The organism is Pseudomonas sp. USTB-Z, from assembly GCF_019691255.1.
Classification (GTDB): Bacteria; Pseudomonadota; Gammaproteobacteria; order Pseudomonadales; family Pseudomonadaceae; genus Aquipseudomonas; species Aquipseudomonas alloputida.
Window position 1 is genome coordinate 114766 of record NZ_JAECZP010000015.1, and the last position, 46616, is coordinate 161381.

Consider the following 46616-nt stretch of genomic DNA (forward strand, 5'->3'; position numbering starts at 1 on the left):
CGACGGCAGGTAGCGGGTCGCGGCTGTACTGCAGGGCCAGCTCGCTCTGCCAGCGCCAAGGGTTGGGTGCCGGGCCCTGACGCAGGTGCAGCAGGTTGGCGCGGTATTTGCGAAAGTCCGGGCGCAGGCGTTGAGCACCCAGGGGCGAGCGGTCGGCACCCAATGCGTCAATGCCTTGGGCAACGCCGAAGTAACCGTTCCACAGGCCACTTTCGAGCCACAGCAGGTTGAGGCCGGCCTCTACCGTGGCCAGCGTCGGGCTCTGCTGGACGATAACTGCGCCAGCGCTGCGGTTGATCAGCTGCTTGCGGTCCAGCCGGGCGCTGGCGCTGAGCATGCCTTGCTGGTTGCGCCACAACACCCGCTCGACACTCAGGCCCTGATAGCTGCTGCTGCCGTCGGCAGCCTTGTCGCTGTAGGGGAGTGGGGCTTGATAGCTTAGCTGGCTGGCGCTGAGGGCAAAGGTCCAGGCGCCGTAGGGGATGCTGTAGTACAACGATATCCCTTGGCTTTGGCCGGGCGTATCGAGCACCGTGCGGGTCCACGACAGGCGCAGCTCATCATTGAGGCCAAGCGGGCTGTCCAGGCCAATGCCGAGGTTGACGCGGTGGCGGCCGGTCAGCTCGCTGCCCCGGTTGTCGAAGCGGCTGTCCAGGTGCCAGCGTGATGCAACCTTGCCCGGCTGCACGACCACGCGGGTGCCGCCCTGCAGTTCGCCGGGCAGCAAGGTGGCGCCCAGTTCATAGGCGCGAAGGCGGTTGAGCTGGTCCAGGCCTTGCTCAAGGTCGGGCAGGTAAAGTGGCTGCCCGAGCAGGCCTGGGAAGGCACTGGAGAGGGACAGGGGCAGGTCGGGACCTGCCAGTTCGATGGTTTCGACAAAGCCTTCGACAATGACGATGTCCAACGGCATGCCTTGTTCTGGGGGCTGTCGCAGGTAGGGTCGGCTGGTTGGGTAGCCGGCTTGTACATAACGTTGGGTGATGGCTTTGAGCAGCCGATTGATATCGGCGATGCCCATGCAGGCAGGCGTGAGCGCACGGAGGGTGGGCGCCAGTGCCGAGCTCGAAAGCCGGTGCATGCCCGCCACGCGCACGCCATCGACTGCCCAGCAGCGATCATCGTGCGGTCGCTGGGAAGTGCTGTTGGTCGGTTCAGTCGGGGCGGAGATGCGCCGCCAGCGCTCCAGCCGCTGCTGTTGCTCCAGTTGCCGCAGCCCATGCTGTTGATCGCGCAACTGCTGGCTGGCAGGGTCGTCGGCCAGCACGTGGGGAATGGACAGCACGCCTGACAGGCAACTGGCCGACAGCCAATGGGCGATGCGGTGAATCAGGCTCGGCATTGAAGCACCCCGCAAATGATGTACGGTTTTCGTACTCGTTTGCGTGGATGCTAAAAATTAAGTCACTCGCCTGGATGCAGTACCCTGCCTAAGCAACTGTCAGGCAAGTTCTCGCAAAGTGGTGAGAAGGTTCCTACAACCTGTACTGAAAGGCCCTATATCAAGGCCTGATCTCGATCAGCGTTCCATCCCGTACCAAGTCCCACACTTCCTGCATGTCGCGGTTGCGCATGGCAATGCAACCATCCGTCCAGTCCAGGGTATGGAAGTACCATTCCGGGTATTCATCGTTGATCGGCGTGCCGTGAATCATGATCATGCTGCCGGCACTCACCCCTGCCCGGGTCGCGCGGGCGGCATCGCTGATGTTCGGGTAGTTGATGTGCATGGCCAGGTTGAAGCGGTCGCTCTGCTTGCGCCAGTCCAGCCAGTACAAGCCCTCAGGGGTTTTCTTGTCGCCTTCGCGTTCCTTGGCGCCCTTGGGCTGCTTGCCCAGCGAGATGCGGTAGGTTTTCAGCGGCTCGCCACGGCTGATCAACTGCAGGCGGCGCTCGGACTTGATCACCAGTACCTTGTCGATCAACGGTTGCATGGCTTGCTGCGAAGGCGATGGGGTTTGCGCTGCCGGCGCGGGCTTGCGGATGATGGTTTCGGTGAAGGCCGCCTGGGACACCGAGGTAACGCAAAGGCAGAAAAGGGCAAGCAACCAGCGCATGTAACAGTATCCCTGAAGGCGTTTAGGTGTGTGGCGAAACGTTCATCGGCGGCAGGTATTCATGGCCTATGGGGTAGTGCTGGCCGATGCGGTCGCGATAGTAGCATTCTAGTGTGCGAGTGACGGTGCGGAAAGCCAGCGCGTTCCACGGTATCTCATGTTCTTCGAACAGGCGCACCTCCAGGCTTTCGGCACCCACGGCAAAGTCCAGGTCCGCCAACTCGGCGCGGAAGAACACATGCACCTGGTTGATGTGCGGCAGATCGAATAGCTGGTACAGGGACGTCGGCCCGACCCGGGCGCAGGCTTCCTCGACGGTTTCGCGACGCGCGGCCTGGTCGAGGGTTTCGCCGTTTTCCATGAAACCGGCGGGCAGGGTCCAGAAACCCCGGCGCGGTTCGATGGCGCGGCGACACAGCAACACCTGGCTGCCCCAGGTCGGCAATACGCCGGCCACGATGTTGGGGTTCTGGTAGTGGATGGTCTGGCAAGAGCCGCAGACATACCGCAGGCGGCTGTCGCCCTCGGGGATCTGCTGAGTGACCGGTTGGCCGCACGCGCTGCAGAATTTCATGTGTGGTTCCTTATGTTCAAGGCTATCTTGGCGCGGCCACCGTGCCGCCGCAAGCGCTGGGGCTTGGGTGCTTCGCGGCTTTGGTGCATGATGCAACACAGGACCTGGATACGAGCGTGCGCAATGCTGGACGAGCTACTTCGCCGAATGAGCAACCACCAACCCGCGTCATTGGAAACCGACAGGCGGTTCCCCGAAGCGGCGGTCCTCTTGCCCATTACCCGCAGCGAAGCGCCCGAACTGGTTTTGACCCTGCGCGCCAAGGGCCTGTCTACCCACGGTGGTGAAGTCGCCTTTCCCGGTGGCCGCCGCGACCCGGAAGACCCGGACCTGGTCTTTACTGCCCTGCGCGAGGCTGAAGAAGAAATCGGCCTGCCCCCTGGCCTGGTGGAGGTGATTGGCCCGCTCAGCCCGCTGATTTCGCTACATGGCCTGAAAGTGACGCCATTCGTCGGGCTTATCCCGGACTTCGTCGAGTATCGCGCCAATGATGCCGAGATCGCGGCAGTATTCACCGTGCCGCTGGAATTCTTCCGCCAGGACCCGCGTGACCATACCCACCGTATCGATTACCAGGGGCGTAGCTGGTATGTGCCAAGTTACCGCTATGGTGAATACAAGATCTGGGGGTTGTCGGCGATCATGATCGTCGAGCTGGTCAACCTGCTGTTCGATGCCGGTATCAGCCTGCATCAACCCCCGGAGCGTTACATCGAAAATTGAGCGGGGCCTACCCCGCCGTCTGCGTCGCAGCCTGAGGAACAAGCATGAAATATCGCCTGGGCGACCTGCGGGTCGAGAGCCACCCCACCAGTTGGGCCGCCCCCAACGCCACGCTCATTGGCAACGTGCGCCTGCAAGCCAATGCCAGTGTGTGGTTTGGCGCGGTGTTGCGCGGTGATAACGAGCTGATCGACATTGGCGAAGGCAGCAACGTGCAGGATGGCACGGTGATGCACACTGACATGGGCTCGCCATTGACGTTGGGCAAGGGCGTGACCGTGGGCCACAATGCCATGTTGCATGGCTGCACGGTGGGCGACTACAGCCTGGTCGGTATCAACGCAGTGATCCTCAATGGCGCACGCATCGGCAAGCACTGCATCATCGGCGCCAATGCACTGATCGCCGAGGGCAAGGAAATCCCGGACGGTTCGCTGGTGATGGGCTCGCCGGGCAAGGTGATACGCGAACTGACCGAGCAGCAGAAGCGCATGCTTGAAGCGAGTGCCGCACATTACGTGCACAATGCCCAGCGTTATGCGCAAGCGTTGGTGGTTGATGATGAGTGATGTAGCAGAGCGGCCGGTGGCATCGCCGTGCGTGAGCATTTGCGCGCTGGACGAGCAGGATATCTGCACCGGCTGCCAGCGTACCGTGGCCGAGATTGGCCGCTGGGGGCGGATGGACAACGACGAGCGCCGGGCGGTGCTCAAGCGTTGTCATGAACGGGCAGTAGAAGCCGGCCTCATCTTGCAGGCCTGACGCGCACCCTTTGGGCGTGGGCGTGCCCGCGAACACCAGCGAAGCCGGTGCCATGTACCGTGGTGGCGGCTTCGCGGGCACGCCCGCTCCCACAGGTACAGCGTCAGCCTTGAGGGCTGCACAACATCTGTGGGGGCGGGTTTACCCGCGAACGGCCCGGCGGTAATCTGTACGGCTTGCCCACAGACAGCCCGCCATGTTCTATCTGATTGCCTATATCAGCAGCGTAGTGCTGATCAACTACGCCTTCTCCAGTGCCCCGCATCTGGACATCATCTGGTCCGCCTGGGGCGGCCTGGTGTTCATCCTGCGCGACATGGTGCAAACCCGCTTCGGTCACGGCGCGCTGGTGGCCATGCTGGCGGCGCTGGTGTTGTCCTATGTCACCTCGGAGCCGGCCATCGCCCTGGCCAGCGCCACTGCGTTCTTCATTTCCGAGCTGATCGACTGGCTGGTGTTCAGCATCACCCGTCGGCCGCTGCGCGACCGCCTGTGGCTCAGTTCGGCACTGAGCATCCCGGTGGATACCTTCATTTTCTTCGGCATGATCGGCGCGCTGACCCCGGCAGTCATCGGCACCGCGATGGCCTCGAAGTTCGCCGGTGTAACCGCGGTGTGGCTGGCCATGGCATTTCGCGCCCGGCGGGCCGCCGTGGCCGGTTGATGGTGTAGAATAGCGGTCCTTTTTCAGCGGGTGGCGCCTAGCCTGGCGCGGCCCCGGATGCCTTCGAGGACCTGAAATGACCCGTATCGGAACCCCATTGTCGCCCACCGCGACCCGTGTACTGCTCTGCGGCTGTGGCGAGCTGGGCAAGGAAGTGGTAATCGAGCTGCAGCGCCTGGGCGTCGAAGTAATCGCCGTCGACCGTTACGCCAATGCTCCGGCAATGCAGGTGGCGCACCGCAGCCATGTGGTCAACATGCTCGATGGCGTTGCCCTGCGCGCGGTGATCGAAGCCGAGAAGCCGCACTACATCGTTCCGGAAATCGAAGCCATCGCCACCGCCACCCTGGTCGAGCTGGAAAACGAAGGCTTCACCGTGGTGCCCACCGCCCGCGCCACCCAGTTGACCATGAACCGCGAAGGCATCCGCCGCCTGGCTGCCGAAGAGCTGGACCTGCCAACCTCGCCGTACCACTTCGCCGACACCTATGAAGACTACGCCAAGGCCGTAGCCGACCTGGGTTACCCGTGCGTGGTCAAGCCGGTGATGAGCTCGTCGGGCAAAGGCCAGAGCCTGCTGCGCAGCGATGCTGACCTGCAGAAGTCGTGGGACTATGCCCAGGAGGGCGGCCGCGCTGGCAAGGGCCGGGTGATTGTCGAAGGTTTCATCGACTTCGAATATGAAATCACCCTGCTGACCGTGCGCCACGTGGGCGGTACCACCTTCCTTGAACCTGTCGGGCACCGTCAGGAGAAGGGCGATTACCAAGAGTCCTGGCAGCCACAGGCCATGAGCCCGAAGGCGCTGGCCGAATCGCAGCGCGTGGCCAAGGCGGTCACCGATGCCCTCGGCGGTCGCGGCCTGTTTGGTGTGGAGCTGTTCGTGAAGGGCGACCAGGTGTGGTTCAGCGAAGTGTCGCCGCGCCCGCATGACACCGGTCTGGTCACCCTGATTTCCCAGGACCTGTCGCAATTCGCCCTGCATGCCCGCGCCATTCTCGGCCTGCCGATTCCGGTGGTGCGTCAGTTCGGCCCGTCGGCCTCGGCAGTGATCTTGCCCGAAGGCCAGTCCCAACAGACCAGCTTCGCCAACCTGGGCGCAGCGCTGAGCGAGCCGGATACCGCCATTCGCCTGTTCGGCAAGCCGGAAATCAACGGTACCCGCCGCATGGGCGTGTGCCTGGCGCGTGACGAATCGGTCGAACTGGCGCGGGCCAAGGCGACCCGTGCTTCGCAGGCGGTCAAGGTCGAGTTCTGATCCGAGAGTGCTGGGGCTGCTTCGCAGCCCTATCGCGACACAAGGCCGCTCCCACAGGGATCGCGTAAGCCTGGAAGCTGCGTTATTCCTGTGGGAGCGGCCTTGTGTCGCGATAGGGCCGCAAAGCGGCCCCAGTGGCTTACAGCGTGGTATTGCGCGTCTCTTTCAGGCACAGCACGGCAATCAGGCTGATCACCGCCGCCGCCGACACATAACCGCCCACCCAGCTCAATCCCCCCATGCTCACCAGCTTCTGGGCAAAGAACGGTGCCGCCGAGGCGCCAACGATGCCGCCCAGGTTATACGCCGCCGAGGCACCGGTATAACGCACGTGGGTCGGGAACAGCTCTGGCAGCAGTGCCCCCATCGGCGCAAAGGTCACGCCCATCAGGAACAGCTCGATGGCCAGGAACAGCGCCACCCCCGCAGTCGATCCCGAGGTCAGCAGTGGCTCCATGGTAAAGCCCGAAGCTATCGCCAGCAGGCCGCCGACGATCAGTACCGGCTTACGCCCGTAACGGTCACTGAGCCAGGCCGACAACGGTGTGGCCAGTGCCATGAACACCACCGCGAAGCACAGCAGGCCAAGGAACGTTTCGCGGCTGTAGCCCAGTGTGGTCACGCCGTAGCTCAGCGAGAACACCGTGGAAATGTAGAACAGTGCATAGCACACCACCATGGCCGCAGCGCCCAGCAGGGTTGGCAGCCAGTATTTCGAGAACAGGTCGACCACCGGCATTTTCACCCGCTCGTGGCGGGCAACGGCCTTGGCGAACACCGGGCTCTCTTCGAGCTTCAGGCGCACGTACAGGCCTACCAGTACCAGTGCGGCGCTGAGCAGGAACGGAATGCGCCAGCCCCACTCACGGAACTGCTCGTCGCTGAGCACCAGGGCCAGGGTCAGGAACAGGCCGTTGGCCGCCAGGAAGCCGATTGACGGCCCCAGCTGCGGGAACATGCCGAACCAGGCCCGTTTGCCTTCCGGCGCGTTTTCGGTAGCCAGCAGGGCCGCGCCACCCCATTCGCCGCCCAGGCCCAGGCCTTGGCCAAAACGCAGCAGGCAGAGAATGATCGGCGCCCACACGCCAATGCTGTCGTAGCCCGGCAGCACGCCAATGGCGGTGGTGGATACGCCCATCAGCAGCAGCGAGGCGACCAGCGTCGACTTGCGGCCAATGCGGTCGCCGAAGTGGCCGAACAACGCCGAGCCCAGTGGCCGGGCGAGGAAGGCGATACCGAAGGTGAGGAAGGCGGCCAGCATTTGCGCGGTGCCCGACCCGGACGGGAAGAACACCGGGCCGATCACTAAGGCTGCGGCGGTGGCGTAGACGTAGAAATCATAGAACTCGATGGCGGTGCCGATGAAGCTGGCAGTGGCGACCCGCGCAGGCGAGTTGACGGGTGTGGCAGGCGCTTGGGCGTAAGTGCTGCTGCTTGTCATTGAATAGGTCCCTGACAGTCTGGTCCGGCTCCATGGGCTTGGCCCGCAGTGGCGTGCCCTGTAAAAGGCACGGTGACGCGGACGCCGGAGCGTTTTGTTGTGTGCGCCCGACTGACGATGGCCCAAGGGGGGTAGGGGCGGGGGGCGGGTACTGTTCGGGGGTGTTGACGCAGGACCGCAGGGCGTATCAGTGGAGCGGACTGGCCGTGGAGCGCCGGGTGCGGGTAGCAGGCGTGACGGCGGGGCTGGGTAAGCGTGACCCGAGTATAGCTATCGGGTCACGGTCCACACCAGTACCTTGCTGGCGCAATTGTCCTCTGTTTCAAGGATTTCCAGGCGATAGCGGCCTATCTTCAGGCAAACAGCGCTTTCCGGGATGCTTTCCAGCGCTTCGGTGACCAGCCCGTTGAGGGTTTTCGGCCCGCCGTCGCAGGGCAGGTGCCAGCTCAGGGTACGGTTGATTTCGCGTAACGAAGCGGTGCCATCGATGACGAAGGTGCCATCGGGTTGCGGATGCACATGCGGGTTTTCCAGGCTTTGCTCGTCCTCGAACTCGCCGACGATCTCTTCGAGAATGTCTTCCAGGGTGACGATACCCAGTACTTCGCCGTACTCGTCCACCACCACGCCCAAGCGGCGTTGCTGCTTGTGGAAGTTCAACAACTGCATTTGCAGGGGCGTGCTTTCCGGTACGAAATAGGGTTCGTAGCAGGCGCTGTGCAGCGCTTCCAGGGTCAGCTCGGCCTTGGGCAGCAGGTGGCTGATCAGCTTGGTGTTGAGGATCGCTTCGACCTGGTTGATGTCGTTGTGGTAGACCGGCAGGCGGGTGTGGCGGCTGACGATCAACTGCTCGATGATGCGTTCGATCGGCTCGTCGAGGTTGATGCCATCCACTTCGTTGCGCGGCACCAGGATGTCGTTGACGGTGATCTTGTCCAACGACTGCAGGCCGTCGAGCAGGCCATGGCGAGGCGCTTCGTGCGGTTCATCCTCATCGAAGTCGTCGGCATCCTGCGTGTGCAGGGCCACAGCGGTGGGCTGTGCGCGGAACGGGCGCAGCATGAGCTTGGCGGCGCCGTCCAGCAGGCAGGCCAGTGGCTGCAGCAGTGCGAGAGGCACTTTCAGCAGGCTGGCGCCAAGGCTCACAAACGCCTGCGGGTTACGCCGGGCCAGGCGCCGCGGCAGGTATTCGGCAAACACCAGCAAGGCGAGGGTCGCCGCCAGGCCTGCCAGCCAGAAGCCGTGCTCGCCGCTCTGGCGCTGGCCCATCAGGCAGGCCAGCCCCAGCACCAGTAGCTTGCCCAGGCTGGCGCACAGCACCAAGGCCTGGGCCGGCAGCACGGGATGGCCGTCTTCGCCGGCGCGCAGTGCGCCATTGAGCTGCAGGCGGGCAGCCTCCACGGCGGTGAACAGTGCTGACCACAAAAGGGCCAGTGCCAGAGTGCCGAATAGCGGTGCGTACGGCAGGGTGTCCATGGGCGGCCGTCAGATATGCAAGATGAATTCGCGAACCAGCTTGCTGCCGAAATAGGCCAGCATCAGCAGGCAGAAACCGGCCAGCGTCCAGCGGATGGCCATGTGGCCCCGCCAACCCAGGCGGGTGCGGCCCCACAGCAGCACGCTGAACACCACCCAGGCGACACAGGCCAGCAAGGTCTTGTGCGCCAGGTGCTGGGCAAACAGGTTGTCGAGGAACAGCCAGCCGGAGATCAGCGACAGCGACAACAGGCACCAACCGGCCCAGAGGAAGCCGAACAGTAGGCTTTCCATGGTCTGCAGTGGCGGGAAGTTGCGGATCAGCCCGGACGGGTGCTTGTTCTTCAGCTGGCGGTCCTGCAGCAGCAACAGCAGCGACTGGAACACCGCGATGGTGAACAGCCCGTAGGCCAGGATCGACAACAGGATATGCGCAAGGATGCCTGGTTCCTCATTGATCAGCGGCACCGTACCGGGGGGCGCGAACTGCGCCAGCAGTGCCGTTACCGCGCCCAGCGGGAACAGCAGCACCAGCAGGTTTTCTACCGGTATGCGCAGGCAGGCCAGCAATGTCAGGGTAATGACTGCCACGGCGATTAGGCTGGCGGCGCTGAAGAAGTCCAGGCTCAGCCCCAGCGGGGTGATCAGCTGGAAGAACAGTGCGCCGGCCTGGGCCAGCACCGCGAAGGCACCCAGCAGGCCAAGCAGGCGCTTGTCGGCCTTGCGGCCCTGGGCCAGGTGAGAGCCCTGGTAGATGGCCGCTGCTATATATAGGCCGGCGGCGATCAGGTTGGGAATGAGGCTGGGAGAGGAGACCATAAGTCCTGGTTGGCGAGCCTTTAAAGAGACGGAGTTTGGCATAGATTCTGCCGCTCTAGGAAGACTGAAGGGTTGTGTCAGGGCATTCGCGGGTACGCCCGCTCCCACAGGTACGGCCCAGGCCTGCAAGCCGTGAAGATCCTGCGGGAGCGGGCGCGCCCGCGAAGAGGCCAGCACAGCCACCGAATATCTACCAAGGTGTGCGTCGCCGCTGCACTTCGCTATAATCGCCGCCTTGCTGTGCCCGGCGGGTGTGTATTTCCCCCCTGGCACCTGACAAACCTCGGCTTTACTGGGCCTGAAAGGATCACCATGTTCGAAAACCTGACCGACCGCCTGTCACAGACGCTGCGCCATGTCACCGGCAAGGCCAAGCTGACCGAAGACAACATCAAGGACACGCTGCGCGAAGTGCGCATGGCGCTGCTCGAGGCCGACGTTGCCCTGCCGGTCGTCAAGGATTTCGTCAACAGCGTCAAGGATCGTGCGGTCGGTACCGAGGTGTCGCGCAGCCTGACCCCGGGCCAGGCCTTCGTGAAGATCGTCCAGGCCGAGCTGGAAAGCCTGATGGGCGCGGCCAACGAAGACCTCGCACTGAACGCCGCCCCGCCTGCTGTCGTGCTGATGGCGGGCCTGCAGGGCGCCGGTAAGACCACCACCGCCGGCAAGCTGGCGCGCTTTCTTAAAGAGCGCAAGAAAAAGAGCGTGATGGTGGTGTCTGCCGACGTCTATCGTCCGGCGGCAATCAAGCAGTTGGAAACACTGGCCAACGATATCGGCGTCACCTTCTTCCCGTCCGATATCAGCCAGAAGCCGGTGGCCATCGCCGAAGCCGCCATCCGTGAAGCCAAGCTGAAGTTCATCGACGTGGTCATCGTCGACACCGCCGGCCGTCTGCACATCGACGCCGACATGATGGACGAGATCAAGGCGCTGCACGCTGCCGTCAAACCGATCGAGACGCTGTTCGTGGTCGACGCCATGACCGGCCAGGACGCTGCCAACACCGCCAAGGCCTTTGGCGAGGCGCTGCCGCTGACCGGTGTGGTGCTGACCAAGGTCGACGGTGACGCCCGTGGCGGTGCTGCGCTGTCGGTACGTGCAATCACCGGCAAACCGATCAAGTTCATCGGTATGGGTGAGAAGACCGAGGCCCTCGAGCCGTTCCACCCCGACCGCGTCGCTTCGCGCATCCTCGGCATGGGCGACGTGCTCAGTCTGATCGAGCAGGCTGAGCAGACCATCGACAAGGCCAAGGCCGACAAGCTGGCCAAGAAGCTGAAGAAGGGCAAGGGCTTCGACCTCGAAGACTTCCGTGACCAGCTGCAGCAAATGAAGAACATGGGCGGCCTCGGCGGCCTGATGGACAAGCTGCCAAGCATCGGCGGGGTCAACCTGTCACAAATGGGCAACGCCCAGGGCGCGGCTGAAAAGCAGTTCAAGCAGATGGAAGCGATCATCAACTCCATGACCCCGGCCGAGCGCCGCGACCCTGACCTGATCAGCGGTTCGCGCAAGCGCCGTATTGCGTTGGGGTCCGGTACCCAGGTGCAGGACATCGGCCGGCTGATCAAGCAGCACAAGCAGATGCAGAAGATGATGAAGAAGTTTTCTGCCAAAGGCGGCATGGCCAAGATGATGCGCGGCCTCGGTGGGATGCTGCCAGGTGGCGGCATGCCAAAGCTGTAACCCCTGATTCGGGTGCCTGCCTTTTGTCGGGCAAGCGCCCAGAACCCCCGCTGTAGCGGGGCAACAGCCGCGAATTTCGCGGCGCAACCGGCAAATCTGGACGGCAGGGCGAGGCCTTGCCGAAAAAGTCATTTGCAAATGTCCGTGTATTCCCCGAGAATATGCGGCCTTTTGGGCACCCGTGTGCCTATTTGGCATTCAGATTTGCAGTACCAGCTGCTGTATCAACTGCAGCACCGACTATAGGAACGATGTTCACATGGTAACCATTCGTCTGGCCCGTGGCGGCTCGAAAAAGCGCCCATTCTACCACCTGACCGTGACCAACTCGCGTAACGCCCGTGACGGCCGTTTCGTTGAGCGCGTAGGTTTCTTCAACCCAATCGCTGCTGGCGCCGAAGTTAAGCTGTCGGTCAACCAAGAGCGCGTCACCTACTGGCTGAGCCAGGGTGCACAGCCGTCTGAGCGTGTTGCTCAGCTGCTGAAGGAAGCTGCCAAGGCCGCTGCCTGAATAGTATGAACGCGACGCCAGAAAAGGCTGACGACCTCATCGTCGTTGGCAAGATTTTTTCGGTTCACGGCGTTCGCGGCGAGGTGAAGGTGTATTCCTTTACCGATCCGATTGAAAACCTGTTGGATTATCCACGCTGGACGCTTCGGCACGAAGGCAAGGTAAAGCAGGTCGAGCTGGTCAGCGGTCGTGGCTCCCAAAAGGGCCTGGTCGTGAAGCTGAAAGGTCTCGACGATCGCGATGAAGCCCGTCTTCTGAGCGGTTACGAAATCTGCATCCCGCGGAGCCTTTTGCCCAACCTGGCTGCCGACGAGTACTACTGGTACCAGTTGGTAGGTCTGAAGGTCATCAACCAGGACGAACAACTGTTCGGCAAGGTCGATCACCTGTTGGAGACCGGTGCGAACGATGTAATGGTGGTCAAGCCCTGCGCAGGCAGCCTGGATGATCGCGAGCGTCTGTTGCCCTATACGGAGCAATGTGTGCTGGCAATCGACCTCGAAGCAGGCGTGATGCGGGTCGAATGGGACGCGGACTTCTAAACGATGGGTAACCTTCGCGTAGACGTCATCACGTTGTTCCCCGAGATGTTCTCGGCCATCACGGAGTACGGCATTACCAGCCGCGCGGTGAAACAAGGGTTGCTTCAGGTGACTTGCTGGAACCCGCGGGACTACACCACAGATCGTCACCACACGGTAGATGATCGGCCGTTTGGCGGTGGTCCGGGCATGGTGATGAAAATCAAGCCTCTGGAAGACGCCTTGGTTAGCGCCAGGCAGGCGACCGGAGCAGCGGCGAAGGTGATCTACCTTTCGCCACAAGGCCGCAAGCTGACTCAGCAGGCGGTCAAAGGCCTGGCCGAACAGGAATCGTTGATCCTGATCGCCGGTCGTTATGAAGGCATCGACGAGCGCTTTATCGAGGCTCATGTCGATGAGGAGTGGTCGATTGGCGACTATGTGCTTTCCGGTGGCGAGCTGCCGGCCATGGTACTGATCGATGCGGTTACGCGACTGCTGCCCGGAGCTTTAGGGCATGTGGACTCGGCGGAAGAAGATTCCTTCACCGACGGTCTGCTCGATTGCCCGCACTACACCCGGCCTGAGGTGTATGCGGATCAGCGTGTTCCCGACGTGTTGCTAAGTGGCAACCATGCACATATCCGGCGTTGGAGGATGAAGCAGTCCCTTGGTAGGACCTTCGAACGACGCGCCGATCTTCTGGAAAGTCGCTCGCTTTCTGGAGAAGAGAAGAAGCTGCTCGAGGAATATCTCCGCGAGCGGGACGATAGTTAAACGTATCGATGGTGGATCGCGTATCCATCTTAGGAGCACAGCATGACCAACAAGATCATCCAGCAGCTCGAAGCCGAGCAGATGAGCAAGGAAATCCCGACCTTCGCACCAGGCGACACCGTTGTCGTTCAGGTTAAAGTGAAGGAAGGTGAGCGTTCCCGTCTGCAGGCGTTCGAAGGCGTCGTTATCGCCAAGCGTAACCGCGGTCTGAACAGCGCCTTCACCGTGCGCAAGATCTCCAGCGGCGTTGGCGTAGAGCGTACCTTCCAGACCTACAGCCCGCAAATCGACAGCCTGGCCGTGAAACGTCGTGGTGACGTGCGTAAAGCCAAGCTGTACTACCTGCGCGACCTGTCCGGCAAAGCCGCTCGCATCAAGGAAAAACTGTCCTGAGTGCAGTTTGCCCGGTGGCCGAGGCCGCCTAGCGAGAAAAAAGCAGCCTTCGGGCTGCTTTTTTGCGTTTTGAAACCCCAAGAATGTGATTGCCATGACGACCCGAGACCAGGAAATCCAGCGCCGCACCGAACTGTCGGTTACCCGCGTGACCAAGGCGGTGTTCCCCAATACCACCAACCACCACAACACCCTGTTCGGCGGCACCGCCCTGGCCTGGATGGACGAAGTGTCGTTCATCGCTGCCACGCGTTTCTGCCGCCTGCCGCTGGTGACCGTGTCTACCGACCGTATCGATTTCAAGCACCCGATTCCGGCGGGCTCGATCGTCGAGCTGGTGGGTACGGTGATCAAGGTCGGCAATACCAGCTTGCAGGTGCAGGTGGATGTGTTTGTCGAGAACATGTACCTGGATGGCCGTGATCGGGCAATCCATGGGGTGTTCAGCTTCGTCGCCATTGACGAGGACAAGCGCCCGGTGCCCGTGCTACCAGGCACCTGAGCATTACGGTTGCGCTGCTGGCTCGATCAATGCCACCAAGGTCCAGCCCGGTTGTGGCTGCAACGGGTTATCAGGGCTGGCTACATGGACCCAGCCATGGCCATCGCGCGCGAACAGCAAGTGTGCCCGTTCGCCATGCAGTGCCTGGTAGGCATCCCAGCCAAAGCCTTCGGTCAGGTTGGTGCTATACAGCTCGGCGCCTTGATGCAGACGGTTGGCCAGTTGCAGGTAGGTCATCGGCTTAGCCCCCAATAGATGCCCACGGTGTTCTTCGGCCGCCCGATGCTTGTCGCTACGTTGTTTCTCCAGGCCACTGGCTAGCACGAACAGCCGGCTGTGGCCGAAATCATGACGGAACCTGGCGCAGGCCAGGGCATTGATTTCGCCGGCGGGAGAGAGGCCCAGCAAGTGCCCGAGGCCGACCAGGTCCAGATGGGCGTCGGCATGCTGCGAGGCCGGGTTGCCAAAGTAGGTCGTGAGCCCGTCCATGCGTGCGGCGCGGATGTTTTCCCAACTGGAGTCCGTCAGCAAAACCCGGCAGCCCAATTGTTGAAGGGCTTTGGCGATAGCCCGGGCCGGTTCGTTGGCACCGACGATGAGAAACCCGCTGGGTGCCGGTTCGGCGACCTTGAGCAAGCGTGCCAGCGGCCTGGCCGTGGCGCTTTGCAGTACCACCGTGCCAATGATTACCGCGAAGGTCAACGGTACCAGCAGCAAGGCATCCTGGTGGCCGGCCTGGTGCAGACGGATGGCAAAAATAGCGGAAACGGCCGCAGCAACGATGCCGCGTGGCGCAATCCAGGCCAGCAGCGCGCGCTCCCGCCAGTTGAGTGTCGAGCCCAGTGTGGCCAGCCAAACATTGAGCGGACGTGCCAGCAGCTGGATCACCAGCAACAATGCCAGCACAGCAGGGCCAAGGCCCAGCAGGGCATGCAGGTCAAGGCGTGCAGCCAGCAGGATGAACAGGCCGGAGATCAGCAGCACACTGAGGTTTTCCTTGAAGTGCAGGATTTGGCGCACATCAACCCCGCGCATGTTGGCCAGCCACATGCCCATCACGGTCACCGCCAGCAGCCCGGACTCGTGCACGATCTGGTTGGCGGCGATGAAAATGCCCAGTACCGCCGCCAAAGACGCGAGATTGTGCAGATATTCTGGTAGCCACTGTTCGCGCATGATTTGCCCCAGTACCCAGCCCCCTGCCGCGCCCAGGGCGGTACCGCAGAAGATCACACCGGCAAAAGTGATAAGGCTCTGGCTCAGGCCGTTACCCTCGGCGCTGGCGATGATGAAGCTGTATACCACCACGGCGAGCAGTGCGCCGATGGGGTCGATCATGATCCCTTCCCAGCGCAGGATGTTCGCGATCGCAGACTTTGGCCGCACCACGCGCAGCATCGGCACGATCACCGTGGGGCCGGTCACCAGCGTCAGGGTGCCGAAAAGAATCGCCAGCGGCCAGTCGAACCCGAGCAGCCAGTGGGTTGCCAGTGCAATCACCAGCCAGGTGACAAGTGCACCCACCGTGACCAGGCGATGCACCACGCTGCCGATCTCGCGCCACTGCGACAGGTGCAGGGTCAGGCTGCCTTCGAACAGGATCAGCGCCACCGCCAGCGACACCAGCGGCATCAGCAATGGACCGAACAGCGCCTCGGGGTCGAGCCATCCCAGCGCCGGGCCGGCAAGGATCCCGGCCAACAACAGAAACAGAATCGCCGGCAGCTTCAGGCGCCAGGCCAGCCACTGGCAGGCGAGCGCTGCTGCGCCGATGCCGCCCACACTCAGAAGGATCTGCTGTTCGCTCATGCGGGCTCCCTATGCCGACGTTGTTATGAAAGACTAAGCGCCATTTCGTCGTTTGCCACCGAGATTTCATGCCCGCCCTCGACCACCCCCTGATCGACCAGTTCCTTGACGCCCTATGGCTGGAAAAAGGCCTGTCCGACAACACCCGCGTGTCCTACCGCAGCGACCTGGCCCTGTTCAATGGCTGGCTGCAGGAGCATTCGGTATCGCTGCCGGACGCCGGCCGCGACCTGATCCTCGATCACCTGGCCTGGCGCCTGGATCAGGGCTACAAGCCACGTTCCACGGCGCGTTTCCTCTCCGGCCTGCGCGGCTTTTTCCGTTACCTGCTGCGGGAAAAGCTGGTGGCCATCGACCCGACCCTGCAGGTCGACATGCCGCAATTGGGCAAGCCGCTACCCAAGTCGCTGTCCGAAGCCGACGTCGAAGCCCTGTTGCAGGCTCCGGACCTGGGCGAAGCCATTGGCCAACGCGACCGTGCCATGCTCGAAGTGCTCTACGCGTGCGGCCTTCGGGTTACCGAACTGGTCAGCCTGACCCTCGACCAGGTCAACCTGCGCCAGGGTGTGCTGCGGGTGATGGGCAAGGGCAGCAAGGAGCGCCTGGTGCCCATGGGTGAAGAGGCGGTGGTGTGGTTGGAGCGCTACCAGCGCGATGGTCGCGCCGAACTGCTCAATGGCCGACCCAGCGACGTGCTGTTCCCCAGTCAGCGCGGCGAGCAGATGACGCGCCAGACCTTCTGGCACCGTATCAAACACCACGCACGGGTTGCCGGCATCGACAAGCCGCTGTCGCCGCACACCCTGCGGCATGCCTTCGCCACCCACCTGCTCAACCACGGTGCCGACTTGCGGGTGGTGCAGATGCTGCTGGGCCACAGTGACCTGTCGACCACGCAGATCTATACCCACGTCGCCAAGGCCCGCCTGCAGCAGTTGCACGCCCAGCACCACCCGCGTGGATGAATGTTTTTCATGTTCCGCCGACCGGTCCTTGCGACCCCCTTCACTGGCAGCGTGATGTGGTAGGCTTGAGCGGTTTGCACCAAGGGCCGCACGGTCACCGCGTTTTTTCCGCAGGTGGCGCCCTCCGGCCCCTGTCCGCCTTCAGGAGTTCCCATGCGCGTGACCCAGTTTTTCGCCGCCGCCGCGTTGGCGCTGGCCAGTACCTTTGCCGTTGCCGCGGCAACCGATAGCAACGCCGGTGCCGAGCAGGCCATCCGTAAATCGTTGCAGAACCTCGAGTTGGAAGTGCCCGTGGAAAGCGTGGCCAGCAGCCCGCTCAACGGCCTGTATGAAGTCAAGCTGCAGGGCGGCCGCGTGCTGTACGCCAGCGCTGACGGCCAATTCGTGATGCAGGGCTACCTGTTCCAGATCCAGGACGGCAAGCCGGTCAACCTCACCGAAAAAACCGAACGCCAAGGTATCGCCAAGCTCATCAACGGCATTCCAGCCGCCGAGATGGTGGTTTATCCTGCCAAAGGCGAGACCAAGTCGCACATCACCGTGTTCACCGACACTACCTGCCCGTACTGCCACAAACTGCACGCCGAAGTGCCTGAGTTGAACCGTCGCGGTATCGAAGTGCGCTATGTCGCCTTCCCGCGTCAGGGCCTCGGTTCGGCGGGGGACCAGCAGTTGCAGGCGGTGTGGTGCTCCAGCGACCGCCGTGGGGCGATGGACAAAATGGTCGAAGGTGAAGAAATCAAGGCCGCCAAGTGCACCAACCCGGTCAGCAAGCAGTTCCAGCTGGGTCAGTCGATCGGTGTCAACGGCACGCCGGCCATTGTTCTTGAAAGCGGCCAAGTCATTCCGGGCTACCAGCCGGCACCGCAGGTCGCCAAGCTGGCACTTGCCAAGTAATCCAGTTCAGTACGCCGTCGTCATGGGGTGACGGCAAGTTTCACGGTCGGCAAACGTGTCGGCCGTTCAATGGGGAGTTCACAGTGAAACCGGTCAAAGTAGGCATCTGTGGGTTGGGGACCGTCGGTGGCGGAACCTTCAATGTACTTCAGCGCAACGCCGAGGAGATTGCCCGCCGTGCCGGGCGCGGTATTGAAGTGGCACAGATCGCCATGCGCTCGCAGAACCCGAACTGCCAGATTACCGGTACCCCCATTACCGCTGACGTGTTCGAAGTTGCAAGCAACCCGGAGATCGACATTGTCATCGAGCTGATCGGTGGCTATACCATCGCCCGCGACCTGGTGCTGAAGGCCATCGAAAACGGCAAGCACGTGGTCACTGCCAACAAGGCGCTGATTGCCGTGCACGGCAACGAAATCTTCGCCAAAGCTCGCGAGAAGGGCGTGATTGTCGCTTTCGAGGCGGCCGTAGCCGGTGGCATCCCGGTGATCAAGGCCATCCGCGAAGGCCTGTCGGCCAACCGCATCAACTGGCTGGCTGGCATCATCAACGGCACTGGCAACTTCATCCTCACCGAAATGCGTGAGAAGGGCCGTGCCTTCCCGGACGTGCTGGCCGAAGCTCAAGCGCTGGGCTACGCCGAAGCCGACCCGACCTTTGACGTAGAAGGCATTGACGCTGCGCACAAGCTGACGATCCTGGCGTCCATCGCGTTCGGTATCCCGCTGCAGTTCGACAAGGCCTACACCGAAGGTATCACCCAGCTGACAACGGCAGACGTGAACTACGCCGAGGCGTTGGGCTACCGCATCAAGCACCTGGGCGTGGCGCGTCGCACCGCCGAAGGTATCGAGCTGCGCGTGCACCCGACGCTGATCCCGGCCGACCGTCTGATCGCCAACGTCAACGGCGTGATGAACGCTGTCATGGTCAACGGTGATGCTGCCGGCTCCACCCTGTACTACGGTGCCGGCGCGGGTATGGAGCCTACCGCTTCGTCAGTGGTCGGCGACCTGGTCGACGTGGTCCGTGCCATGACCTCCGACCCGGAAAACCGTGTGCCGCACCTGGCCTTCCAGCCAGACTCGCTGTCGGCCCACCCGATCCTGCCGATCGAAGCCTGCGAAAGCGCCTACTACCTGCGTATCCAGGCCAAGGATCACCCGGGCGTACTGGCCCAGGTCGCCAGCATCCTCTCGGAGCGCGGTATCAACATCGAGTCGATCATGCAGAAGGAAGCCGAGGAACAGGATGGCCTGGTGCCAATGATCCTGGTGACCCATGGCGTGGTCGAGCAGCGTATCAATGACGCCATCGTCGCCCTGGAAGCCCTGCAGGACGTGGTCGGCAAGGTTGTGCGCATTCGCGTCGAGCAGCTCAACTAACAAATATTGCCGATGGGCCGCCCGCGCGGCCCCGGCCCCAGCATCGAAGGTTTGCACCCATGCGCTATATCAGTACCCGCGGCCAGGCACCGGCCCTGAATTTCGAAGACGTGCTGCTGGCTGGCCTGGCCAGCGACGGCGGCCTCTACGTGCCGGAAAACCTGCCACGCTTCACCCAGGAAGAAATCGCCTCGTGGGCCGGCTTGCCCTACCACGAGCTGGCCTTCCGCGTGATGCGTCCGTTCGTCGAGGGCAGCATCGCCGACGCCGATTTCAAGAAGATCCTCGAAGAAACCTACGGCGAGTTCGCCCACGCTGCGGTCGCCCCGTTGCGTCAGCTGAACAGCAACGAGTGGGTGCTGGAGCTGTTCCACGGCCCGACCCTGGCGTTCAAGGACTTTGCCCTGCAGTTGCTCGGTCGCCTGCTTGACCATGTGCTGGCCAAGCGCAACGAGCGCGTGGTCATCATCGGTGCCACCAGCGGTGATACCGGTTCCGCTGCAATCGAAGGCTGCCGCCGTTGCGACAACGTCGACATCTTCATCCTGCACCCGCACCAGCGTGTATCGGAAGTGCAGCGCCGCCAGATGACTACCATCTTTGGCGACAACATCCACAACATCGCCATCGAAGGCAACTTCGACGACTGCCAGGAAATGGTCAAGGCCAGTTTCGCCGACCAGTCGTTCCTCAAGGGCACCCGCCTGGTCGCCGTCAACTCGATCAACTGGGCGCGGATCATGGCCCAGATCGTCTACTACTTCCATGCAGCCCTGCAGCTGGGTGGCCCGGCGCGCTCGGTGGCGTTCTCGGTACCGACCGGCAACTTCGGCGACATCTTCGCCGGCTACCTGGCGCGCAACATGGGCCTGCCGGTCAGCCAATTGATCGTCGCCACCAACCGCAACGACATCCTGCACCGCTTCATGAGCGGCAACCAGTACGTCAAGGAAACCCTGCACGCGACCCTGTCGCCGTCGATGGACATCATGGTCTCGTCCAACTTCGAGCGCCTGCTGTTCGACCTGCATGGCCGCAACGGTGGTGCGATTGCCGAGCTGATGGCCAACTTCAAGCAAGGTGGCGGCTTCAGCGTCGAGCAAGACCGCTGGACCGAAGCCCGCAAACTGTTCGACTCGCTGGCTGTCAGCGACGAGCAAACCTGCGAGACCATCGCAGAAGTGTTCGCCGCCACCGGTGAAGTGCTCGACCCGCATACCGCAATCGGCGTGAAGGCTGCCCGCGAGTGCCGCCGCAGCCTGGACACGCCAATGGTGGTGCTGGGTACCGCGCACCCGGTCAAGTTCCCGGACGCGGTGGAGAAGGCCGGTGTGGGCAAGGCGCTGGAGCTACCCGCGCACCTCAGCGACCTGTTCAGCCGTGAAGAGCGTTGCACGGTCCTGGCCAATGACCTGAAGGCTGTACAGGGCTTTGTCGGCCAGCACGGCAACCGCGGCAAACCGCTGTAATTGCATGGCGTTTGGGGCTGCAGCGCAGCCCCAACGTCTCAGCCTTTTCCCTCCGGTCTATCAGAAACATCCTATTCGGCCTGCCGGGCGCCAAGCATAAATTAGCCGGTCCTCCCATCAGGAGCGGCTCATGCACCAGCCCTATGTGTTGATTCACCAGGCTCGCCCATCCCACCAGATCCTCTTGCACCAGGCCCTCAATGGCCAAGGCGTCTTCAACGTGCGCATCAGCGAGAGCGTCGCTGACCTCGACGCCTGCCTCTGCGCTGAGCGTCGCCCTGACTTGCTGATCCTTGACCATGCCATGCCAGCCCGGGCCGGCCTTGCTTTGCTCGCCCAACAGCGACGAGTGCGCGCATTGCTGTTCGTCGGCCAGCCTGCCCCAACGCGTCAAAACCTTGCCCAGGAGGCCAGAAAATGTGGCATGTGGGTGCTCGACGAGTTGCCCTGGCCGCTGTCGATGCCACGCCTGCAGCACGCCTTGCAAACACTGCAGGTGCGCCCAGGGTCGCGTATTCAAACTGTCATGCCAGCCCCGCATGCTCACTGAAGCGGGCGCGGTTTGACGAACTTTCTGCGGCGCCTGCTGGTCAGTTACTTTAGGTCCCACCACGCAGCGAGTGATCCGGATGGAAAGAATCTGCAGCCTGCTCAACGAAGCCCTGACGCCCTATCAGACCCACCTCGGCACCGCCGATCCCAGTGGTAATCGCCAACTGACCGTTCACGACCCTCTCTCAGGTATTACCTTGCGGCGCACGGTCAGCGAGCGCCAATTGCAGGAGCAACGCCTGCTGATCGACCTCGTGGACGGCTTGCACCGAGACCTGCAGATAGCTGAGGGGCGGTTGCAGCCGTGTGTCATCGCAGCATTGCAGCATCGCCAGCAACCGCAGGGAACCTTTGCCTGAGTGGTTTATCAGACAGTGTAAGGGCAGCCAGCCAGTGCTTTGCTCCGGCGCTGGCAAGGCTGTCACGGGAAGTCCTCAAGGGCTTTCGCTTGACCCCGGGCGTCTTCCCCAGCGCCTGGGGTTTCTTTTTCTGGGCAGGCACGTATCCCTCGGCTGCTCCTGCAACGACCGTGCAGACCGGCTAGGCTTATTTGTCCTCAAAGAAACGCCGGCTTTCCTCCAGATAGTCCTCCCGCAATGCCAGGTCCAGCCAGCGGGCATACAACCCTGGCAACACATCCCGGCGCAGGGTGGGCAGCAACTGGTCGATGTGGGCAACTGCCGCACGCCCCAATTCGCTGTCTGAACAGCCCACATGCAGAAACTGGTAGCGATCCACGCCCTGCACAGTATGAAACTGGTAGTCAGCCAGTGACCCGCCTTGTTGTTGGATCAGGTAGCGCACTTCAGGCCAGTAGCCGAGCACCAGGCGCAGGCGCCCCAACTGCTGCATCTGCAGCAGGTTGGCGGTGGCCTCGTTGCCGTAGTGGCGGCTGAGCGCGCTGTCGGGTAACTGGCGCAAGATGCTGTCAATCTGCGTGCCATAGCTGCGTTCCGCGACAATCCCCAGCTTTAGCGGCGCCTTGCTCAGCAGGCCATGCAGGTCTACCTGCTGGCCGTCGAGGTAGGGTGCCACCAGCGCCTGGTTTTCCTTGCGCAACACCAGGCCGCCGCTGAGCACGCCCAGCGATGGAACAGAAAAATGCACATATTTGGCCCGTTCCGGTGTCCACAGCAGGGTTGGGTCGCAGGTGAAGGTGTCACGGTCTTGCAGCATCTGCAGGCTGCGGGCGCGGTTGACCCGCACGATGCTGTGTTCGTACTCGGGCATCTGCCTTATCAGCAGCGGTAACAACTGGTCGATGACCCCCCGGCCTTCTTCCGGGCCATCAAAAATGGTGAACGGTGGCAGGTCGCGTACCAGCCAGAAGAGGTGCTCCTTGGCATGTGCGGGCTGCAACAGCAACGCAGGTAGCAGCCCGCAGAGCAGGACCAGGTGGCGTAGGCAGCGGGGCGCGCACATGGAACCGGTCAGCGCCAGGATCAGACCGTGCCCGCTGCGCGCAGGCTGGCGATGGCCGCTGCGTCGTAGCCCAGGCTGCCGAGCAGCGCCTCGGTATGCTCGCCCAAGGCCGGGCCGACCCATTCGCTAGAGCCGGGAGTCTCCGACAGCTTGGGCACGATGCCGGGCATGTGGAATGGCTTGCCATCCGGCAACTTGGCCTGCAGGAACATCTCGCGTGCCAGGTACTGGGGGTCGTTGAACATGTCTTCGGCCGAATAGATACGGCTGGCCGGCACTTCGGCAGTGGTCAGCACCTGCATCAGTCGCTCCAGTGGGAGGCTGTTGGCCCAGCGGTCGATTACCCCATACAGCTCGTCACGACGCAGGTCGCGGCCGTCGTTGCTGGCCAGGGTTGGGTCGTCGGCGAGGTCATCGCGACCGATGGCCTGCATGAAGCGCTTGAAGATCGCATCACCGTTGGCGCCGATCTGTACATGCTTGCCGTCGGCGCTTGTGTGGATGGAGGAGGGCGTGATGCCTGGCATGATGTTGCCGGTGCGTTCGCGGATGAAGCCGAACACATCGAATTCCGGGACCATGCTCTCCATCATGGCAAAGATCGCCTCGTACAGGGCCACGTCCACCACCTGCCCCTGGCCGCCATTGACTTCCCGGTGGCGCAGCGCCATCAGCGCTCCGATCACCCCCCACAGGGCGGCAATCGAGTCCCCGATGGAAATCCCCGTGCGCACCGGCGGGCGGTCATCGAAACCGGTGATGTAGCGCAGGCCGCCCATTGACTCGCCTACGGCACCGAAGCCTGGCTGGTCTTTCATCGGCCCGGTCTGGCCAAAGCCCGACAGGCGCACCATCACCAGGCGCGGGTTCAGCGCATGCAGCACATCCCACCCCAAACCAAGTTTTTCCAGCACGCCCGGGCGAAAGTTTTCGATCAGGATGTCGGCCTCGGCGAGCAGGCGTTTGAGGATATCGCGGCCCTCGGGGTGCTTGAGGTTGAGGGTGAGCGACTGCTTGTTGCGGGCCTGCACGAACCACCACAGCGAGGTGCCCTCGTACAGCTTGCGCCACTTGCGCAGCGGGTCGCCGCCATCGGGCGATTCGACCTTGACCACTTCGGCGCCGAATTCGGCACAGATACGCGAGGCGAACGGCCCGGCGATCAGGGTACCGAGTTCGACAACTTTAAGGCCGGCGAGGGGTTTGCTGGGCGTCGACATGGGGTGTCCGTGGCAGTTGGGCAGAGCCGTGGTTTTATCACACGTCGGTTACGCCGGGTACTGCTGCGGGGCATGGAAGGTGCGGATGGGGTAGACTGTGCCACTTTCTTTTGCACGAAGCCCGTCGACCATGGCCCAGCCGTCCACCACCTACAAGTTCGAATTGAATCTCACCGACCTTGATCGCAACGTCTACGAAAGCGTCAAACAGACTATCGCTCGGCACCCTTCGGAAACCGAAGAACGCATGGCGGTTCGTTTGTTGGCGTACGCGCTCTGGTACAACGAGAACTTGTCGTTTGGCCGCGGCCTGTCGGATGTCGATGAGCCAGCGCTGTGGGAAAAGAGCCTGGACGATCGCGTGCTGCACTGGATTGAAGTTGGCCAGCCTGATGCCGATCGTCTGACCTGGTGCTCGCGTCGTACCGAACGCACCAGCTTGCTGGCTTACGGCAGCCTGCGAGTGTGGGAAGGCAAAGTGGTGAGCGCGGTCAAGAACCTGAAAAACCTGAGCATTGCCGCTGTGCCGCAAGAGGTGCTGGAAACCCTGGCGACCGACATGCCGCGTAGCATCAAGTGGGACGTGATGATCAGTGAAGGTACGGTATTCGTGACTGACGACCGTGGCCAGCATGAAGTACAACTGCAGTGGCTGCTCGGTGAGCGTGGTTGAAGCAACCCATGCGTATCGAACCTCGTCCGCTGCCGCCGACCCTGCCATTTCTGGGTAACCTGCCACCCTTGCTGACCCGCCTTTACGCCGCGCGCGGCGTGCAGAGCGAGGCCGAACTGGACAAGAGCCTGGCACGCCTGCTGCCGTACCAGCAGCTCAAGGGCATCGAGGCCGGTGTGGACCTGCTGGTCGAAGCGATCGACCAGCGCCAGCGCATCCTCATCGTCGGCGACTTCGATGCCGACGGTGCCACCGCCAGCACCGTCGGGGTGCTGGGCCTGCGCCTGCTGGGTGCGGCCCATGTCGATTACCTGGTGCCCAACCGCTTCGAGTATGGCTACGGCCTGACCCCGGAAATCGTCGAGGTGGCGCTGCAGCGCCAGCCGCAGTTGCTGATTACCGTGGACAACGGCATTTCCAGTGTCGACGGGGTGGCGGCCGCCAAGGCCGCCGGGCTCAAGGTGCTGGTCACCGACCACCACCTGCCGGGCGAGCAGTTGCCCGATGCCGATGCCATCATCAACCCCAACCAGCCGGGCTGCAGCTTTCCGAGCAAGTCACTGGCCGGGGTAGGGGTGATCTTCTATGTGTTGATGGCCCTGCGCGCTCGCTTGCGCAGCCTTGGGCGCTACGAGGCGCAGCCACAGCCGAACATTGGCGAGCTGCTCGATCTGGTGGCGCTGGGCAGTGTTGCTGACGTGGTGCCGCTGGATGCCAACAACCGCATCCTGGTGCACCAAGGCCTCGAGCGCATCCGCGCCGGCCGAGCCCGACCAGGGCTGAAGGCCATTCTCGAAGTGGCCCGCCGTGATCACCGGCGCATCACCTCGACCGACCTCGGTTTCATCCTCGGCCCGCGGTTGAACGCCGCAGGGCGGCTGGACGACATGAGCCTGGGTATCGAATGCCTGCTGTGCGAAGACGCGGCGTTGGCCCAGGACATGGCCCAGCAGCTGGACGACCTGAACCAGGACCGCAAATCCATCGAGCAGGGCATGCAGCGCGAGGCCCTGGCCCAGCTCAAGGACCTGCCGGTCGAGTCCATGCCCTACGGCTTGTGCCTGTTCGATGCCGATTGGCACCAAGGGGTGATCGGTATTCTGGCTTCGCGTCTGAAGGAACGTTACCACCGGCCGACCATTGCGTTCGCTGATGCTGGCGACGGCATGCTCAAAGGTTCGGCGCGCTCGGTGCCGGGGCTCCATATTCGCGATGCGCTGGATGCCGTGGCCGCGCGCCACCCGCACCTGATCAGCAAGTTCGGCGGCCACGCCATGGCTGCCGGTTTGTCGTTGCCAGAAGGCAACTTCCCGGCATTCGCCGAGGCCTTCGACGAAGAGGTGCGGCGTCAACTGCGCGAAGAAGACCTGACCGGCCGGCTGTTGTCCGACGGCAGCCTGGCGGTAGAGGAGTTCCACCTCGACCTGGCCAAGGCCCTGCGCCATGCCGGCCCATGGGGCCAACACTTCCCTGAGCCATTGTTCCATGGCGTGTTCCAGCTGGTGGAGCAGCGTGTGGTTGGCGAGCGGCACCTGAAGGTGGTGCTCAAGAGCGAGTGTGGCTCGGTACGGCTGGATGGCATTGCCTTCGGCGTCGATCGCGAAGTGTGGCCGAACCCGACCGTGCGTTGGGTCGAGTTGGCGTACAAACTGGATGTGAACGAGTTTCGCGGCAATGAAAGTGTGCAGTTGATGATTGCCCACATGGAGCCGCGCTGACGGTTTTGCGGGGCTTGCCTTGATTCTTGTGGTGTAGCGGAAATCCAGCGCCGCCCGCGCGGCGCATCGCGACGCAAGGCCGCTCCCACATTTGTTGCAACGTGGCCATGTCTGTGAGGCCATGGTTGTCAGCCTTGGCGCATGACTGAAGGCTGGGGGGGCGATAACAGCGACAACGCACAGGCATCGTCAGACCGACAAGGCGCGCAACCATGGCCTTGCAGGATTGGCACGTTGCAACAAATGTGGGAGCCTTGCGTCGCGATGCGCCGCGCGGGCGGCGCTCGATCTCACCGGCGACATCACCTTAGAGCCTGACACCCGCACCCCACACCCCACCCAAAATCCCATGGAACCTCCCCCCCACCCATTCTGGTCTAGTCTGAAGTTATGACCGGACCTGGGCCAGGGACGTGTAATTGAGTGTCCAGGCCGGATCACCATTGGAGTCCTTGGGAGGTGCCCTCATGAGCCTGCTGCTCGAGCCTTACACCCTGCGTCAGCTGACCTTGCCCAACCGCATCGCCGTGTCACCAATGTGCCAGTATTCAGCCGTCGATGGCTTGGCCAACGACTGGCATCTCGTCCATTTAGGCAGCCGCGCCGTCGGTGGCGCCGGCCTGGTAATCACTGAAGCCGTGGCGGTGACCGCCGATGGCCGTATCACTGCCGAAGACCTGGGCCTGTGGGACGACGCCCAGATCCCGCCGTTGCAACGCATCACCCGCTTCATCAGTGCCCAGGGGGCCGTGCCTGGCATCCAGCTGGCCCACGCGGGGCGCAAAGCCAGTACCTACCGCCCGTGGCTTGGCAAACAAGGCAGCGTCAAACTGGAGGAGGGCGGCTGGCAGCCGGTGGGGCCGTCGAAGATCGCTTTCGATCCGCAGCACACACCGCCACGCGAGTTGAGCCAGGACGAGATCCAGGAGGTGATCGCCGCCTTCGTCGCCTCGACCGAGCGCGCCTTGAAGGCTGGATTCAAGGTGGTGGAAATCCATGCTGCCCATGGCTACCTGCTGCACCAGTTCCTGTCACCGCTAAGCAACCAGCGCCGTGATCACTATGGCAGTTGCTTCGAAAACCGTATCCGCCTGACCCTGGAGGTGGTCGAGGCCGTGCGCAAGGCCTGGCCTGCCGAATTGCCGCTGTTCGTGCGGGTATCGGCTACCGATTGGGTGGAGGATGGCTGGAATCCGGATGAAACCGTCGAACTGGCACGCCGCCTGCGGGGTTTGGGCGTGGATTTGATCGATGTCTCTTCTGGCGGCACCTCGGTCAACGCCGAGATCCCCACCGGCCCCGGCTACCAGACCCGCTTTGCCGAGCGCGTGCGCAAGGAATCGGAAATCGCCACCGGCACCGTGGGCATGATCACCGAACCGGCCCAGGCCGAGCACATTCTGCGAACCGGCCAGGCCGATATCATCTTCCTCGCCCGCGAACTGTTGCGCGACCCGTACTGGCCACTGCATGCCGACGACGACTTGGGCGGCAACAAGGCCACCTGGCCTGCGCAATACCAGCGAGCGACCAGCCGCGCCAACCCGATTCACGAGTCGGATTTGCGCGACTGACCCATGCATTGCGCGGCCCTTGCAGGAGCGGCCGTGTTTCGCGAAAGGGCCGCAAAGCGGCCCTGGGTTCAGCTATAGGCAGCCTTGCTGAGAATATCGCTTACCCATTGGTTGATGCTTTTTTCGGCCAGCTCCGCCTTGGCCGCCACACTGGCGTGAAGGGTAGGCTCAAGGCGTAGGCTGAGCTTGCCGGAATACGTTTTCTGCGGTTCCCGCCCAAGGCGTTCGCAAGTCTCAAGATAATCGTCAACGGCTTCTTCAAACGCCTGGCGCAACTCACTGATTGATTCGCCATGAAAACCTATCACGTCGCGAATACCGGCGACATGGCCGATCAACAACTGGTCTTCGTCGCTGTATTCGATACGAGCGGCGTATCCGCGGTAAGTCATTACATTCATGGTAATACTCCTGCCTGCTCAATGAACTGGCGGGCGTCTTTTAGTTGATAGGGCTTGGCGTGCCTGTCCGGATGAGGGTGGTGGAAGGTTGCCACTGCTCCATTGAGTTCAAAGCGAACCCGTGATCCTCTTCCTTCTACGACCCTGGCACCCAGCGATACCAGCAGAGACTCCACCCGCGCCCACTCCAGTGTTCTGGGAACCGGCCTTTTAAGTAGTGCTTCAAGTGTGGCTTGCTGATGATTATTCATGGTATCAGATTATGATACCAGTCAAGAGAGCTCAATGAACGTGCAGTAGGAGGGCGTAGATCACAGTTGAAGGAAAATTCTGAGACGTTGACCGAGGGGCATTCAAGCCCCTCGGTCAACGCGAGCACTTAGTGCTTGATCATCACATGCCGCACACAGGTGTAGTCCTCCAGCCCATACATCGACATGTCCTTGCCATACCCCGAATGCTTCTGCCCGCCATGGGGCATTTCGCTGACCAGCATGAAGTGGGTATTCACCCAGGTGCAGCCGTACTGCAAGCGCGCCGCCAGGCGGTGGGCGCGGCCGGTGTCGCGGGTCCATACCGATGAGGCCAGGCCGTAGTTGGAGTCGTTGGCCCATTCCAGTGCCTGCGCTTCATCGGTGAAGCGGGTGACCGAAACCACCGGGCCAAACACTTCGTTGCGCACGATCTCGTCGTCCTGCAGGGCGTCGGCCAGCACGGTAGGCTCGAAGAAAAAGCCATCGCCCGCTATCGGCTTGCCACCGGTTACCAGACGAATGTGCGGCTGGGCGATGGCCCGCTGCACCAACCCGGCGACCTTGTCGCGGTGCTGGGCACTGATCAGCGGACCCAGTTCGGTTTCTTCGGATTCCTGCAAGCCCGGCTTGAGGCTGGCTACGGCTTTACCCAGGCGCTCGACGAAGCGCTCGTAGATCCCGTCCTGGACGTACAGGCGGCAGGCTGCGGTGCAGTCCTGGCCAGCGTTGTAGAAGCCGAAGGTGCGGATGCCGTCGATGGCGGCATCGATGTCTGCGTCATCGAACACCAGCACCGGCGCTTTGCCGCCCAATTCCATGTGCATGCGTTTCACGCTGTCGGCGGTGGCACTGATGATGTGCGCGCCGGTGGGGATCGAGCCGGTCAGCGACACCATGCGCACCTTGGGATGGGTTATCAACGGGTTGCCGACCGTCTGGCCGCGGCCGAAGAGAATGTTCAGCACCCCCGGCGGTAGCAAGTCCTGGGCCAGCTCGCCCAGGCGCAGGGCCGTCAGTGGCGTCAGTTCGGATGGCTTTATCACCACGGTGTTGCCGGCAGCCAGGGCCGGGGCGATCTTCCAGGCCAGCATCATCAGCGGGTAGTTCCACGGCGCGATGGACGCCACCACGCCCAACGGGTCGCGGCGGATCATCGAGGTGTGGCCCGGCAGGTACTCGCCTGCCGCCGAGCCGCCCAGGCAGCGCGCAGCACCGGCAAAGTAACGGAACACGTCGGCAATCGCCGGGATCTCGTCATTCAGTGCAGCGCTCAGGGGCTTGCCGCAGTTCTGCGATTCCAGCCGGGCCAGTTCATCGCCATGGGCTTCGATGGCGTCGGCCAGCGCCAGCAAGGCCTGCGAACGTTCTTTAGGGCTGGTTTGCGACCAGCTGTCGAAGGCTTGGTCGGCAGCGCGCACGGCGCTGTCTACCTGTGCCTCGGTGGCTTCGTTGATTTGCGCCAGGGCAGTGCCCAGCGCCGGGTTGAGCACGGTCCAGGCCGGGCCTTGGCCAGCGATCAGCTGGCCATTGATCAGCATCTGCGTTTGCATCGGGGGCTCCTCCAGGGTCATTTTCCACCGCCCGCGACGCTGTCTCCGCCACGGGTCAGGTAATAGGCGCCAAGAATCGGCAGCATGGTCACCAGCATCACCAGCATGGCGACAACGTTGGTCACGGGCACGTCGCGTGGGCGGCTGAGCTGGTTGAGCAGCCAGATCGGCAGGGTGCGCTCATGGCCGGCGGTGAACGTGGTGACGATGATTTCATCGAACGACAAGGCAAAGGCCAGCATGCCGCCCGCCAGCAGCGCCGAGCCGAGGTTGGGCAGGACGATGTAGCGGAAGGTCTGCCATCCGTCGGCACCAAGGTCCATCGAGGCTTCGATCAGGCTTTGCGAGGTACGCCGCAGGCGGGCGATCACGTTGTTGTAGACGATCACCACGCAGAACGTGGCGTGGCCGACTACGATGGTGAGCACCCCGGGCTCTATCCCCAGCGTCTTGAACGCCGAGAGCAGGGCGATGCCGGTGATGATGCCTGGCAGGGCAATGGGCAGGATCAGCAGCAGCGAAATGCTCTCCTTGCCGAAGAAGCTGCGCCGATAGAGCGCCGCCGAGGCCAGCGTACCCAGCACCAGTGCGATTAAAGTGGCCAGGCAAGCCACCTGCAGCGACAGCTTGATTGCCTCGAGCACATCGGGCCGGGCAAAGGCCACGTCGATCCACTTCAGGGTAAAGCCCTTGGGCGGAAAGCTGAACGCCGCGTCTTCGGTGTTGAAGGCGTACAGGAAGATGATCAGGATCGGGAAGTGCAGGAACAACAACCCGCCCCAGGCCGCCAGGCGCAGCCCTGCAGACGCTTTTTCAGAGTGCATCGAAGGCCCCCAGACGCTTGACGATGGCCAGGTATACCGCGATCAGCACGATGGGCACCAAGGTGAACGCGGCGGCCATCGGCATGTTGCCGATCGCCCCTTGCTGGGCATAGACCATGCTGCCGATGAAGTAGCCGGGCGGCCCGACCAGCTGCGGCACGATGAAGTCGCCCAGGGTGAGCGAGAAGGTGAAGATCGAGCCGGCGGCGATGCCGGGGATCGACAGCGGCAGGATCACCTGCACGAAGGTTTGCCCCGGCCGGGCGCCCAGGTCGGCCGAAGCCTGCAGCAACGACGGTGGCAAGCGCTCCAGCGAGGCCTGGATCGGCAGGATCATGAATGGCAGCCAGATGTACACGAACACCAGGAAGCGCCCCAGGTGCGAAGTCGACAGCGTGCTGCCGCCCACGCCCGGCAAGGCCAGCACCGCCTGCAGCAGGCCGTCCAGGTGCAACTGCTGGACGAACCATTGGGCCACACCGCCCTTGGCCAGAAGCAGGGTCCAGGCATAGGTCTTGACGATGTAGCTGGCCCACATCGGCATCATCACCGCGATGTAGAAAAACGCCTTGGTCTTGCCGCTGGTGTAACGCGCCATGTAATAGGCGATGGGGAAGGCCAGTACCGCGCTGGCCAGCGACACCGCCACCGCCATGCCCAGGGTGCGCAGGATGATGTCGAAGTTCGACGGGTTGAACAGTGCGGCGAAGTTGCCCAGGGTCAGGTCCGGGGTCACCGCCATGGTGAAGTCGTCGAAGGTATAGAAGCCCTGCCACAGCAGGTTCAGCAGCGAGCCCAGGTAAATCGCGCCGAACCAGGTCAGCGGCGGGATCAACAGCAGTGCCAGGTACAGGTTGGGGCGCCGGTACAGCAGGTTGGACAGGGCGCGCAGTGTGCTCATCTCAGCGGCCCTCGGTTTCCTGCAGCACCGTCATGGCTTCGCGGGGCCAGTGCGCTTGTAGGCGTTGCCCGGGCTGCCAGGCCTGCACCTGCTTTTGCCAGCGGTCATTGGCCTGGCTTACTGCCAGCAGTTGACCGTTTTCCAGCTGCAGTTCGTAGCGTGTGGCGCTGCCTTGGTACTGGACATCACGCAGCACGCCGCTGACCTGTACCTCATGGCTGGTCACTACCGGGTCGCCCAGGCGAATGTGTTCGGGACGGATGGAGAAGGGCGCAGGGCTGCCGTTGAGCTGCATGGCCAGCTCGCCACGCACCACGTTGGACGTGCCAACGAATTCAGCGACGAAGGTTGTGCTGGGCTTCATGTACAGGTTGCGCGGGGTGTCGACCTGTTCCATACGACCGCGGTTGAACACCGCGACCCGGTCGGACATCGACAGTGCTTCGGTCTGGTCGTGGGTGACGAAGATGAAGGTGATGCCCAGTTGGCGTTGCAGCTTTTTCAGCTCACCTTGCATCTGCTCGCGCAATTTCAGGTCCAGCGCGCCCAGTGGCTCATCGAGCAGCAGCACCCGCGGGCGGTTGACCAACGCCCGGGCCAGGGCTACGCGCTGACGCTGGCCGCCAGACAGCTGTGCCGGCTTACGCGCGCCATAGCCGGCCAAGGCCACCATGGCCAGGGCTTCTTCGGCGCGGCTGTGGCGTTCGGCCTTGCCCACGCCTTTTACCTTCAGGCCATAGGCGATGTTGTCCAGCACGTTCATGTGCGGGAACAGCGCATAGTCCTGGAACACTGTGTTGACGTCACGTTGGTAGGGCGGCAGGCCAGCGGCCTCGACCCCTTGGATGCGGATCGAACCGCTGGAGGGTTGCTCGAAGCCTGCGATCAGGCGCAGGCAGGTGGTCTTGCCCGAGCCGGAAGGGCCGAGCATGGAAAAGAACTCGCCATCGATGATGTCGATGCTGACCTGGTCGACGGCCTTGACCTCGCCGAAGGTGCGGGAAACCTGGGTGAACTGGACGGCTAGGGGCATGCGTGGACTCCAGGTATGAATATGTCTCCTGTGCCGGCCTCTTCGCGGGCAAGCCCGCTCCTACAGGAGGAGCGCCACCCTTGCAGGCGGTGAAGAACCTGTGGGCGCGGGCTTGCCCGCGAAAAGGCCGGTACAGGCATTCAGACAACCTCAGCGACCACCCATGATCGCAATGTAGTCCTGGGTCCAGCGGCTGTAAGGCACGAACTTGCCGCCTTGGGCCTGCGGTGTTTTCCAGAAGGCAATCTTGTCGAAGTTGTCAAAGCCGTTGGTCTTGCAGCCCTCGGCCCCCAGCAGCTCGCTGCCGGTGCACGCCGCCGGCACAGCCGGCAACGAGCCGAACCAGGCCGCCACATCGCCTTGCACCTTAGGTTGCAACGACCAGTCCATCCATTTGTAGGCGCAATTGGGGTGCTTGGCCTCGGCGTGCAGCATGGTGGTGTCGGCCCAGCCGGTCGCGCCCTCCTTGGGAATGGTCGAGGCCACTGGCTGGTTCTCGGCCTTGAGGCCATTGACCATGTAGCCCCAGGAGCTGGAGGCAACCACGCCTTCGTTTTTCACATCGCTCATCTGCACCGTGGCGTCATGCCAATAGCGGTGGATCAGCGGTTGTTGCTGGCGCAGCAGTTCCAGCACGGCCTTGTATTGTGCCTCGTTCAGTTCGTACGGGTCCTTGATGCCCAGTTCGGGCTTGGCCGACTTCAGGTACAGCGCTGCATCGGCGATGTAGATCGGCCCGTCATAGGCTTGCACGCGGCCCTTGTTCGGCTTGCCGTCGGGCAGGTTCTGCGGCTCGAACACCACGCTCCAGCTGGTGGGTGCCTGCTTGAAGGTGTTGGTGTTGTACAGCAGCACGTTTGGCCCCCACTGGTACGGCGTGCCGTACACCTGCTTGTCGACCACATACCAGCCACCGTTCTGCAGGCGCGGGTCGATGGTTTTCCAGTTGGGGATCAAGGCGGTGTTGATCGGCTGTACGCGCTTGCCTGCAATCAGCCGCAGCGATGCATCGCCCGAGGCGGTGACCAGGTCATAGCCGCCCTTGGTCATCAGGCTGACCATCTCGTCCGAGGTGGCGGCCGTTTTCACGCTGACCTTGCAGCCGGTTTCCTTTTCGAATCCGGTCACCCAGTCGTAGGCCTTGTCGCTTTCACCGCGTTCGATGTAGCCGGGCCAGGCGACGATGTCCAGGCGCCCCTCGCCGGCCCCCAGGGCCTTGGGCGCTTCGGCGGCCTGCAGGCTGGCGCTGGCCAGCATGGCGCAGGTGGTGGCGCCGAGCAATGCGGTCTTGTGCACTGACATGGTGTTCCCTCTTCTTGGCGATCTTGTTCGGGCAGTCATGAGGCAAGCAGTGAAGCAATTGTTATAAACGTAGTGCGTGAGTGCGAGGTATTGGCGATATCGAGTCTAGTTGGCTTTTTGCCAGCTAACGCAACATCCTGAAGCAAATCCCTGCATGGCGTGTGCTCGGCCAAGCCTTACTCTGGCGTTTGAATCTTCTTACGTGGAGACACGCGAATGAATACCCGGGGCTTGCTTGATCAACTCCTCAAATCCGGCCAGCAACTGCTCGAGAAGCAGGGGGGCACCACCAAGCCTGGCAACCCTTCAGGCGGGTTGGGCGGGTTGTTGTCCGGAGCAGGGGGCGGCCTGCTGGGTGGGGGCGCTCTGGGCCTGTTGCTGGGTAGCAAGAAGGCCCGTAAGTACGGTGGCAAGGCCCTGACTTACGGTGGCCTCGCCGCGCTGGGGGTGCTGGCCTATAAAGCTTACGGCAACTGGCAGGCAAACCAGCGGGGGGCCGCAGCCGAGCCTCAAACCATCGACCGCCTGCCGCCGGCCCAGGCCGAGCAGCACAGCCAGGCGGTACTGCGCGCCCTGGTGGCGGCGGCCAAGTCCGATGGGCATATCGACGAGCGCGAGCGGGCGTTGATCGAGGGCGAATTCACGCGCCTGGACAGCGACCGCGAATTGCAGCACTGGCTGCATGCCGAGCTGAACAAGCCGCTGGACCCGGCCGAAGTGGCCCGCGCTGCGCAAACGCCGGAGATGGCTGCCGAGATGTACCTGGCCAGCGTGATGATGGTCGATCAGGAAAACTTCATGGAGCGTGCCTACCTGGATGAGCTGGCACGCCAACTGCGGCTGGACCCGGGATTGCGCCAGGAGCTGGAGGCTCAGGTGAGGGATGCGGTTGCGCAGTAGCAGCGCTTATCAGGACATTTTCTGCGCTTGTCGAGCCGAGCGCGGAAAATGTCACGGCAAGCCTTGCCAGCTTTTACCCACTCCGCGCATTTCCCCCGATAAACCGTAAGACCTCTGGGCTATACTTCGGCGATTTTCCCGCTCGTTGTGAATTCCTGAGGGCTGAATGTGAAGAATTGGACCTTGCGCCAACGGATCCTGGCAAGTTTCGCCGTGATCATCGCCATCATGCTGCTGATGATTGTGGCCGCCTACTCGCGGTTGGTGGCTATCGAAACCGCCGAAGAGGCAGTGGGGACCGACAGCATTCCTGGCGTCTACTACAGCTCGATGATCCGCAGCGCCTGGGTCGACAGCTACGTCACCAGCCAGCAACTGGTGGGCCTGTCCAACCATCGTGAAATCACTTCGGCCGACCTGGAACTGTTCAGAAGCTTCGATAACCGGCTGAAGCAATACATGGCCAGCTACCAGGCCACCATCCAGGACAAAGACGACCAGGTCCGCTTCGACAGCTTCGTGCAACTGGAAGAAAGCTACCTCAAAATCGTCAACCAGGTGCTGGATGCGTACGGTCAGCGCAACTACGACGAGGCCCAGCGGCTGATCACCGAGGTCCTCACTCCGGCCTGGAAGGATGGGCGCGAGCACCTGAATGAAGTGATCGAGAATAATCGGGCCTCTGCCGATGCCGCCACCAACGATATCGTCAACGCAGTCAACACGGCCAAGGGCAGCATGGTGGTCTCACTGCTGCTGGCAATCGTCGCTGCCGGCATCTGCGGCCTGTTGCTGCTGCGCGCTATCACAGCGCCCATGCAGCGTATCGTGCATGCCCTCGACAAGCTGCGTTCCGGTGACCTGAGCATGCGCCTGAGCCTGGATCGCAAGGACGAATTCGGTGCCATCGAAAGCGGCTTCAACGAAATGGCCGAGGCACTGGCCAACCTGGTGGCCCAGGCTCAACGCTCGTCGGTGCAGGTGACCACTTCGGTCACCGAGATTGCCGCCACGTCCAAGCAACAGCAGGCCACCGCCACCGAGACGGCCGCCACCACCACCGAAATTGGCGCCACCTCGCGGGAAATCGCCGCGACTTCGCGGGACCTGGTGCGCACCATGACCGAAGTGACGACGGCTGCTGACCAGGCATCCAGTCTGGCAGGCTCCGGGCAGCAGGGCCTGGCACGCATGGAAGAGACCATGCACCAAGTGATGGGCGCAGCCGACCTGGTCAATGCCAAGCTCGGTATCCTCAACGAGAAAGCCAGCAACATCACCCAGATGGTGGTAACCATCGTCAAGGTTGCCGACCAGACCAATCTGCTGTCGCTCAACGCCGCCATCGAAGCGGAAAAGGCCGGTGAATATGGCCGCGGCTTTGCCGTGGTCGCGACCGAAGTGCGCCGCCTGGCCGACCAGACCGCCGTGGCCACCTACGACATCGAGCAAATGGTGCGCGAGATCCAGTCAGCAGTGTCGGCCGGTGTCATGGGGATGGACAAGTTCTCCGAAGAAGTGCGCCGCGGCATGTTCGAGGTGCAACAGGTGGGCGAGCAACTCAGCCAGATCATTCACCAGGTGCAGGCTTTGGCGCCGCGCGTATTGATGGTCAACGAAGGCATGCAGGCCCAGGCCACCGGTGCCGAGCAGATCAACCAGGCACTGGCCCAGCTCAGCGATGCCAGCACCCAGACTGTCGAGTCGCTGCGCCAGGCCAGCTATGCCATCGATGAGCTGAGCCAGGTGGCCGCGGGCCTGCGTGGCGGCGTGTCGCGCTTCAAAGTCTGACCGCGATGAACGACTTGCAACTGCGCACCGCGCGGGCGGCGAACACCGAGGGGGCGTTGTACCTGCAGTTTCGCATCAGAACGCAGCGTTTTGCCCTGAGCGTGCACGAGGTGATCGAAGTGTTGCCGCGTCAGCCGCTCAAGCCGATCGCCCAGGCACCTGCCTGGGTCGCGGGCATCCTCGCCCATCGTGGCCAGTTGGTTCCGGTCATCGACCTTGCCGCCTTGAGCTTTGGCCAGCCGGCGGTGCAACGCACCAGCACCCGCCTGGTACTGGTGCACTACCGAGGCGGCCTGCAGCTTGGCCTGATCCTGGAGCAGGCCACCGAAACCCTGCGTTGCCAACCGGACGAGTTCCAGCCCTATGGGGTGGACACCGGTGAAGCGCCTTATCTGGGCCCGGTGCGCCAGGATGCCCAGGGGCTGCTGCAGCGCATCGAAGTCAATGACCTGCTGCCCGACACCGTGCATGCATTGCTGTACACGCAAGACCCGACAGGGATGCCAACATGAACGAACAGCGTTTCTTCCGCTTCTTGCGCGAGCGTATTGGCCTGGACGTGGAGTCGGTGGGCGCGCCCATGGTCGAACGCGCGCTGCGCCAACGTTGCGTGGCTGCGGGTGCGATGGACCTGGACGATTACTGGCTGCGCCTGCAGCAGTCGGCAGATGAGCAACAGGCGCTGATCGAAGCGGTGATTGTCCCGGAAACCTGGTTTTTCCGTTACCCCGAATCCTTCACTGCGCTGGCCAGCCTGGCCCATAAACGCCTGGCTAAACTGGCTGGCGCGCGCCCGCTGCGATTACTCAGCCTGCCGTGTTCTACTGGCGAGGAACCCTATTCGCTGGCCATGGCCTTGTTTGACGCCGGTATGGCGCCTGGGGCATTCCTTGTCGATGGAATGGACATCAGCCCAAGTTCAGTAGCCAAGGCCGTGCAGGCGGTGTATGGGCGCAATGCGTTCCGGGGTAGCGAACTGGGTTTTCGCGAGCGCTACTTCGATGCTCTGGACGAAGGCCACCGCCTGCATGAGCGGGTACGCCAGCAAGTCAGCCTGCGGGTGGGCAATGTACTTGACCCGGCGCTGGCCAGCCGCGACGGCCTGTATGACTTCGTGTTCTGTCGCAATCTGTTGATCTATTTCGACGTACCGACCCAACAGCGTGTGTTCGAAGTGCTCAAGCGCTTGCTGCATCCGCAGGGTGTGCTGTTCATCGGCCCGGCCGAAGGCAGCTTGTTGGCACGCATGGGCATGCGTCCATTGGGGATCGCCCAGTCGTTTGCGTATGTGCGTCATGACGGCGACAGCGCCCCCTTGGCAGCGGCACCCGCCCAACCCGCCAAGCGTGCGTTCACGACGTTGCCCGCACCGGTTTATCCGCAGCCCAGTGTGCCGTTGCCGCGTCCGCTGCGTGTGCTGCCCGTGGTGGCCAGGCCAGCGCCAGCCCGCGAGCACAGGCACGAGGGGGCCAGCGAATTGCTGGCCGACATTGCCCGGCTGGCCAATGCCGGTGCCAGCGAGCAGGCCCGTAGCGAATGCCAACGCTACCTGAGCCAGTACCCGCCGTCGGCACAGGTGTACTACTGGCTGGGTTTGCTCAGTGATACCGAAGGCGATGCGCAGCAGGCGCTGAGCCACTATCGCAAGGCCCTGTACCTGGAACCACAGCACCCCGAGGCGCTGGTGCACCTGGCCGCCTTGCTGGCGGCCCAGGGTGACCTGGCCGGCGCTCGGCGCCTTCAGGCGCGCGCGGCGCGGGCTGGCCGGGAGTCTGAACGATGAACAGTGAATCCGCGATGCAGTTGCTCGCCGAGGATGACGCGCACATCGACGACTGCTGGAACCGTATTGGCGTGCGCGGCGACAAGCAGTGCCCACTGCTGGAGCGGCATGTTCATTGCCGCAATTGCGAGGTGTATGCCGCTGCGGCCACGCGTTTGCTCGACCGCTATGCGCTGGTGCAGGAGCATCAGGCTGCAGCGGTGCAGCCGGACGCGGAAAACACCGGTCGCTCCATGCTGCTGTTCCGTCTGGGCGAAGAGTGGCTGGCGCTGGCTACCGCCTGCCTGGCCGAAATCGCCCCGTTGCAGGCGGTGCATTCATTGCCGCACCAGCGCTCGCGGCTGCTGCACGGGGTTGCCAATGTACGCGGAGCGTTGGTGCCGTGCCTGTCACTGGCTGATTTGCTGGGCGTGCAGGCCGGCTCCACCGAGCAACGCAGCGCACGGGCGATGCCCCGTATGCTGATTCTGGCCGCCGAAGGTGGGCCGGTGGTGATGGCTGTCGAGGAAATCGACGGTATTCACCGGCTCGACCCGCAGTTGCTGGGCAGTGGCCGGGACGCCACACGCTTCACCGCCGCAGTCTTGCAGTGGCGCGGCCGCAGCGTGCGGGTTCTGGACGATCAACATTTACTGTCTGCCGTGCAGCGGAGCCTGTCATGACCCCAGAGCAAATGCGCGACGCATCGTTGCTCGAACTGTTCAGCCTGGAGGCCGAGGCGCAGACCCAAGTGCTCAGTGCCGGCCTGATGGCACTGGAGCGCAACCCCACCCAGGCCGACCAGCTCGAGGCTTGCATGCGCGCTGCCCACTCGCTCAAGGGGGCAGCGCGCATTGTCGGGGTGGATGCTGGTGTCAGTGTCGCCCACGTGATGGAAGACTGCCTGGTGGCGGCCCAGGAAGGCCGACTACGGCTGACCGCCGAGCATATTGACGCGCTGTTGCAAGGTACCGACCTGTTGATGCGTATTGCCACCCCCGGCGATGCCGGTGCGCAGGCGACCTTGCCGGTGTTTCTTGCGCAAATGGCCAGCCTGCTCGACCCGGGCGCCTCTGCCATGCCTGTCGTGCCGCTGGCTGCATCCGTGCCGCCGGAGCCGCCGCTGGCAACCCTGCCGCCTGCACCTAGGGTAATGCCAGCCGAACCGCCGGAACCAGAGCCCGAACCCGCCCTGCGGCGCAAGGCTGGCAAGCGCGCTGGAGAAGGTGCCGAGCGGGTACTGCGTGTTACCGCCGACCGCCTTAATAGCCTGCTTGACCTGTCCAGCAAGTCGCTGGTGGAAACCCAGCGGCTCAAGCCATACCTGGCTACCCTGCAGCGCCTCAAGCGCATGCACGGGCAAGGTATGCAGGCGCTTGACGGCTTGCGCATGCAGCTGGAAGACACGGGGCAGGGCAACGAGGTGCTCGAAGCCTTGGCACAGACCCAGCGCCTGCTGGCAGAAACCCAGCAGATTCTGCAGCAGCAGGCGGCCGACCTGGATGAGTTCGGCTGGCAGGCCAGTCAGCGTGCGCAGTTGTTGTATGACACCGCCCTGGCCTGCCGGATGCGGCCGTTTGCCGACGTGCTGACCGGGCAAAGCCGCATGGTCCGCGACCTGGGCCGTTCGCTGGGCAAGCCGGTGCGGCTGGTGGTGGAAGGGGAGAAGACCCAGGTTGACCGCGATGTGCTGGAAAAGCTCGAAGCACCGCTGACCCACCTGTTGCGCAATGCCGTCGACCACGGCATCGAGTTGCCCGAGCGGCGCTTGCTGGCGGGCAAGCCGGACGAGGGGGTGATCCGCCTGCGGGCTTCGCACCAGGCGGGCATGCTCAGCCTGGAACTGATCGACGATGGCGCCGGTATCGACCTGGAGCGCCTGCGCAGCAGCATCGTCGAGCGCGCCCTGTCGCCCGCTGACACGGTGACGCGGATGAGTGAGGCGGAGCTGCTGACGTTCCTGTTCCTGCCCGGTTTCAGCCTGCGTGACAAGGTTACCGAAGTGTCCGGGCGCGGTGTGGGGCTGGATGCGGTGCAGCACTTGATCCGCGAGCTGCGCGGCTCGATCGAATTGACCCAGGTGGCAGGGCAGGGCTGTCGCTTCCATCTTCAGGTGCCGCTGACCCTGTCGGTCGTTCGCAGCCTGGTGGTCGAGGTGGGCGGGGAGGCTTACGCTTTCCCGCTGGCGCATATCGAACGCACGCTGGAAGTGACCGCCGAGCAGATCGTGCAGATCGAAGGGCGCCAGCACTTCTGGCACGAAGGCCGGCATATTGGCCTGGTGGCGGCCAGCCAGTTGCTCAATCGCCCGGCGGGGCAAAGCGACGAAGCCAGCTTGCGGGTAGTGGTGATTCGTGAGCGCGAGCAGCTGTACGGGGTGGCCGTGGAGCGGTTGGTGGGGGAACGGGTGCTGGTCGTGATGCCGCTCGACCCACGCCTGGGGAAGGTGCAGGACATTTCCTCCGGCGCCTTGCTCGATGATGGCTCGGTGGTCCTGATTGTCGATGTCGAAGACTTGCTACGCTCGGTGGAAAAACTGCTCAGCACCGGCAGCCTGGAACGCATCGAACGCGGCAGCAGCGGAGCCCGTGGCGCTGTCCGCAAACGCATCCTGGTGGTCGATGACTCGCTGACCGTGCGCGAACTGCAGCGCAAACTGCTGGGCAACCGTGGCTACGACGTGGCAGTGGCGGTTGATGGCATGGACGGCTGGAACGCCCTGCGCAGTGAGGACTTCGACCTGCTGATCACCGACATCGACATGCCGCGCATGGACGGTATCGAGCTGGTTACCCTGGTGCGTCGCGACCAGCGTCTGCAGTCATTGCCGGTGATGGTGGTGTCCTATAAAGACCGTGAGGAAGACCGACGGCGTGGCCTGGACGCCGGCGCCGACTACTATTTGGCAAAGGCCAGTTTCCACGACGATGCGTTGCTGGATGCTGTTGTGGAACTGATCGGAGGTGCTCAGGGATGAAGATCGCCATCGTCAATGACATGCCCCTGGCCGTCGAAGCGTTGCGCCGGGCGGTTGCCCTGGAGCCCGCACACCAGGTCGTGTGGGTGGCCAGCAACGGTGCCGAGGCGGTGCAGCGCTGCACCGAGCAGTTACCGGACCTGATCCTCATGGACCTGATCATGCCGGTGATGGACGGTGTCGAGGCGACCCGGCGGATCATGGCCGAAACCCCGTGCGCCATTGTCATCGTCACGGTCGACCGCAAGCAGAACGTACACCGGGTATTCGAGGCCATGGGCCATGGCGCGCTCGATGTGGTCGACACGCCTGCGCTGGGCGCTGGCGATGCCCGCGAAGCAGCGGCGCCATTGTTGCGCAAGATCCTCAATATTGGCTGGCTGGTCGGCCAGCAGCGGGCACCTGCCGCAAGGTCGGTGGCTGCGCCGCTGCGCGAGGCTTCCCAGCGCCGCGGGTTGGTGGCAATCGGGTCTTCGGCGGGGGGGCCGGCAGCACTCGAAGTGCTGCTCAAGGGTTTGCCGGCCGCGTTTCCGGCGGCCATCGTGCTGGTCCAGCACGTGGACCAGGTGTTTGCCGCAGGCATGGCCGAATGGCTCAGCAGCGCAGCAGGCCTGCCGGTGCGTCTGGCCCGTGAAGGCGAACCGCCGCAGCCAGGGCAGGTACTCCTGGCCGGTACCAACCACCACATTCGCCTGCTACAGAATGGCCAACTGGCCTACACTGCCGAACCTGTGAATGAAATCTACCGGCCCTCGATCGATGTGTTCTTCGAGAGCGTGGCACGTTACTGGAATGGTGATGCAGTGGGCGTGCTGCTCACCGGCATGGGCCGCGACGGTGCCCAGGGCCTGAAGCTGATGCGTCAGCAGGGCTTTCTGACCATTGCCCAGGACCAGGCCAGCAGCGCGGTGTACGGCATGCCCAAGGCTGCTGCGGCTATTGATGCCGCCGTGGAAATTCGCCCGCTGGAACGCATTGCCGGGCGCTTGACTGAATTTTTCGCAAAATGACGAAATGTATTGAATCACGCCGCCAGGCCGGTAGTGATCGGGTGAACAATGATGAATGATTTACCGATCGAAGGTTTCGCGACCACCAACGAGAACTCGGCGATGGTGCTGCTGGTCGATGACCAGGCCATGATCGGCGAAGCGGTGCGGCGTGGCTTGGCCGATGAAGACAACATCGACTTCCACTTCTGTGCCGACCCGCACCAGGCGGTGGCCCAGGCCATGCGCATCAAGCCCACGGTCATTCTTCAAGACCTGATCATGCCTGGCCTGGACGGCTTGACCCTGGTGCGCGAATACCGCAACAACCCAGTGACCCAGGACATCCCGATCATCGTCCTGTCGACCAAGGAAGACCCGCTGGTCAAGAGTGCAGCATTTGCCGCCGGGGCCAACGATTACCTGGTCAAGCTGCCTGATACCATCGAACTGGTGGCCCGCATCCGCTACCACTCGCGTTCCTACCTGACCCTGCTGCAGCGCGATGAGGCCTACCGTGCCCTGCGCGTCAGCCAGCAGCAGTTGCTTGATTCCAACCTGATGCTGCAGCGGCTGATGAACTCCGATGGCCTGACCGGGCTGTCCAACCGTCGCCACTTCGACGAGTACCTGGAGCTGGAGTGGCGCCGGGCCATGCGTGAACAGCAGCAGTTGTCGTTGCTGATGATCGATGTCGATTATTTCAAGGCCTACAACGACAGCTTTGGCCACTTGGCCGGCGACGAGGCCCTGCGCCAGGTGGCCGAAGCCATTCGTAGCTCGTGCTCGCGGCCGACCGACCTGCCGGCGCGCTATGGCGGCGAAGAGTTTGCCCTGGTGCTGCCCAACACCTCGCCAGGTGGGGCGCGGCTGGTGGCCGAAAAACTGCGCCAGACCGTGCTGGGCCTTGGCATCCCGCATACTGCGTCGACGGCTGATACGTGCTTGACCGTGAGCATCGGCCTGGCCACCCAGACTCCGGCTATCGGCAGCCATTGCCGGCAGCTGATTTCGGCGGCCGATAAAGGTCTTTACCTGGCCAAGAACGGTGGGCGTAACCAAGTCGGCATCGCCTGAGCTCTTGGAGACGGCGCGGCCTGTGTGAGAGCGCAGGTTGCCCTATCTACATACGACCGCCCGGCGGGTCTGCCGCCATGCTGCGGACTCGGTTATACTCGCGGGCTTTTCACCGAATTCGCGCGAGTAGCCAGCCCATGGAAATCCAACCGATCCTGAACACCATCAAGGACCTCACCGAGCGTTCCCAGTCAATTCGGGGGTATCTTTGACTACGATCACAAGCATGACCGCCTGATCGAAGTCAACCGCGAGCTGGAAGACCCCAACGTCTGGAACAAGCCCGAGTACGCCCAGGCACTGGGCCGCGAGCGTGCCATGCTGGCCCAGGTCGTCGAGACCCTGGACAAGCTGTCCGGCGGCCTGGCCGACTGCAAGGACCTGCTCGACATGGCCGTCGAGGAAAATGACGAGAACGCCGTTAGCGACGTCGTGACCGAGCTGGAAGGCCTGGAAGAGAACCTGGCGCAGCTTGAGTTCCGTCGCATGTTCAGCGGCGAGATGGACATGAACAACGCCTACCTGGACATCCAGGCCGGCTCCGGCGGTACCGAAGCGCAGGACTGGGCCAACATCCTGCTGCGTATGTACCTGCGCTGGGCCGACAAGCGCGGTTTCGACGCCACCATCATCGAGCTTTCCGAAGGCGAGGTCGCCGGTATCAAGGGCGCCACCGTGCATATCAAGGGCGAGTACGCCTTCGGCTGGCTGCGCACCGAGATCGGCGTGCACCGCCTTGTGCGCAAAAGCCCGTTCGACTCCGGCGCCCGTCGTCATACGTCGTTCTCGGCGGTGTTCGTGTCGCCTGAGATCGACGACAAGGTCGAGATCGACATCAACCCGTCCGACCTGCGTATCGACACCTACCGCTCCTCGGGTGCCGGTGGTCAGCACGTGAACACCACCGACTCTGCGGTGCGTATCACCCACGTGCCTACCAACACCGTGGTGGCCTGCCAGAACGAACGCTCCCAGCACGCCAACAAAGACACCGCCATGAAAATGCTGCGGGCCAAGTTGTACGAGCTGGAAATGCAGAAGCGCAACGCCGCCTCGCAGGCGCTGGAAGACAGCAAGTCGGACATCGGCTGGGGCCACCAGATCCGCTCCTACGTGCTGGATGACTCGCGCATCAAGGACCTGCGTACCGGCGTCGAACGCAGCGACTGCCAGAAGGTCCTCGATGGCGACCTTGACCAGTACCTGGAAGCGAGCCTCAAGCAGGGCCTGTAAGCCGCACACCCATGCCGCGCTACCTGGCCAGCCGCCGGTAGCGCGTGCCCTGCCCGGAACGGGCAACGAATACCTGATGGAAAGAATGACGACATGAGCGACCTGAAGACCGAATCGCAAGACCTGCAACAGGAAGAAAACGCCCTGATCGCCCTGCGCAAGGAAAAACTTGCCGCCGAGCGTGCCAAGGGCAATGCCTTCCCCAACGACTTCCGTCGCGACAGCTACTGCAACGACCTGCAGAAGCAATACGCGGACAAGACCAAGGAAGAGCTGGAAGCAGCCGCGATCCCGGTCAAGGTAGCCGGCCGCATCATGCTCAACCGTGGCTCGTTCATGGTTATCCAGGACATGACTGGCCGTATTCAGGTCTACGTCAACCGCAAGACCCTGCCGGAAGAAACCCTGGCCGCGGTCAAGACCTGGGACCTGGGCGACATCATCAGCGCCGAAGGCACCCTGGCCCGTTCCGGCAAGGGCGACCTGTACGTCGAAATGACCAACGTGCGCCTGCTGACCAAGTCGCTGCGCCCGCTGCCCGATAAGCACCACGGCCTGACCGACACCGAGCAGCGCTACCGCCAGCGCTACGTCGACCTGATGGTCAACGAAGAAACCCGCCACACCTTCCGTGTGCGTTCGCAGGTGATCTCGCACATCCGCAAGTTCCTCATCGAGCGTGACTTCCTTGAAGTCGAAACGCCGATGCTGCAGACCATCCCGGGCGGTGCGGCAGCCAAGCCGTTCGAAACCCACCACAACGCCCTGGACATGGCCATGTTCCTGCGTATCGCGCCGGAGCTGTACCTCAAGCGCCTGGTCGTGGGTGGCTTCGAAAAAGTGTTCGAGATCAACCGTAACTTCCGCAACGAAGGCGTTTCGACTCGTCACAACCCTGAATTCACCATGCTCGAGTTCTACCAGGCCTACGCCGACTACCGCGACAACATGGACCTCACCGAGGAACTGTTCCGCGAGCTGGCGCAACTGGTACTGGGCTCTACCGACGTACCGTACGGCGACAAGGTCTTCCACTTCGGCGAGCCGTTCGTACGCCTGTCGGTGTTCGACTCGATCCTCAAGTACAACCCGGAGCTGACCGCTGCCGACCTGCAGGACGTCGACCGCGCCCGTGAGATTGCCAAGAAGGCCGGCGCCAAGGTGCTGGGCCATGAAGGCCTGGGCAAGCTGCAGGTGATGATTTTCGAAGAGCTGGTCGAGCACAAGCTGGAACAGCCGCACTTCATTACCGAGTACCCGTTCGAAGTGTCGCCGCTGGCCCGTCGCAACGACGACAACCCGGCCGTTACCGACCGTTTCGAGCTGTTCATCGGTGGCCGCGAGATCGCCAACGCCTACTCCGAGCTCAACGATGCCGAAGATCAGGCCGAGCGCTTCCTGGCCCAGGTGGCCGAGAAGGACGCGGGTGACGATGAAGCCATGCACTATGACGCCGACTTCGTTCGTGCGCTGGAGTACGGCATGCCGCCGACCGCCGGTGAAGGTATCGGCATCGACCGCCTGGTGATGCTGCTGACCAACTCGCCGTCGATCCGCGACGTCATCCTGTTCCCGCACATGCGTCCGCAGGCCTGAGTGAGCTGAACGAGCCGCCTTTCGAGGCGGCTTTTTCTTGCCTGAAGCTTTATGTTGTCAGTACCGGCCTCTTCGCGGGGAAAACCCCGCCAACAAAGGCCGTGGTGGAGCGGGGTTACCCGCGAAGGGGCCAGCACAGACCAAAAACAGCCCAAGAGGGATACCCCCGGACACC

The 46616-nt window shown here is 63.0% G+C and carries 46 protein-coding genes (1 of these 46 running past the window's edge); 30 read left to right on the top strand and 16 right to left on the bottom strand.

Annotated features, from left to right (window positions below; genetic code table 11):
* The 3 genes from I8746_RS18075 to I8746_RS18085 all read right to left on the bottom strand — a co-directional run.
* On the bottom strand, nucleotides 1-1339 hold the 5' portion of the coding sequence (locus I8746_RS18075) for a ShlB/FhaC/HecB family hemolysin secretion/activation protein (protein WP_012053594.1). It extends 344 nt beyond the left edge of the window; 1339 of the gene's 1683 nt are visible here — the first part of the coding sequence; the start codon lies at nucleotides 1337-1339; its stop codon lies beyond the left edge, outside the window.
* 160 nt (nucleotides 1340-1499) lie between these two features.
* Entirely contained in the window at nucleotides 1500-2054 is a 555-nt protein-coding gene (locus tag I8746_RS18080; RefSeq protein WP_003252119.1) for a murein L,D-transpeptidase family protein, read from the bottom strand.
* 22 nt (nucleotides 2055-2076) lie between these two features.
* Nucleotides 2077-2628 carry an NUDIX hydrolase gene (locus I8746_RS18085; protein WP_003252122.1) on the bottom strand — a complete coding sequence of 184 codons (552 nt, stop codon included), beginning with the start codon at nucleotides 2626-2628 and terminating at the stop codon, nucleotides 2077-2079.
* A 123-nt stretch (nucleotides 2629-2751) separates the two neighbouring features.
* On the opposite strand from I8746_RS18085, the gene I8746_RS18090 reads away from it, so the two are divergent.
* The 5 genes from I8746_RS18090 (at nucleotide 2752) to purT (ending at nucleotide 6035) form a co-directional block, all read left to right on the top strand.
* Complete coding sequence (locus tag I8746_RS18090; RefSeq protein ID WP_003252125.1) at nucleotides 2752-3351, top strand: CoA pyrophosphatase; 600 nt, start codon at nucleotides 2752-2754, stop codon at nucleotides 3349-3351.
* A 44-nt stretch (nucleotides 3352-3395) separates the two neighbouring features.
* The gene (locus I8746_RS18095; protein ID WP_098089311.1) at nucleotides 3396-3920 is read left to right on the top strand and encodes a gamma carbonic anhydrase family protein; all 525 of its coding nucleotides are present in this window, start codon (nucleotides 3396-3398) and stop codon (nucleotides 3918-3920) included.
* Nucleotides 3910-4113 carry a DUF1289 domain-containing protein gene (locus I8746_RS18100; protein WP_012053591.1) on the top strand — a complete coding sequence of 68 codons (204 nt, stop codon included), beginning with the start codon at nucleotides 3910-3912 and terminating at the stop codon, nucleotides 4111-4113. The genes I8746_RS18095 and I8746_RS18100 overlap by 11 nt, the downstream gene beginning before the upstream one ends.
* Nucleotides 4114-4309: 196 nt before the next feature.
* Nucleotides 4310-4777: a VUT family protein gene (locus I8746_RS18105; RefSeq protein WP_003252131.1), complete on the top strand. Its 468-nt coding sequence runs from the start codon at nucleotides 4310-4312 to the stop codon at nucleotides 4775-4777.
* A 76-nt stretch (nucleotides 4778-4853) separates the two neighbouring features.
* Complete coding sequence (gene purT / locus I8746_RS18110) at nucleotides 4854-6035, top strand: formate-dependent phosphoribosylglycinamide formyltransferase (RefSeq protein WP_010952557.1); 1182 nt, start codon at nucleotides 4854-4856, stop codon at nucleotides 6033-6035.
* A 139-nt stretch (nucleotides 6036-6174) separates the two neighbouring features.
* Here the strand turns inward: purT and I8746_RS18115 are convergent, their stop codons facing one another.
* The 3 genes from I8746_RS18115 to I8746_RS18125 all read right to left on the bottom strand — a co-directional run bounded on the left by I8746_RS18115 (nucleotide 6175) and on the right by I8746_RS18125 (nucleotide 9771).
* Complete coding sequence (locus tag I8746_RS18115) at nucleotides 6175-7476, bottom strand: MFS transporter (protein ID WP_014754323.1); 1302 nt, start codon at nucleotides 7474-7476, stop codon at nucleotides 6175-6177.
* 270 nt (nucleotides 7477-7746) lie between these two features.
* Nucleotides 7747-8952: a transporter associated domain-containing protein gene (locus tag I8746_RS18120; RefSeq protein WP_180689337.1), complete on the bottom strand. Its 1206-nt coding sequence runs from the start codon at nucleotides 8950-8952 to the stop codon at nucleotides 7747-7749.
* A gap of 9 nt (nucleotides 8953-8961) precedes the next feature.
* The gene (locus tag I8746_RS18125) at nucleotides 8962-9771 is read right to left on the bottom strand and encodes an inner membrane protein YpjD (RefSeq protein ID WP_003252138.1); all 810 of its coding nucleotides are present in this window, start codon (nucleotides 9769-9771) and stop codon (nucleotides 8962-8964) included.
* Between the two features lie 312 nt (nucleotides 9772-10083).
* On the opposite strand from I8746_RS18125, the gene ffh reads away from it, so the two are divergent.
* From ffh to I8746_RS18155, 6 genes are all read left to right on the top strand, one after another.
* Nucleotides 10084-11460: a signal recognition particle protein gene (gene ffh / locus I8746_RS18130; protein WP_003252139.1), complete on the top strand. Its 1377-nt coding sequence runs from the start codon at nucleotides 10084-10086 to the stop codon at nucleotides 11458-11460.
* Between the two features lie 259 nt (nucleotides 11461-11719).
* The gene (gene rpsP / locus I8746_RS18135; RefSeq protein ID WP_003252142.1) at nucleotides 11720-11971 is read left to right on the top strand and encodes a 30S ribosomal protein S16; all 252 of its coding nucleotides are present in this window, start codon (nucleotides 11720-11722) and stop codon (nucleotides 11969-11971) included.
* Nucleotides 11972-11976: 5 nt separating this feature from the next.
* Nucleotides 11977-12513 (top strand): ribosome maturation factor RimM, encoded by a 537-nt coding sequence (gene rimM / locus I8746_RS18140; RefSeq protein WP_003252144.1) that lies wholly within the window; start codon nucleotides 11977-11979, stop codon nucleotides 12511-12513.
* A 3-nt stretch (nucleotides 12514-12516) separates the two neighbouring features.
* Entirely contained in the window at nucleotides 12517-13269 is a 753-nt protein-coding gene (trmD, locus tag I8746_RS18145; protein ID WP_003252146.1) for a tRNA (guanosine(37)-N1)-methyltransferase TrmD, read from the top strand.
* A 42-nt stretch (nucleotides 13270-13311) separates the two neighbouring features.
* Complete coding sequence (gene rplS / locus I8746_RS18150; protein WP_003252148.1) at nucleotides 13312-13662, top strand: 50S ribosomal protein L19; 351 nt, start codon at nucleotides 13312-13314, stop codon at nucleotides 13660-13662.
* Nucleotides 13663-13756: 94 nt separating this feature from the next.
* Complete coding sequence (locus I8746_RS18155; protein WP_003252150.1) at nucleotides 13757-14164, top strand: acyl-CoA thioesterase; 408 nt, start codon at nucleotides 13757-13759, stop codon at nucleotides 14162-14164.
* A 3-nt stretch (nucleotides 14165-14167) separates the two neighbouring features.
* On the opposite strand, the gene I8746_RS18160 is transcribed toward I8746_RS18155, so the two are convergent.
* Complete coding sequence (locus tag I8746_RS18160; protein ID WP_088513351.1) at nucleotides 14168-15973, bottom strand: sodium:proton antiporter; 1806 nt, start codon at nucleotides 15971-15973, stop codon at nucleotides 14168-14170.
* A 68-nt stretch (nucleotides 15974-16041) separates the two neighbouring features.
* Between I8746_RS18160 and xerD the strand changes: the two genes are divergently transcribed.
* From xerD to I8746_RS18190, 6 genes are all read left to right on the top strand, one after another.
* Complete coding sequence (gene xerD / locus I8746_RS18165) at nucleotides 16042-16938, top strand: site-specific tyrosine recombinase XerD (RefSeq protein ID WP_003252154.1); 897 nt, start codon at nucleotides 16042-16044, stop codon at nucleotides 16936-16938.
* Between the two features lie 153 nt (nucleotides 16939-17091).
* Entirely contained in the window at nucleotides 17092-17835 is a 744-nt protein-coding gene (locus I8746_RS18170; RefSeq protein ID WP_003252155.1) for a thioredoxin fold domain-containing protein, read from the top strand.
* An 83-nt stretch (nucleotides 17836-17918) separates the two neighbouring features.
* Nucleotides 17919-19223, top strand: a complete 1305-nt coding sequence (locus I8746_RS18175) for a homoserine dehydrogenase (RefSeq protein ID WP_003252157.1) — start codon at nucleotides 17919-17921, stop codon at nucleotides 19221-19223.
* 59 nt (nucleotides 19224-19282) lie between these two features.
* Nucleotides 19283-20692: a threonine synthase gene (thrC, locus tag I8746_RS18180; RefSeq protein ID WP_161775329.1), complete on the top strand. Its 1410-nt coding sequence runs from the start codon at nucleotides 19283-19285 to the stop codon at nucleotides 20690-20692.
* A gap of 130 nt (nucleotides 20693-20822) precedes the next feature.
* On the top strand, nucleotides 20823-21242 hold the full coding sequence (locus tag I8746_RS18185) for a response regulator (protein ID WP_004575449.1): 420 nt from the start codon (nucleotides 20823-20825) through the stop codon (nucleotides 21240-21242).
* Between the two features lie 79 nt (nucleotides 21243-21321).
* A complete protein-coding gene (locus I8746_RS18190) occupies nucleotides 21322-21603 on the top strand; it encodes a DUF3509 domain-containing protein (RefSeq protein WP_061405586.1) in 282 nt (93 codons plus the stop codon).
* Between the two features lie 187 nt (nucleotides 21604-21790).
* Here I8746_RS18190 and I8746_RS18195 read toward each other — a convergent pair whose 3' ends face one another.
* Both I8746_RS18195 and I8746_RS18200 read right to left on the bottom strand, forming a co-directional pair.
* On the bottom strand, nucleotides 21791-22666 hold the full coding sequence (locus I8746_RS18195; RefSeq protein WP_047604472.1) for a TIGR02285 family protein: 876 nt from the start codon (nucleotides 22664-22666) through the stop codon (nucleotides 21791-21793).
* 20 nt (nucleotides 22667-22686) lie between these two features.
* Nucleotides 22687-23886 (bottom strand): CaiB/BaiF CoA-transferase family protein, encoded by a 1200-nt coding sequence (locus tag I8746_RS18200; protein ID WP_014592187.1) that lies wholly within the window; start codon nucleotides 23884-23886, stop codon nucleotides 22687-22689.
* Between the two features lie 130 nt (nucleotides 23887-24016).
* Here I8746_RS18200 and I8746_RS18205 point away from each other — a divergent pair, with 130 nt between their 5' ends.
* The 3 genes from I8746_RS18205 (at nucleotide 24017) to I8746_RS18215 (ending at nucleotide 27851) form a co-directional block, all read left to right on the top strand.
* Nucleotides 24017-24559 (top strand): YaeQ family protein, encoded by a 543-nt coding sequence (locus I8746_RS18205; protein WP_003252169.1) that lies wholly within the window; start codon nucleotides 24017-24019, stop codon nucleotides 24557-24559.
* Between the two features lie 8 nt (nucleotides 24560-24567).
* The gene (gene recJ / locus I8746_RS18210; RefSeq protein ID WP_088513354.1) at nucleotides 24568-26277 is read left to right on the top strand and encodes a single-stranded-DNA-specific exonuclease RecJ; all 1710 of its coding nucleotides are present in this window, start codon (nucleotides 24568-24570) and stop codon (nucleotides 26275-26277) included.
* Between the two features lie 467 nt (nucleotides 26278-26744).
* The gene (locus tag I8746_RS18215; protein ID WP_088513355.1) at nucleotides 26745-27851 is read left to right on the top strand and encodes an NADH:flavin oxidoreductase/NADH oxidase; all 1107 of its coding nucleotides are present in this window, start codon (nucleotides 26745-26747) and stop codon (nucleotides 27849-27851) included.
* 68 nt (nucleotides 27852-27919) lie between these two features.
* Here the strand turns inward: I8746_RS18215 and I8746_RS18220 are convergent, their stop codons facing one another.
* The 7 genes from I8746_RS18220 to ydcS form a co-directional block, all read right to left on the bottom strand.
* Entirely contained in the window at nucleotides 27920-28252 is a 333-nt protein-coding gene (locus I8746_RS18220) for a type II toxin-antitoxin system HicB family antitoxin (protein ID WP_003252175.1), read from the bottom strand.
* Complete coding sequence (locus tag I8746_RS18225; RefSeq protein WP_221100914.1) at nucleotides 28249-28503, bottom strand: type II toxin-antitoxin system HicA family toxin; 255 nt, start codon at nucleotides 28501-28503, stop codon at nucleotides 28249-28251. The genes I8746_RS18220 and I8746_RS18225 overlap by 4 nt, the downstream gene beginning before the upstream one ends.
* A gap of 128 nt (nucleotides 28504-28631) precedes the next feature.
* Nucleotides 28632-30056: a gamma-aminobutyraldehyde dehydrogenase gene (locus tag I8746_RS18230; RefSeq protein WP_004575458.1), complete on the bottom strand. Its 1425-nt coding sequence runs from the start codon at nucleotides 30054-30056 to the stop codon at nucleotides 28632-28634.
* A gap of 17 nt (nucleotides 30057-30073) precedes the next feature.
* The gene (locus I8746_RS18235; RefSeq protein WP_221100915.1) at nucleotides 30074-30880 is read right to left on the bottom strand and encodes an ABC transporter permease; all 807 of its coding nucleotides are present in this window, start codon (nucleotides 30878-30880) and stop codon (nucleotides 30074-30076) included.
* A complete protein-coding gene (locus I8746_RS18240) occupies nucleotides 30870-31781 on the bottom strand; it encodes an ABC transporter permease (RefSeq protein WP_012053578.1) in 912 nt (303 codons plus the stop codon). Before I8746_RS18240 ends, I8746_RS18235 begins: the two co-directional genes overlap by 11 nt.
* Nucleotide 31782: 1 nt before the next feature.
* Nucleotides 31783-32814, bottom strand: a complete 1032-nt coding sequence (locus I8746_RS18245; RefSeq protein WP_221100916.1) for an ABC transporter ATP-binding protein — start codon at nucleotides 32812-32814, stop codon at nucleotides 31783-31785.
* A 150-nt stretch (nucleotides 32815-32964) separates the two neighbouring features.
* Nucleotides 32965-34116 carry a putative ABC transporter substrate-binding protein YdcS gene (ydcS, locus tag I8746_RS18250; RefSeq protein WP_017147931.1) on the bottom strand — a complete coding sequence of 384 codons (1152 nt, stop codon included), beginning with the start codon at nucleotides 34114-34116 and terminating at the stop codon, nucleotides 32965-32967.
* Nucleotides 34117-34332: 216 nt separating this feature from the next.
* On the opposite strand from ydcS, the gene I8746_RS18255 reads away from it, so the two are divergent.
* The 10 genes from I8746_RS18255 to lysS all read left to right on the top strand — a co-directional run bounded on the left by I8746_RS18255 (nucleotide 34333) and on the right by lysS (nucleotide 46441).
* On the top strand, nucleotides 34333-35016 hold the full coding sequence (locus I8746_RS18255; protein ID WP_014754311.1) for a tellurite resistance TerB family protein: 684 nt from the start codon (nucleotides 34333-34335) through the stop codon (nucleotides 35014-35016).
* Between the two features lie 168 nt (nucleotides 35017-35184).
* Entirely contained in the window at nucleotides 35185-36807 is a 1623-nt protein-coding gene (locus I8746_RS18260) for a methyl-accepting chemotaxis protein (RefSeq protein ID WP_017147930.1), read from the top strand.
* A 5-nt stretch (nucleotides 36808-36812) separates the two neighbouring features.
* Complete coding sequence (locus I8746_RS18265; protein ID WP_014754308.1) at nucleotides 36813-37319, top strand: chemotaxis protein CheW; 507 nt, start codon at nucleotides 36813-36815, stop codon at nucleotides 37317-37319.
* Nucleotides 37316-38590, top strand: a complete 1275-nt coding sequence (locus I8746_RS18270; RefSeq protein ID WP_012053574.1) for a protein-glutamate O-methyltransferase CheR — start codon at nucleotides 37316-37318, stop codon at nucleotides 38588-38590. Before I8746_RS18265 ends, I8746_RS18270 begins: the two co-directional genes overlap by 4 nt.
* Nucleotides 38587-39252, top strand: coding sequence for a chemotaxis protein CheW (locus I8746_RS18275; protein WP_003252198.1), 666 nt, complete (start codon nucleotides 38587-38589; stop codon nucleotides 39250-39252). Before I8746_RS18270 ends, I8746_RS18275 begins: the two co-directional genes overlap by 4 nt.
* Nucleotides 39249-41546, top strand: a complete 2298-nt coding sequence (locus I8746_RS18280) for a hybrid sensor histidine kinase/response regulator (RefSeq protein WP_012053573.1) — start codon at nucleotides 39249-39251, stop codon at nucleotides 41544-41546. The genes I8746_RS18275 and I8746_RS18280 overlap by 4 nt, the downstream gene beginning before the upstream one ends.
* Nucleotides 41543-42556: a Wsp signal transduction system protein-glutamate methylesterase WspF gene (gene wspF / locus I8746_RS18285; RefSeq protein WP_010952586.1), complete on the top strand. Its 1014-nt coding sequence runs from the start codon at nucleotides 41543-41545 to the stop codon at nucleotides 42554-42556. The genes I8746_RS18280 and wspF overlap by 4 nt, the downstream gene beginning before the upstream one ends.
* 51 nt (nucleotides 42557-42607) lie before the next feature.
* Nucleotides 42608-43612, top strand: a complete 1005-nt coding sequence (wspR, locus tag I8746_RS18290; protein WP_012053571.1) for a Wsp signal transduction system regulator diguanylate cyclase WspR — start codon at nucleotides 42608-42610, stop codon at nucleotides 43610-43612.
* Between the two features lie 137 nt (nucleotides 43613-43749).
* Nucleotides 43750-44845 (top strand): peptide chain release factor 2 gene (gene prfB / locus I8746_RS18295; protein WP_103340239.1). Its coding sequence is split into 2 segments (ribosomal slippage): nucleotides 43750-43821 and nucleotides 43823-44845, totalling 1095 coding nucleotides; the frame shifts between segments, so codons are not numbered across the junction.
* A gap of 93 nt (nucleotides 44846-44938) precedes the next feature.
* Nucleotides 44939-46441 carry a lysine--tRNA ligase gene (gene lysS, locus I8746_RS18300; RefSeq protein WP_003252208.1) on the top strand — a complete coding sequence of 501 codons (1503 nt, stop codon included), beginning with the start codon at nucleotides 44939-44941 and terminating at the stop codon, nucleotides 46439-46441.
* The last annotated feature ends 175 nt before the right edge of the window (nucleotides 46442-46616 follow it).

Bases quoted from the DNA above. Each gene is read 5' to 3' on its own strand.
- I8746_RS18275 (WP_003252198.1), top strand. From the start codon at position 38,587: ATGAACAGTGAATCCGCGATGCAGTTGCTCGCCGAGGATGACGCGCAC.
- wspR (WP_012053571.1), top strand. From the start codon at position 42,608: ATGAATGATTTACCGATCGAAGGTTTCGCGACCACCAACGAGAACTCG.
- I8746_RS18280 (WP_012053573.1), top strand. From the start codon at position 39,249: ATGACCCCAGAGCAAATGCGCGACGCATCGTTGCTCGAACTGTTCAGC.
- I8746_RS18190 (WP_061405586.1), top strand. From the start codon at position 21,322: ATGGAAAGAATCTGCAGCCTGCTCAACGAAGCCCTGACGCCCTATCAG.
- trmD (WP_003252146.1), top strand. From the start codon at position 12,517: ATGGGTAACCTTCGCGTAGACGTCATCACGTTGTTCCCCGAGATGTTC.
- I8746_RS18235 (WP_221100915.1), bottom strand. From the start codon at position 30,880: ATGCACTCTGAAAAAGCGTCTGCAGGGCTGCGCCTGGCGGCCTGGGGC.
- recJ (WP_088513354.1), top strand. From the start codon at position 24,568: ATGCGTATCGAACCTCGTCCGCTGCCGCCGACCCTGCCATTTCTGGGT.
- I8746_RS18085 (WP_003252122.1), bottom strand. From the start codon at position 2,628: ATGAAATTCTGCAGCGCGTGCGGCCAACCGGTCACTCAGCAGATCCCC.
- purT (WP_010952557.1), top strand. From the start codon at position 4,854: ATGACCCGTATCGGAACCCCATTGTCGCCCACCGCGACCCGTGTACTG.
- I8746_RS18200 (WP_014592187.1), bottom strand. From the start codon at position 23,886: ATGTCGACGCCCAGCAAACCCCTCGCCGGCCTTAAAGTTGTCGAACTC.
- I8746_RS18105 (WP_003252131.1), top strand. From the start codon at position 4,310: ATGTTCTATCTGATTGCCTATATCAGCAGCGTAGTGCTGATCAACTAC.
- I8746_RS18225 (WP_221100914.1), bottom strand. From the start codon at position 28,503: ATGAATAATCATCAGCAAGCCACACTTGAAGCACTACTTAAAAGGCCG.
- rpsP (WP_003252142.1), top strand. From the start codon at position 11,720: ATGGTAACCATTCGTCTGGCCCGTGGCGGCTCGAAAAAGCGCCCATTC.
- I8746_RS18160 (WP_088513351.1), bottom strand. From the start codon at position 15,973: ATGAGCGAACAGCAGATCCTTCTGAGTGTGGGCGGCATCGGCGCAGCA.
- I8746_RS18215 (WP_088513355.1), top strand. From the start codon at position 26,745: ATGAGCCTGCTGCTCGAGCCTTACACCCTGCGTCAGCTGACCTTGCCC.
- I8746_RS18095 (WP_098089311.1), top strand. From the start codon at position 3,396: ATGAAATATCGCCTGGGCGACCTGCGGGTCGAGAGCCACCCCACCAGT.
- I8746_RS18195 (WP_047604472.1), bottom strand. From the start codon at position 22,666: ATGTGCGCGCCCCGCTGCCTACGCCACCTGGTCCTGCTCTGCGGGCTG.
- I8746_RS18230 (WP_004575458.1), bottom strand. From the start codon at position 30,056: ATGCAAACGCAGATGCTGATCAATGGCCAGCTGATCGCTGGCCAAGGC.
- I8746_RS18115 (WP_014754323.1), bottom strand. From the start codon at position 7,476: ATGACAAGCAGCAGCACTTACGCCCAAGCGCCTGCCACACCCGTCAAC.
- rimM (WP_003252144.1), top strand. From the start codon at position 11,977: ATGAACGCGACGCCAGAAAAGGCTGACGACCTCATCGTCGTTGGCAAG.
- I8746_RS18245 (WP_221100916.1), bottom strand. From the start codon at position 32,814: ATGCCCCTAGCCGTCCAGTTCACCCAGGTTTCCCGCACCTTCGGCGAG.
- I8746_RS18170 (WP_003252155.1), top strand. From the start codon at position 17,092: ATGCGCGTGACCCAGTTTTTCGCCGCCGCCGCGTTGGCGCTGGCCAGT.
- rplS (WP_003252148.1), top strand. From the start codon at position 13,312: ATGACCAACAAGATCATCCAGCAGCTCGAAGCCGAGCAGATGAGCAAG.
- I8746_RS18080 (WP_003252119.1), bottom strand. From the start codon at position 2,054: ATGCGCTGGTTGCTTGCCCTTTTCTGCCTTTGCGTTACCTCGGTGTCC.
- thrC (WP_161775329.1), top strand. From the start codon at position 19,283: ATGCGCTATATCAGTACCCGCGGCCAGGCACCGGCCCTGAATTTCGAA.
- I8746_RS18265 (WP_014754308.1), top strand. From the start codon at position 36,813: ATGAACGACTTGCAACTGCGCACCGCGCGGGCGGCGAACACCGAGGGG.
- I8746_RS18205 (WP_003252169.1), top strand. From the start codon at position 24,017: ATGGCCCAGCCGTCCACCACCTACAAGTTCGAATTGAATCTCACCGAC.
- I8746_RS18270 (WP_012053574.1), top strand. From the start codon at position 37,316: ATGAACGAACAGCGTTTCTTCCGCTTCTTGCGCGAGCGTATTGGCCTG.
- wspF (WP_010952586.1), top strand. From the start codon at position 41,543: ATGAAGATCGCCATCGTCAATGACATGCCCCTGGCCGTCGAAGCGTTG.
- I8746_RS18220 (WP_003252175.1), bottom strand. From the start codon at position 28,252: ATGAATGTAATGACTTACCGCGGATACGCCGCTCGTATCGAATACAGC.
- ydcS (WP_017147931.1), bottom strand. From the start codon at position 34,116: ATGTCAGTGCACAAGACCGCATTGCTCGGCGCCACCACCTGCGCCATG.
- I8746_RS18090 (WP_003252125.1), top strand. From the start codon at position 2,752: ATGCTGGACGAGCTACTTCGCCGAATGAGCAACCACCAACCCGCGTCA.
- I8746_RS18240 (WP_012053578.1), bottom strand. From the start codon at position 31,781: ATGAGCACACTGCGCGCCCTGTCCAACCTGCTGTACCGGCGCCCCAAC.
- I8746_RS18255 (WP_014754311.1), top strand. From the start codon at position 34,333: ATGAATACCCGGGGCTTGCTTGATCAACTCCTCAAATCCGGCCAGCAA.
- I8746_RS18120 (WP_180689337.1), bottom strand. From the start codon at position 8,952: ATGGACACCCTGCCGTACGCACCGCTATTCGGCACTCTGGCACTGGCC.
- ffh (WP_003252139.1), top strand. From the start codon at position 10,084: ATGTTCGAAAACCTGACCGACCGCCTGTCACAGACGCTGCGCCATGTC.
- I8746_RS18100 (WP_012053591.1), top strand. From the start codon at position 3,910: ATGATGAGTGATGTAGCAGAGCGGCCGGTGGCATCGCCGTGCGTGAGC.
- I8746_RS18125 (WP_003252138.1), bottom strand. From the start codon at position 9,771: ATGGTCTCCTCTCCCAGCCTCATTCCCAACCTGATCGCCGCCGGCCTA.
- I8746_RS18155 (WP_003252150.1), top strand. From the start codon at position 13,757: ATGACGACCCGAGACCAGGAAATCCAGCGCCGCACCGAACTGTCGGTT.
- I8746_RS18185 (WP_004575449.1), top strand. From the start codon at position 20,823: ATGCACCAGCCCTATGTGTTGATTCACCAGGCTCGCCCATCCCACCAG.
- xerD (WP_003252154.1), top strand. From the start codon at position 16,042: ATGCCCGCCCTCGACCACCCCCTGATCGACCAGTTCCTTGACGCCCTA.
- lysS (WP_003252208.1), top strand. From the start codon at position 44,939: ATGAGCGACCTGAAGACCGAATCGCAAGACCTGCAACAGGAAGAAAAC.